Below are 55,025 nucleotides of genomic sequence, written 5' to 3'. Positions count from 1 at the left end.
CCCCGCAGGCGAATGGTCTGACCGCTTGTGATCCCTGCGGGTATCTTGACCTCGATCCGGTCCCCATCCGGCAGGGTCAGTTTCTGGCTGGCGCCGAATACCGCATCCAGAAAGCTGATCTGAAGCGTGAAGTTCAGATTGTGGCCGGGCGCGTGAAACTCGCGGCCGCCTTGCCCACCAAATCCGCCGCGACCCCGCATGAATTCAGCAAAAATGTCCGACATGTCGTCCGGGTCCGTCGCCTGCCCGCGATAGGGGTTGCCGGCGGCTTCGGCGTAATCGCGATAGTATTGCTGTTGCGGGCGTTCCTGTCCCGAGGCATCAATCTCACCATTGTCATAGCGTTTGCGCGTCTCAGGATCTTTCAACAGATCATAGGCCGCGGCGGCGGCCTTGAACTTGGCTTCGGCCTCGGCGTCCCCGGGTTTCAAGTCCGGGTGGCATTCCTTGGCAATGCGCCGATACGCTTTTTTGATTTCAGCGTCGCTGGCATCTTTGGCCACGCCAAGTGCGGCATAGGGATCGTCGCTCATCTCACCTCTCATGGATGGGGGAAGGGCTGATCATGATGAAGGTATTTTATCACGTGATTTCAACAGGTCAAAAAGAACCGGTGGCTAAATTGGTTCGCAAGTTTCGTAATCTCTGATACTATCAGGCTGTTTCATATTATTCATTGACGGAGATTAGCCGATGACGCGCAGACTTAAATCGGTTCTGGCCTTGCTGGCGGGCAATGCCATTGGGTTAATGTTGGCCGCTTTGCTACTGACCGGTTTTGCAATCAAGCCGATTTCATTCATCGTTGTGGTGATCGTATTCACGCTGGTGCAGGTGGTGGCCGAGCCGCTGATCCTGAAGTTGGGTGAGAAAAGGGCGCCTTCGTTGAAAGGCGGGATCGCGTTGATCGTGACCTTTGTCGGCCTGCTTGTGACCGATCTGGTGACCAATGGGCTGACGGTTGGCGGAATTTCCAACCTGCTGGCTGCGACACTGCTGGTCTGGGTGGGCGCGCTGATCGCCAGCGTCGTGCTGCCGATCTACGTGTTCACCGAGCTGCGCACGCCCAAAAAGTAATTACAGTGCGTTCAGGCTGGCATCGATTGCCTGCCAAAGCTCAACCACCGGCTCGCATCCCACGGACAGACGGACAAAAGCGGGGTCAACGTCGTCGCCCCAACGGGCGCGGCGCTCGGCCGAGCTATGGACGCCGCCAAAAGACGTCGCAGGGCGCAGCATTGGACAGGTGTTGATGAAGGTTTCGGCCTTGGCCTGGGTTTCCAACGTGATCGAAAGAAGGAATCCGAACCGCGTGGTCTGAGCCTGTGCCAAGGTGTAGGATGGGTCACCTGGCAGGCCGGGATAGCGGATGTCTTTCACAGACGGATGCGCCGCCAACCGTTCTGCCAACACCTGGGCCGAGCTGCACATCCGGTCGAACCGAACATCCAGTGTTTCCAGCCCACGATGCAGCAACCAAGCCTCATGCGGGCCGGGGATCGCGCCAGAGACACGCCGCCATTCCTCGACCCGCTCCATGACATCTGTATTGCGGCTGGCCACATGGCCCATCAGCAGATCGGAATGCCCGCCCATGGCCTTGGTGTCAGAGGACACGACGATATCTACGCCCATATCCAAAGGACGCTGGCCCAGTGGTGTCATGGTTGTGTTGTCAGCAATGGTGATCCCACCAGCTGCGCGCACGGACGACGCGATGGCTGGCAGGTCCATCATATCCAGGCCAGGGTTCGAGGGGCTTTCGACAAAGACCACATCGAAGCCGTCGAACCCACCTTCGGAAAAGGCGGTTGTCGGGCGTTCTGTCACTATGACACCCAGACCTGACAGAAATCGGTCGGCCAGCACGCGGGTGACGTAATAGCCATCCGACGGGATTAGGATGCGCGACCCGGCTTTGACCGTGGCAAACAACGCGGCCGAAATCGCCGCCATGCCCGACGGGAAAGCCAGGCAGGGGGCGTCTTCAAGATGGGCGAGAACCTGTTCCAGATGTTCCCAGGTTGGGTTGTTGACGCGACCGTAGAAATCATGCCCGTCCGGCGCGCCGGGCAGGTGGAACATACTGCTTTGGGTCAGGGGCAGGGCCACGGGCTCGCCCTTGGTCAGTGCGTTGCCCCGCAGATGCAGCATCTCGCCGGTCTTGCGCCCCATCGTTTAGCGCCCCGGTATTTCGTCACGGGGCGGGGTGGGTTCCCATTTCTCGATTATGTCGACCGCCTCTTGCGCGGTATCGACGAACCGGAACAGGTCCAGATCCTCGTCCGAGATGGTGCCGGCGTCGGCCAGCGCCTCCCAGTTGATGACCTTTTCCCAGAACGCGCGACCGAATAGCAGGAAGGGCACACGCTCCATACGGCCGGTTTGAATCAGGGTCAGGGACTCGAACAGCTCATCCATGGTGCCAAAGCCGCCGGGGAAGATGGTGATGGCGCGGGCGCGCATCAGGAAATGCATCTTGCGGATGGCGAAATAGTGGAAGTTAAAGCTGAGCTCGGGCGTAACGTACAGGTTCGGTGCCTGTTCATGCGGCAGCACAATGTTCAGGCCGATGGAACAGCCGTTCGCATCCTGCGCGCCGCGGTTGCCAGCCTCCATCACGCCGGGGCCACCGCCGGTGACGATTACATTCTCGCGCCCGCCGGTTTCGTTCGATTTCTCGGTCATCAACCGGGCAAACTCGCGCGCTTCGTCGTAATATTCCGACAGCCCGGCCAGCGTTTCCGTCCGCGCGGTGTGTTTCTGTGACGGCTCAGGGATACGCGCGCCGCCGAACATGACGATGGTCGAGGTGATCTCACGCTCCGTCATGATCATCTCGGGCTTGAGCAGTTCCAGCTGCAGGCGCACAGGGCGCAGCTCATCCCGGCACAGGAAATCCTCATCGGCAAAGGCAAGGCGATAGGCGGGTGAGCGGGTTTGCGGGGTGTCGGGTACCTCGCTTGCGGTCGAACGGTCGGTCTGCGCGTCGCGAAACGGGCTGAGGCGGTCTTCTCTCATGGGGTAACGATCCCTGCTTGCGTGTTTTCCAAACAGCTATAGGGTTCGGGCGCAGAGTGCCAGTCACGGAAAGATGAGAATGAATTGGAAGAGCGAAATACTGGCGGCACAGCACCGCATAACCGGCTATGCACAAGTGACGCCAGTCATGGAAAGCCGTGTCTTGGGTCTCGATTATTCGGTGGAAATGAAGCTGGAGCATATGCAGCACACCGGCAGTTTCAAGGCGCGCGGGGCGTTTAACACTCTGATCAGTTCGGATGTGCCCGAGGCTGGTGTTGTGGCCGCATCGGGCGGCAATCATGGCGCAGCCGCAGCCTATGCGGCACAGGCGCTAGGCTATCCGGCCAAGATTTTTGTCCCGGAACTGGCAGGGCCGTCCAAGATTGCGCTGATTGAACAGGCAGGCGCAGATCTGAGCGTGGTGCCGGGAGAATATGCCAACGCTCTTGCTGCGGCGCAGGCGTATGAGGATGCGTCGGGCGCGATGCAGATTCACGCCTATGACGCCCCCGCTACGGTCGCCGGGCAGGGAACCTGCTTTGCCGAATGGGAGGCACAGGGCCTGAAAGCGGATACCGTATTGATCGCGGTGGGCGGTGGCGGTCTGATCGCCGGGGCGCTGGCCTGGCTGCAAGGCACGCGCAAGGTCGTGGCGGTTGAGCCGGAAACCTCCTGCGCGCTGAATGCAGCCCTGCAGGCGGGAGAACCGGTGGATGTGTCCGTCTCGGGCATTGCGGCAAATGCGCTGGGCGCGCGGCGGATCGGCTCAATTTGTTTCGATCTGGCACAGGGCGTGCAATCGGTTCTGGTCAGTGATCAGGCCATTTCTCAAGCGCAGCAGGCCTTGTGGCGGGCGCATCGCGTTCTGGTGGAACCAGCGGGCGCAACAGCCTTGGCTGCGCTGCTATCGGGGGCTTACACGCCAGAGCCGGGCGAACGGGTGGCGGTGCTGATCTGTGGTGGAAACATCTCACCGGACCCTCTGAACGGCTGAAACCGCAACAAACAGCCGCAAAGCGCGCGCTCAGCGTCGCATTGCAGCCAGTCCGTCGCTTGCGTATAGGCAACACAAGCGTGAACAGAATCTGCAGGGAGCCGCCAAATGTCCAACGCGCAACTGGAAGCCGCCATCGAAGCCGCCTGGGAGGCGCGAGATGCCATCACCCCCGCCACCACCGGCGAGACACGCGAAGCGATCGAAGATACGCTGAATGCGCTGGACAGCGGGTCGCTGCGGGTCGCGGAAAAGCAAGACAGCGGCGACTGGCATGTGAACCAGTGGGCGAAAAAAGCGGTTCTGCTGGGCTTTCGCATCAAGGATATGGAAATCCAGACCGGCGGCGCTCAGGACGGCGGCTGGTGGGACAAGGTGGACAGCAAGTTCGCGGGTTGGGGTGAAAACCAATGGCGGGCCGCTGGCTTTCGCGCGGTGCCGAATTGCGTCGTTCGCAAATCCGCCTTTATTGCGCCCGGCGTGGTTCTGATGCCGTCATTTGTGAACCTGGGTGCCTATGTGGACGAGGGCACAATGGTTGATACTTGGGCCACCGTCGGTTCATGCGCGCAGATCGGCAAGAACGTCCATCTGTCGGGCGGTGTTGGGATCGGCGGCGTTCTGGAACCGATGCAGGCGGGTCCGACCATCATCGAAGACAACTGCTTTATCGGCGCCCGGTCCGAAGTGGTCGAAGGCTGCATCGTGCGCGAAGGCTCGGTTCTGGGCATGGGCGTGTTCATCGGCAAATCGACCAAGATCGTCGACCGCGAAACCGGCGAGGTCACCTATGGTGAAGTTCCGCCCTATTCGGTGGTTGTTGCGGGCTCGATGCCGTCCAAGAACAACATCAACCTCTACTGCGCCGTGATCGTGAAACGGGTGGATGAAAAGACCCGCTCGAAAACCGGGATCAACGAGCTGCTGCGCGACTAATACTGGGCGCGGATCAAACAAGGGGGCTGCAGCGCGATCCGCTGCGGCCCTTTTTTGTTATCGCTTACCCTTTGACCGGATAGCGGTCCGGTTCTTCGAACACATCAATGACGCGCGACCCGGCTTTGATCTTGCCGCCATGCTCCACTCCTGCGGGGATCGAATAGCTGTCACCGGGGCCATAGCTCTTGGTTTCATCGCCAATGGTCAGCTCAATCTCACCTTCGACCACAGTTCCCCATTGTGCCAGATGGGAATGAAGGGGCAGTTCGAAATCCTGAAGAAAGGTAAAAAACGCCACCAGCCCCGCGTCTGATCTGATCACGGCCGTTTGCACCACATCTTCGGGGAAGGGCACGTCGAGGCTTGGGAATCCTGTGATGAAATCCGGATAAGTCATGGCAACGTCCTTTTGTGATCGGTGTCAGGTTACTGCGGGCACTATGGCGGCACAGGCGATCCACTGCAATTCCCCGGCTGCTTGACCGCAGGCAGGTGCGCGGCTATGGCCCCTTGCATGGAAAAGCAAAAGAAACCTTCGCGTCAGCAGGTCTATACCCTGCTTGTGCAGATCGGTCGCAAGGATGGCGATGGCCTGCCCGACGGCGCAACCGGGGCGGCATTGATGTGTTTTGCCAGCGGCGTCGACGAGGCCGAGGCCGTGCGCGAAACGGTGGCGATCCTGAAACAGGCAGATACCGCGCCTTTGGATGTCACAGGCTATGGCACTTTGGCTGAACGTGAAGCGCAAGGTCACGAGATCGACCCGGATGAACGGGCCCTGATGCAGCGCGCGCTGGATGAAAATGCAGTGATCGTGGCGCAGATGACCCCGTTTTTCGGGGATGAAGAGACGGCTTAGTTCCGCGCCCCAAACCACTTGCGATAAATCTCGTCATAGGTGCCGTCTTCGCGCAGCGCCAGCAGCGCCTGGTTGACGTCTTCGACCAGCGGGGACCCGGTAGGGAAGGCAATGCCGTAATTCTCGCGCAGGAATATACCGCCTGTCATCGAGGCGATCCGGCGTCCTTCATGGGCGGCGAAATAGGACAGGATCGGCGCGTCGAACACTATGGCGTCCAGTTCCTCGTTGCGAAAGGCTTCAAGCATGGGGTCGAGCCCATCATAGTTGGTAAACTCGATCTCGCGGCGGTTCAGAAAGTTAGCAGCGGTTGAATTCGAGATTGTTCCGACCTCTTTGCCGTAAAGGTCATTTATCGAATTCACGCTGCCACTGATTGCATCCACTGTCATGACCGAGGTGATCCGCGCAGTGAAGACCGAGACGATAAACAGCGAAGATACAACCAGCACTACACCCAGAATTCGACCAAATGGCGTGCGCGGCATTCGTTCCTCAAACCCGCCATTGACCACCAGATTCAAGGCCCACCAGAATGAGGGGAACCAGGCCTCGTCTAGCTTGCGGTCGAAATAGGGCTGCGAGCGGCGCTCGAACACCCACATCAGCATGCCGCCGCCAAGAAGGATGGCAAAGGCAAGCCCGATAGCAATGAACAATTCGCGCGACAGTAACGCATGTAGCAGTGACGGGCGGCGCACCGCGTCCGATGGCACCATGATCTGCAAACCAGCCTCGAAAATCGGCTGGCTGAAGTCCATCTGCGTTTCTCGCGAAGCAGTGATCGAGATATTGGCGATGGCCAGATCGGCGGATCTGTCCTGCACTGCGCCCAGCATGTCGCCAAAGGCGTCGGAACGTTGGATGGAATAGTCCCAATTCAGGGATTCAGCCAACGCCTCAAGCAGGTCCATCGAGAATCCGGTTTGGGCTCCATCTTCGACAAAAGAAAACGGAGGCCGTGTCACGGTCGAAACCGTCAGCGTCTGGGCCTGGCTTTGCTGGCCGAGAACGGCGAAAGTCAGGCAGATCAATGCGAAAAGAGCACGTGTCATCGTAAAATCACCTGTTTCGCGGCCCTCTAGCGCATATTCGAACCGGCAGACAAGGCAATCGCAGCGTAAGGCCCCATGTTTTCCGGGGGTGTCAGTTCGATACAAGGTGGAAAAAGCCCGCGGTTTCTGGCCTGTTGGGGTTGGCAATCGGGCCAATTCGTTGAATCTGTGCGCGAACCTGAAAGAAATTTTATGGAAAGGGCCCACCATGACAGATCCGATTGCGTTGACGGCCGACCTGATCCGTTGCCCATCGGTCACACCTGAAGAAGGCGGTGCCCTTGTCCTGCTGCAGGATGTCCTGTCGCAGGCGGGGTTTGATTGTACCCGTGTTGATCGCGCCGGCATCAGCAATCTGTTTGCGCGATGGGGTGCAAAAGGTCACGCCCGAAGCTTTGGTTTCAACGGTCACACCGATGTTGTTCCGGTGGGCGACGAGGCCGCTTGGACCACACCGCCTTTCGGGGCAGAAATCCGGGAAGGGTTCATGTATGGACGCGGGGCCACTGACATGAAATCGGGTGTGGCGGCCTTTGCAGCGGCGGCAGTGGATTTTGTACGCGACACGCCGCCCGACGGGGCGATCATCCTGACGATCACGGGTGACGAAGAGGCTGATGCGCTGCATGGCACCACCGCCCTGCTTGACCATATGGATCAATGCGGCGAGCGGATGAGCGTCTGCCTGGTCGGTGAACCCACCTGCCCGAACAGGATGGGTGAAATGATGAAGATTGGCCGTCGCGGCTCGATGACCGCCTGGTTTACCGTAACAGGTGTGCAGGGCCATTCGGCCTATCCGCACCGGGCAAAGAACCCACTGCCCGCCATGGCCCGGCTGATGGACAGGCTGGCCAGTCACGAGTTGGACCGGGGATCTGATCATTTTGACGCCTCGACGCTGGCGGTTGTGGCGATCGACACGGGTAATTCCGCCACAAATGTCATCCCGGCACAGTGCAGCGGGGCGGTGAACATCCGGTTCAACGACCTGCATTCCGGCGCCAGCCTCAGCGATTGGCTGCAAGCGCAGGCGCGCGATGTAGCCGCCGCGTTTGGCGTTGATGTTGATGTGCGGATCAAGATATCGGGCGAAAGCTTTCTGACCCCTCCTGGCCCTCTGTCGGAATTGGTGGCCAAAGCGGTTGCGGCTGAAACCGGGGTCACGCCCGAGATGTCAACAACTGGGGGTACTTCGGACGCGCGTTTCGTCAAGGATCATTGTCCGGTTGTCGAATTTGGTTTGGTCGGCAAAACCATGCATCAGGTGGATGAATGCGTTGAGGTGGCGCAGATTGAACAGCTCAAGGCGGTCTATACTCGTATCCTGACCGACTATTTTTCCTGATTCATGCAGCGCACCCTGGTGATCATGGCGAAAGAACCGCGCCCGGGCCGTGTCAAAACCCGGTTGGGGCGCGATATCGGTATGGTCGGTGCGGCGTGGTGGTTTCGGCATCAGACCCGCTCTTTGATCCGGCGCCTGCGCGATCCGCGCTGGCAGATCGTGCTGGCGGTCTCGCCGGACCGCGAAGGGCTGACCAGCCGCATCTGGCCCGCTGATCTGCCACGTGCGCCACAGGGGAGTGGGGATCTAGGCGATCGTATGGGGCGGATGCTGCGGGAAATGCCAACAGGGCCAGTCTGTCTGATCGGTGCGGATATCCCAGGGGTTACACGGGGGCATATCGCGCGCGCGTTCCGGGCATTGGGGCGCAACCAGATGGTGTTTGGTCCGGCCCCGGATGGCGGATATTGGCTGGTCGGGGCGCAACGCATTGGTGCCCTGCCACACAGCCTGTTTCAAAACGTGCGCTGGTCGACGGAACATGCGCTGGCCGACACGCTGGCCTCGATCCCCGGATGCCGGGTGGAGATGCTGGATCAGCTGCGCGATGTCGACACGGTTGCTGATCTGCAAGCCTGACCCTTTTTGGTCATGACGCCGCCGCATCTCCGTGATAGGCCGAAATCATGACTCGCATCCCTACCAAGCAAGAGGTCCTCGATTGGATCTCAGCGAACCCCACCCTGACCTCGAAACGCGACATTGCTAAAGCCTTTGGCATCAAGGGCGCGGATCGGATCGACCTGAAACGGATCCTCAAGGAACTTGAGGCCGAAGGGCATCTTGAAAAGCGCAATCGCAGCTATCGTGACCCGGATCGTTTGCCGCCTGTCAGCGTGTTGCAGGTGAAGGCGCCGAATGCCGATGGTGATCTGTTCGCGCGCCCGCTGGAATGGCATGGCGAAGGGGTCGAGCCGGTTGTTCTGATGATCACTCGCGCCAGTGACCCGGCGCTGGGTGAAGGCGACCGCATTCTGGCCCGTCTGACCGTGGTGCATGAGGAAGACCATAATTACGAGGCCCGCCTGATCCGCCGGATCGGAACCAACCCGCGCAAGATCGTCGGTATCTTCCGCAAAGGGACCGAGGGCGGACGGATCGTGCCCATCGACAAGGCCGGGCAGAACGAGTGGTTGGTCAATGAAGGTGCCGTACTGGGTGCAAAAGACGGTGAGCTGGTCGAGGCAGAACAGGCCGGACCCAAGACCCGCATGGGCCTGCCACGTGCCCGCATTGTCGAACGGCTGGGCGACCCGTCGGCCCCCAAGGCCGTGTCGCTGATCGCCATTCATCAGCATGGCATTCCCGATGACTTTCCCGACACAGTGATTGCAGAGGCCGACAAGGCCAAACCCGCTGGCCTGAAAGGGCGCGAAGACCTGCGCGATATGCCGCTGCTGACCATCGACCCCTCAGACGCGCGGGATCATGATGACGCCTGTTTCGCCCATGCTGACGATGATCCTAAGAACCCCGGGGGGCATGTTATTTGGGTCGCCATTGCTGACGTCGCCGCCTATGTGCAGCCCGGTACGGCGCTGGACCGCGAGGCGCGCAAGCGGGGCAACTCCAGCTATTTCCCCGACCGCGTGGTGCCGATGCTGCCGGATCGGCTGTCCGGTGATTTGTGTTCGTTGCACGAAGGCGTCCCGCGCGCGTGTATCGCCGTGCGGATGCAGATCGACGCCGAGGGCAACAAGATCGGCCACCGGTTCGTGCGGGGGCTTATGCGCTCCGCCGCCTCGCTGCATTATGCCGAGGTGCAGGAGGCCATCGATGGTGCCCCCAATGACCGCACCGGGCCTCTGTTAGAGACCGTATTGAAGCCGCTCTATGCTGCTTATGCTGCACTGAAAAAGGCGCGGGGTGTGCGGCAACCGCTGGAACTGGACCTGCCGGAACGCAAGATTATCCTGAGCGATACGGGCGACGTTCAAAGCGTGGCTTTCCGCGACCGTCTGGACGCGCATAAGCTGATCGAAGAGTTCATGATCCTCGCCAATGTCGCTGCGGCTGAAACCCTGATCGCCAAGCGCCGCCCGCTGCTGTTCCGTGTCCACGAAGAACCAGCACCCGAGAAGCTGGAAAGCCTGCGGGAAACGGCTCAGGCGGCGGGGTTGAATTTGGCCAAGGGGCAGGTGTTGCAGACCCGCCACCTGAACGCACTGCTGAATGCGGCTGCGGGCACCGAGGATGCAGAGTTGATCAATCTGACCACCCTGCGGTCGATGGCGCAGGCCTATTACAACGCTGAAAATTTCGGCCATTTCGGGCTGGCGCTGCGGAATTACGCGCATTTCACCTCGCCCATCCGGCGCTATGCCGACCTGATCGTGCACCGCGCGCTGATCTCGGCCCATGGCTGGGGTACCGATGGGCTGACCGAGGATGAGATCGCCCGGCTGGACGAAACTGCCACTCATATCTCGGATACCGAACGCCGCTCGATGATGGCGGAACGAGATACGACCGACCGGTATCTGGCGGCTTATCTGAGCGAGCGCGTTGGGACTGAGTTCTCGGGTCGGATCAGTGGTATCGCCCGGTTTGGGGCTTTCGTGAAAATGGACGAGACCGGCGCGGACGGTCTGGTACCGGTGCGATCCTTGGGGCGCGAGTTCTTCCATTTCGACCGCGAGGCCGGAACCCTGATGGGGTCGGACACCGGGCTGATCATAGCCATCGGCCAACGCGTCACCGTGCGTCTGACCGAAGCGACACCTGTGACGGGCGGGCTGGAGTTGGAGCTGTTGTCGATCGACGATCAGGCCCTGCCGACGGGGCGCGGAGGAGCATCCAAGCGCCCAACGCGACGCAAGGCAGTCAGCACCAAGCGCAAGAAGGACAAGATCAAACGCAAGGTGGAACGCAAACGCCGTCAGAAGTGAATTCACATCTCGGGAACAAGGCGCATGTAGGTCAGCCTTTTGCGGGAAGGTGATAGGTCAACGCACGGGCTATCAGCCAGCCATGGCGGGTGGCGTCGATCTGATCCGGATCATCAAACAGAACTGCCCGGTTGCCGTCTATCCTATCTTCGCCCGGAAAGGCCGAGGTGAAATCGCCCATCAACCGGCTTTGGCAATGCACGAACAGGGCAAAGCGGGCCGCTTTGTGCCCGCCCAATCGGATCGTGGATCCCTTGGGCGCCAGATAGGCGGGCTGCCCCCAGCGCAATGCCTCTTGCAACGGCTGCGCGCGGGGCAACGAAGTGGCGGTTTCCAGGATCAACTGACGCAGCGCAAGCGCCCCGGCACGTGTGCCTTCGGGCAGGGCATGATAGGCCGCTGCCACTGCGGGATCGTCAAATTGTGTCATGACAGCGGTATCGCCTGCTCCATCCGGTCTATGTAGTCGCTCAACAGCTTATCCTGTTTGATCCGCTGGGTCAGCGGTGTATTGGCCGGCGTCGCGCGCATCGCGGCAAGCATGGGGGCCACGCTCATATCCACTGAGGTCGGGGTTTCTCCCATCAAATAGGTCGACTGCCATAGATAGGCCGAGATCGCCTCAAGATCGCGTTCCAGCCTGTCCTGACGTTCCGCATCTGAGAATCGAGAGACGCCCTGAAACCCCAATCCTTTAACAACGTTCTTGCGGATAGAATTGGCAACTGGTTTGCGGATCAGGGCGGGGATGCCAGTGAAAAAGGTCTTATACAGAATCGGCCAGACTTCGTCATTGGCCCAGCGGTCTTGGACGATCTGAAAATACAGATGCTCTTCGGCCAGGCGGATCAAGGCGCGCGATTGGGCCTTTTGCAGATCGCTCAGCCCGTGATCAAAATCACTGCCTTGCGCCTCAAGCCAGTCGCGGATCAGGTCGCTGTCGGGGATCAGACGCTGCGGCGTGCGCAGAACCGGCAGCTTCTGATGCGGCATCTTGCGCGGATCAAGGAGGTCAGATCGCTGCCAGCGTTGGCCCGATGTTTGCAGCATTAGTGCCGTCTTCACGCAAAACGGGCTGGCGCTGAACAGGCCAAAGGCAGAGGGGTAGGTCAAAAGGGTCAGCATCTTGGGCTCCATCATGGGTATAGGTGATGGGTATGCCGAGCTAATGACAATTTCTGTCATTAGAGATAAAGTAACCTGCATTATGACCCGCACCGCCCGTTTGTTCCAATTAATGCAATCCTTGCGCTCTGGCCCGTCGCCAAGAACGTCGATTGAGCTGGCTCAGGATCTGGGCGTTTCGCCGCGCACGATTCACCGAGACATCGATTCATTGCGCAGCCTCGGCGCCGTGATCGACGGAGAGGCGGGGTTCGGGTTCACCCTGATCGAGGACGCCACCCTGCCACCGCTTGGCTTCACCGATGATGAGCTTGAGGCCCTGGTGCTTGGCCTGCGCGAGGTACAATCCATTGGTGATCCCGGCCTCTCAGAGGCTGCCAGCGAAGTTCTGCGCAAGCTGCAGGGTCGTTTGCCACCGCGCCAGTCTCAGCGCCTCAGCCATGCGGTGCTGACCGCCACACGGTTTGACCGGCCGGCGAAACCAACGGTGGATGTCGCTGAACTGCGGCGGGCCACCTGGGACGAACAGACGATCGAATTTTCCTATTGGGATGCCAAAGGCGACGAGACCCGTCGCAGTGTAAACCCGCTGAGCATTGTGTACATGGATCGCGCCAGCGTGCTGATCAGCTGGTGCTTGTTGCGGCAGGATTTCCGCGTGTTTCGGTTGGATCGCATGCAAGAGATGCAGACGACCGGGGCCTCGTTCCGGCCCAACCGGGTCCCTCTGCTGCGCGAAGCTCTGAACCGGCTGCGATCCGAGCGAAAGGCGAGAGACCGCGACTCGGAAAGCTGAGCGCTTTGAGATTCGCCATTTTTGCGCTATCCTGTGGTTGAGCAGTTATCAGGAAATTCGGAATGCGTAGATGCGTAAGCGGCGTTATGACCGCAGCATTATGGGCATCCATCGTACAGGCGGAGTCCATCAAAAGCCCGGAAGGGCCACAGCCGATACAATTGGCGTCGGCTGATCTTACAGTCTCAATCCGACCGGTCGTCCGACCATCGGAGGAAATGTATCGCGTGTCAGAGGAAAGAAGCGCCCGGTTTCAGGCGTGGCTTGGTGATTTTCGGGCGAGGGCACAGGCGCAGGGCATCCTGCCCGGGACTTTGGACCGCGCGCTTGCGGGGCTGGCCTATGACAAGGACATCATCAAGCGCGATCGTAATCAGGCTGAGTTTACCAAGCCCATCTGGGACTATCTGGATGCGGCCGTTTCTGATCGGCGCGTCGCGGACGGTCGCGCGGGGTTGGAACGCCATGCCGCGGTGCTGACCCGGATTGAGGCGCAGTATAGCGTCGAAAAAGAGGTCGTGGCCGCGATTTGGGGGCTTGAGACATCTTTCGGCACATTTCGGGGGTCGGATCAGACGATCCGTTCGCTTGCGACGCTGGCCTTTGATGCCCGACGGGCTGAGTTCTTTGAAACGCAACTGATTGCCGCCTTGCGGATCATTCAGGCAGGCGATGTCAGTCCCGCAACGATGGTCGGAAGTTGGGCCGGAGCAATGGGGCATACGCAGTTCATGCCGACCTCGTTTTTGGATCACGCCGTGGATTTCGACGGTGATGGGCGGCGGGATATATGGGCGGATGACCCGACCGACGCGCTGGCCTCGACAGCGGCCTATCTGGCGCGTCATGGGTGGACCAAGGGACAGCCATGGGGTGTTGAAGTACAGCTGCCCGCCGGGTTCGATTTTGCGGCCGCGAGACGCGATTACACGCTGCTGCCGTCAGACTGGGCGGCGCTGGGCGTGGTTGCGTGGGATGGACAGCCGCTTACGGATCATGGTCAGGCAGCGATCTTGTTGCCAGCGGGTGGTGAAGGCGTTGCATTGATGGTCTTCGAAAATTTCCGCGTGATCGAGCAATACAACGGTGCAGATGCCTATGTGATCGGCATTGGACATTTGTCCGACCGTCTGGCGGGCCGCGCGGCGTTTCAGGCCGAGTGGCCTCGGGGTGATCGGGCGTTGAGCTTTGCTGAGAAGAAGGAATTGCAGCTCCGGCTGACCGAAGCCGGGTTCGATACACAGGGGATCGACGGGCGCACCGGCCCGAACACCACCGAGGCGGTTCGGGCCTATCAACTGGCACAGGGGCTTTTGCCGGACGGCTATGCGTCCGCGCCGCTGTTAGAGCGGTTGAGGTAGGGGAGGGGGCTCTGCCCCCGTCGCCTGACGGCGCCTCCCCCGAGGTATTTTCAGCCAGATGAAGCTGCGCGGGTCAGGAGGCCGCTTTCATCAGGCCCTGTGCGATGATCTCGGCCTGTGCCTCGTCCAGAGATTTGTGGATGCGTACGAGCATCTCATCAATTTCCGCGGGTGTCAGAACCAGCGGAGGAGAGATGATCATCCGATCGCCCACATGGCGCATGATCAGGTTATTCGCAAAGCAGCGGTCGCGGCAGATATAGCCGACTGTACCCGGATCGGAGGCGAATTTGGCGCGGCTGGCCTTGTCCGGGGTCAACGCAATCGAGGCCATCATGCCGACGATCTTGGCCTCGCCCACAAGCGGGTGATCGGCCAGCGCCTCCCATTTTTCCTTCAGATACGGCGCGGCCACATCGCGGACATGCTCGACGATCTTTTCTTCTTCGAGGATGCGCAGGTTTTCCAGTGCCACGGCGGCGGCGACCGGATGGCCGGAATAGGTGTAGCCGTGATTGAACTCGGTGCCACCAATGACCTCGGCGATTTCATCGCTTACGATGGATCCGCCAATCGGCGCATAGCCCGAGCTGAGGCCTTTGGCGATGGTCATGATATCGGGGCGAATGCCGACGGTTTGTGACCCGAACCAATTGCCGGTGCGGCCAAAGCCGCAGATGACCTCATCCGCGATCAACAGGATATCGTATTTGTCACAGATGCGCTGAATTTCAGGCCAGTAGGTATCCGGTGCAACGATCACGCCACCTGCGCCCTGTACGGGTTCGGCGATAAAGGCTGCGACGCGGTTTTCGCCAAGTTCCTCAATCGCCTCTTCCAACTCACGCGCGCGGGCCAGGCCGAATTCTTCGGGTGACATGCTGCCACCTTCGGCCCACCAGTTTGGCTGGTTGATATGGTGGATATTCGGGATCGGGATTCCACCCTGCGCGTGCATCCCTGCCATGCCGCCCAACGACGCCGAGCCGACCGAAGAGCCATGATAGGCGTTATGGCGGCTGATGATGATGTTCTTGTCGGGCTGGCCTTTTTCGGCCCAATAGGTCCGAACCAGACGGATGTTTGTGTCATTCGCCTCAGACCCGCCGGCTGCAAAGAACACATGGTTCAGATCGCCTGGCGCAAGTTCCGCGATCTTCGCGGCCAGCGCGATGGCAGGGACGTGGGTCGTTTTGAAAAAGGTATTGTAATACGGCAGTTCGCGCATCTGGCGGGCTGCGACCTCGGCCAGTTCATCGCGACCATAGCCGATATTGACACACCACAGGCCCGCCATTGCATCGAGTATTTCTTCACCCTCGCTGTCCGTAAGGTAGACGCCCTTCGCACGGGTGATCACACGCGCGCCTTCTTTCCCTAGGGCGCCATTGGCCGAAAAAGGGTGCATGTGGTGGGCGGCGTCCAAGGCCTGCAACTGGGCCGTGGGCAAATGGTTTGTGATGGTCGACATCGGAAAATCTCCTGCAAGAGCGATTGGCAGCTACAATATGATCAAATTTTTTCCTGTCAATCGAATCGGACAGATCTAAGCGTTGACTAAGGCGTCTGCCATCAGCTCCATGCCCTGTTCGATATCTTGTGCGGTTGCTTTTGCTGCCATATCCGCGTCCTGATTGCGCAACGCCGAAATGATATCCTTGTGGCGGTCCGGCAGGCTCTGAGTGCCGAATCTACCACATACAACGCGCAAAGACGGCCCGAATCTAAGCCACAGGCGCTCGGCCAGATCATTGAGAATCGGGGCGTTTGCATGGCCGTAAAGCGTTTCGTGAAACCGGTGGTTGAGGCGCAGATAGCCGCTGACGTCTCCATCGCTGATAGTGCGATCCAGACGTTGGTCGATCTGCTCAAGATGATCAATGTCCTGAGGTGTCACATTCGCAGTTGCACGCCTCGAAAGCTCTGATTCTATTTTGATTCTTGAATAAATCATCTGTTCGACGTCGCCGTCGGTCAGAAGAGGAACACTCACTCGGCGGTTGCCCTGAAACACCAGAGCACCATCGGATATCAGGCGTCTGATAGCCTCCCGCACAGGGGTCATTCCAACACCCAGCGAATCAGTGAGACCCTGGATCGTGACGGGTTGCCCCGGCACCAATTCGCCGTACATGATTTGTGATCTGAGGGTATTATAGACCTGTTCATGCGCAGGTCGTTTTTCACGCGCACCGTCAGTGCTGGATGCCTTATTTTTGATCAAATCCAAGTGGTTTGCCCTGTTTCCCGCTATGTTGACTTGTCAGGTTTCTGACCTCGTGAAACCATACGACGGATCGTGCGAAAACGCAAAACTTGATCAAATCCAAAAAAACGGGAAAATAGCGCGTACACTTGCAGGGAGAATAATATGACAATCAAAACGCTGACCATGACAGCGGTCATCGCATTGGGGACTTCGGCGGCCTTCGCTGAAGAGGTGCGTGTTTACAACTGGTCCGACTATATCGACGAAGAGCTTCTGACAAAGTTCGAGGAAGATACCGGTCTGACTCTGATTTATGATGTTTTTGACAGCAACGAGGTATTGGAGACCAAGATGCTGGCCGGTGGATCAGGCTATGACGTGGTGGTGCCTTCGGGTACTTTCCTTCAGCGTCAGATCCAGGCTGGAGCCTTTCAGGCGCTTGACGCTGCACAGCTGTCGAATTCAGGCAATCTGTGGGATGTGATTCAGGAACGTACTGCCGGGTATGATCCGGACAACGCCTATTCTATCAACTACATGTGGGGCACAACCGGGCTTGGTGTAAATGTTGGAAAAGTGCAGGAAGCGTTGGGCGAAGATGTTGCGCTAAACAGCATGGATCTGGTTCTGAAACCCGAGAATATGGAGAAACTTGCATCCTGCGGCGTACATTTCCTGGATGCTCCGGCAGAAATCATTCCGATGGTTCTGCAATATTTGGGTGAAGACCCGGACAGCCATGACAAAGATGTTATTGGCAAGGCCGAGGCGGTCTTGACCAGCGTTCGACCGCACATTCAGAAGTTCCACAGCTCGGAATATATCAACGCATTAGCCAATGGCGACATCTGTGTCGCCGTGGGGTGGTCGGGTGATATCCTGCAGGCCCGCGATCGTGCGGCCGAAGCCGATAATGGTGTTGAAATTGAGTACCATCCCTTTGCTGAAGGGTCGTTGATGTGGTTCGACCAGATGGCGATTCCGGCTGATGCTCCGAACCCGGAGGGTGCGCATAAATTCCTGAATTTCATTCTGGATGCCAACAATATGGCTGCGGCCTCGAACTATGTTTACTACGCCAATGGCAACAAGGCTTCGCAAGAATTTCTTGAGGAAGACGTGATCGGTGATCCGGCCATCTATCCGGATGATGCGACCATGCAAAACCTCTATATCACGACGCCTTACCCGTCGAAGATACAGCGGGTCGTGACCCGTTTGTGGACCAAGATCAAATCGGGCACCTGATCCGGCTTGTTTCAGCAGGGCGGACCAACCGCCCTGCCATTCTTTTCAGATTGCCGAACGGGGGCCGTTTTGAACTCTACTGTTTTTGTGCCGTGGGAAGACCCACAGGCGAAACCTCTGATCCAGTTCCAGAATGTCACCAAACGGTTTGGTGAGTTCACGGCCATCGACAATCTGTCCTTGGATATATTTGAGAAAGAATTCTTTGCTCTGCTAGGGCCCTCGGGCTGCGGCAAGACCACGATGATGCGAATGTTGGCCGGGTTTGAAAAACCGACCGAAGGGCATATTTTGCTGGGCGGGCAGGATATAGATCCCATTCCGCCGAACAAACGGGCTGTGAACATGATGTTCCAATCCTACGCGCTGTTTCCGCATCTATCTATCTGGGAAAACATCGCCTTTGGTCTGCGCCGGGACAATATGCCAAAGCATGATCTTATGGATCGTGTCGAAGAGATGTTGCGCCTGACCCGGCTTGAACAATTCGCCCGTCGCAAACCGCACCAGATCTCGGGTGGTCAGCGTCAGCGCGTGGCGCTTGCGCGATCCCTGGCCAAAGCGCCAAAGCTGCTGTTGCTGGACGAACCTTTGGGGGCGCTGGATAAGAAACTGCGACAGGATACGCAATTCGAGTTGATGGATATTCAGGAAAAGACCGGCACCACCTTTGTGATCGTGACCCATGATCAGGAAGAGGCGATGACCGTGGCCAGCCGGGTTGCGGTAATGGATCAGGGTAATCTGATACAAGTGGCGACACCCGACCGGATTTATGAGAATCCCAGTTCGGTCTATGTGGCCGATTTCATTGGCGATGTGAACATCATCCAGGGCAGGGCCACGGCAAGCGCTGATGAGACCTATCAGATTGACTGGGCTGAAGGTCAGGCACCTTTGACTGCGTCCTCGACCACAGAGTTTTCGAACGGCCAGCTATGTCATCTGGCGATCCGCCCCGAGAAGGTGACGATCTCGGTTGATCGTCCTGCGGATGCAATCAACGCAGTGCAGGGCAAGGTGCTTGACATTGCCTATCTGGGCAATCTGTCCACTTATCACGTCGAACTGAATAACGGCACGATTATCAAGGCGCAGACGGCAAATACCCGTCGCATTTCGCGTCGTTCCTTTACATGGGAAGACCCGGTCTGGCTGTCCTGGACAGCCACCGCCGCGGTTCTGTTGGCGGATTGATGCGCCGCGCCCTTCTGATCGCCGTCCCGTATGTCTGGCTTTTGGCGTTGTTTCTGGTGCCATTTTTCATCGTTCTGAAAATCTCGCTTTCGGACACGGAACTGGCCATCCCGCCTTACACGCCGACACTGGATTTATCTCAGGGCTGGGCCGGGCTCAGGGATTTCTTCAGCCAGCTGGATTTTGAGAATTTCGTCTGGCTAACCGAAGATGACCTGTATTGGAAAGCTTACCTGTCCAGTGTCAAAATCGCGTTGATTTCAACCATACTGACTTTGCTGGTGGGGTATCCTATCGCGTATGGCATGGCCCGCGCACCGGCTGAGTGGCGCCCGACGTTGATGATGCTGGTTATCCTGCCGTTCTGGACGTCGTTCCTGATCCGGGTCTATGCTTGGATGGGTATTCTCAGCAACGAAGGTTACCTGAACCAACTGCTGCTGTGGACGGGCATCATCTCGACCCCGCTGACCATTCTAAACACCAACACAGCTGTCTATATCGGTATCGTCTATACCTATCTGCCCTTCATGATTCTGCCGATCTATTCCGCGCTTGAACGAATGGACGAGTCGCTGATCGAGGCCGCAGAGGATTTGGGCTGTTCGCGTATTCAGGCCTTCTGGCTGATAACGATCCCCTTGTCACGCCCGGGTATCATCGCGGGTTGTTTCCTGGTGATGATTCCGGTGATCGGCGAATTTGTGATCCCATCATTGCTCGGAGGATCCGGGACATTGATGATCGGCAAAGTGTTGTGGGAGGAGTTCTTCTCGAACCGCGACTGGCCGGTGGCCGGTGCCGTGGCAGTTGTGCTGTTGCTGATCCTTGTGATTCCCATCGTGCTGTTCCAGCGCAACCAGCAGAAACAGACGGAGGCTGAGCAATGAACAGATTAAGCTGGTTCAACGTCGTCTCGTTGACGCTTGGTTTCGCGTTTCTCTATATCCCGATGCTCATTTTGATCATCTTCTCTTTTAACGAAAGCAAACTGGTCACGGTTTGGGCTGGATTTTCGACCAAATGGTATGGTGAGTTGGTCCAGAACGAAGCGTTTCTTGATGCTGCCTGGGTCACCTTGCGGGTTGCAGTATTCTCGTCGACCCTGGCCACCATTCTGGGTACGGCGGCGGCTTATGTGCTGGTACGCGGTGGGCGGTTCTTTGGCCGGACTCTGTTTTCGGGCATGATCTATGCGCCTCTTGTGATGCCCGAAGTGATCACTGGCCTGTCGCTTTTGCTGCTGTTCATCGGAATTGGACTGGACCGGGGTATTTTGACCATCGTGCTGGCACATACGACCTTTTCAATGTGCTTCGTGTCGGTTGTTGTATCCTCACGTCTGGTCACGTTTGATCAGTCTCTGGAAGAGGCAGCGTTGGATCTTGGGTGCTCACCCGCACAAGCCTTCCGTCTTGTCACCCTGCCGATCATCGCCCCGGCGGTGATTTCAGGCTGGCTATTGGCTTTTACGCTGTCGCTGGATGATCTGGTGATCGCATCATTCACATCGGGCCCGTCAGCCACGACTCTGCCGATCAAGATTTTCTCAGCTGTGCGGTTGGGCGTCAGCCCTGAAATCAATGCGCTATCCACGATCATGATTGCGGTCGTGACGGTCGGTGTCATAGCAGCATCTTTGGTCACCAAGCGCGCGATGGTCCGGCAGAAACAGGATGAGATGGCGGCAGTGCGTGCGGAATGAAACGCCTGTTCCCTGAGTTCACCTATGGATCTGGACCGCGATCAGGGTGCTGGTGGGATGAAACTATCGCAGCACCGGACTGGCCGGTGTTGCAGGATGATCTGAGCGTGGATGTCGCCATCATCGGCGGCGGGTTCACAGGTGTTACAGCCGCGCTTTTCCTGGGGCAGGCAGGCCTATCCGTCGCAGTTCTCGAGGCGGAGACGCCGGGGTGGGGTGCCTCGGGTCGCAATGGTGGGTTTTGCTGCCGAGGTGGGTCAAAGCTGAGCGATCGTGGCATGGCTCGGCGATATGGGGTCGAGGGGGCCGAAAGCTTTGCCCGGGCCGAAGTGGATGCGGTCAATCTTGTCGCCGACCTGCTTGAGGCGCATCAGATCGAAGCGGACGTTCATTCCAAGGGCGAGACCGCCCTGGCCCACACCGCCCGCGCCATGGAGAAATTGCGACGCTCGGCGGATGACGGGGGCTGCTTGCATGAGGTGGCCGACCTGCCCGGGCTCGGGTTGGGAGGGGATTTCTTCGGGGGCTATAGCGTGCCGGTCGGATTTGGTCTGAACCCCCGGAAATACCTGTTCGGCATTGCAAATGCGGCCGCTTCCGTTGGGGTCCGATTTTTACAGAAAACCATGGCCAGAGACATCACCAAAACCAGCGCGAGCTTTGATGTTCGAACCGCGTCAGGACGGATCAAAGCGTCGAATGTACTGATATGCACCAACGGATATTCCAGTGAAAACATGCCTGAATGGCTGTCTGGGCGCTATATGCCAGCGCAATCAACCGTTCTGGTGACCCGCCCGTTGACCGAGGCTGAGGTATCGGCGCAGGGCTGGACCTCGGATCAGATGTCTTACGATACACGAAATCTTCTGCACTATTTTCGTCTTATGCCGGATCGACGGTTTCTGTTTGGGATGCGCGGTGGCCTGCGCTCATCACCTAAGGCCGAGGCTGCGATCCGGCAAAAGGTGCAGCGTGATTTCAAGGCCATGTTTCCGGCATGGGCCGATGTGGACGTGACCAATATGTGGTCAGGGATGGTGTGCCTTACCCAGGACCTGACGCCGTTCGCAGGGCCCGTTCCGGGTCAGAATGGGATGTTTGCTGGGCTGGCCTATCATGGAAACGGCGTCGCGATGGGTACCTATTGTGGGCGGGCGCTTAGTCGCATGGTGCTTGGACAGGATGCGGAATTGCCTGAGCCAATGGCCCGACCCCCGCGGCGTTTTCCACTTGGGTCCTGGCGGCGGGCGCTGATGCCGCCAGCCTATGCGCTAATGGCACTGGCCGACCTCTGACATTCACAAAGCGGCCAGTTCCAGCTCGAGCCCTTGTTCATAATCCGGTGCCCCATGTTCTGCGCGCCATAGGCAGTAGGCCGCCATTCTCCACCCGTACCAGCGGCGTAAAGATCGGTAGCGGTTTACGGTTTCCTGCCGGTCATACGCCGAAAGAAAGGACTTTTGCTCGTCAACGGTCAAAACCGCACCTCTGTAAAGATATTGCATGGCGGGTGACAGGAATAGCGCAAGGTCCTCGCAAGGATCACCAACGGCTGGGCATTGCCAGTCAATCAGCGTCAGACCAGAGGATGCGACGAGGATGTTTCCCGCCACCGGGTCGCCGTGAATCAGGCAAGTGTGATCCGACCGCAAAATATGATGCTGTGGTTGCATCTTTTCCAGCTGAGCCCGTCGATCCGATGTGCACATCGCCAGAATGCTTTGACCATGTTCGGCCAGATCTGCGCTACCGTTTTTACCGGTGGGTGCGTTCTCTATATTTGGGTTGAGCGAATGCAGGCGGTGCAGCAACCGGGCCACCGGGGCCGGGTCAGACCGCCAGGGGGTGCCCTGTGCGTGGTCGTAGAACACCCAATATCCGTTGTCATCTTGTCCCGTTGCCCGCAATCGCGGCACAACCCCAGAAGAAGCCAGTGCCCGCAGACAGGCGGCCTCCAATGCGGGATCGTTGCGAAACAATGGGTTTTCCAGGTCCGAGCGGTACAGTTTCAATACTTGATCACTGTCGTCGCCCAGCACCTTCCACACCCGGTTTGTCCTGCCACCATACAGAGTTTCAAACTGTGCCCCAGCGCCGGCAAATCCGAGCCTGACAAGTTGAGCAACAAGGTCGCGCGGTGGGGACGGTATTTGAGGCAGGGAGATCACCAATCAGTCAACGAGTCGGGCATTGCCTTGGTTTCGCCTGTCGTTAACCGTAGATCAAGCTCCTGTTCGCACCGCAGTGACTATTCCTGCTGGCACCACCTCTCCGCCAGCGAGCGTCAGCAAAACGGCATCCGTGCCCACCTGCGCCTCGAGCACCTGATTATAGGCTGAGGCGAGACGTTCAGACAGCAGCTCATCGCCGTCATAACTTTCTATCGTTGCAGTGTAATTTCCTGCCGGTAACGGGGCGCCATCGTCATCGGTTCCGGCCCAGACAAACTCGGATTCCGTCGTTGAAACAGCGATGCGTTCAACGATTTCGTCGGACTCGTTGCGGATCACCATATAGGCGCTGTCCGCCCCGGGGTCGGCCTGCGCATACAGCGTTTCTGGCGAACCGTCGAAATGAAAGGCCGAGGCGGTTCGCACATCCATCCCGACCCAGCTGGCAAGCTCTTCAAGGTTGACGCTACCAAGTGAATAGGCAAGCGCAGTAAGCAGATCGTTGGTTTGAACCTGCTGCTCGACCATCGAGAATTGAGCCAGTTGCGAGGCGTATTCCGATGAATCCAGCGGCTCCAGCGGGTCTTGGTTGCGGGCCTGGGCGGTCAGCATCAGAAGGAAGGTTTCAAAATCCGAGGCCAGACCGGACGTTCCAGATTGCGCCGAAGATTGGGTCTGTGTGGCGTTAGCGCCTGTATTCTGTGCGGGTGTGATCATGCTCAAAGCCTCATATCAACGCGGCCACTATGGCCGATCCGGGTTAAGACCGGCTCGCTGGCCTGATCCATTTCGGTCTGGGTTGTATTCAGACCGGACTCCGCGTGTCTATCCGCGCTTTCGGACTGGCCGTCTGACGAACCACCCAGATTGAAAGACAGATCGCCAAGCCCGAGGTTTTTGAACTCAGCCTCAAGAACCGAAAGATGTCGCCTCATCATTTCCAGAGTTTCCGGCCGCTCGGCTGCGATCGTCATCTGCAACCCGTCATCCCGGCCATTCATGACGATTGAGATCTTGCCCAGCTCTTCCGGATTCAAGGTCAGTTCAATCGTGCCGGATTGTGGTCTTGCATGTATCGCAGCGGCCATCTGCCCCGCGATTGCCCGCGCCGTTTCTGCCCGTGCTGAGGTTAAAAAGTGCTGATGGCTTGCCGACGTATCCCGTGCCGTTGAAAATGGCTGGCTTTCGCGCGCGGGCAGAATCCCCTCGGCGTCCGGGTCTGATACCAATTCAACGTCCTGCACCTTGGCAGACGCCATCAGTTGCATTTGAACAAATGTCGGAATGGATTGTGTTGTCGGCGGTGAACCGGTGGCTTTGGGAGCCTGAGCCGCATCGGGTGTATCTCGCGAAACCAGCTTTGGTTCTGGCACTTCGGGTTTTCCGGGCGCAGAATCCGAGGGTATCGACGCCTTGGTCCGATAGCCCTTTGCAATAGCGGTTTGCGTCAGATTGTGTTCCGGGTTTTGCTGAGCGGTTTTCGCCTGCAACAAAGCCGGAACCTCAGATCGGGCGCGCTGCGCCGCGTTTCCAAGCGCATCCCCCCGAGGATCGGGGGTCGCATTGTTTGGCGCTGCGAGTATTACGGCCTTGTCAGGTTCGGGCAGCGATGCCGGCGTTTCCTCAGGTGCCATCTCTTCGTCCTGCGCCGGCGCGCGGGTGGGCGGGTCAGTTACAGGTTTTCCCGACAGGCTGGTCGCAAGATCAACAGAGTCTTCTTCGACCACATCCTCTTCAACCTGCACCTCGGCATTATTGGTCAGTTCGGGCACGTCCTCATTCAAGCTGTCACCTTCGGAACGCTGCAATTCCTGCTCCATTACCTCAGCAAAGGTGTCAGCCGCTTCCGAGATTGGGTGTCCCTTGGCGGCAGTTTCAGATTTTGCGGCGCTGGCGGTCGAGGGTGTGGACAATATAAGAGGGTTGGGCATTTTGCTCCGGCTCCGGTTTGCGTAACCAGGAATTTGCCCGCAGGAAGTTACGTTTATTTTAACCGCTTTCATCTTTGATCCAGAAAGTTCGATGCAATTTTTGGAGAAAGCTATGAAGCTATCTGGTATTCCAGCGGCGCCGCAGCCCTTGTCTGTTGAGCAAAAGCTGAAAGATGCTGCGGTAGAGCTTGAGGCGGCGTTCCTGTCTGAAATGCTTAAGTCCGCAGGTCTGGGCGAATCCCGAGATTCGTTCGGCGGCGGTGCGGGTGAAGACCAGTTTTCATCGTTTCTTGTTCAGCAGCAGGCACTGCAGCTTGCCAGGTCCGGCGGTGTTGGCCTGTCCGAAATCCTGTTTCAGTCCATGATGGAGAATACCAATGCCTAACAAGTCTGAACATGACCTGATCAAATCTCTTGAAGAAGTTCTGGACCTTGAACGCAACGCCTTGGTGACCGGGGATCTGGATCGGTTGAATCACATGGTCCCGGAAAAGGAAAAGCTGATCGGTGCGATCAATGATCTTGAGGTGATTGATAGTGATGAACTGATCGGGGTTCAAAAGAAAGTCGACCGGAATCAGGCTCTGCTTAACAGCGCGGCCGAAGGGATTCGGGCGGTTGCCGGGCGCATGGCTGAACTGCGCCGAGTGCGTCAGGAATTCAGTACTTATGGAGCGGATGGGCAACGCAGCGATTTTACCGTTCGCAGTCACGCAAAGCTGGAAAAGCGGGCCTAGCGCGAGGATTGAATCAAATCCGAGCTTTCTGATTTTCGAGTCTTAGCACTCCGTTAGGAGATCGGCGTCAAAGGTGATCCTGCATCTGGAAACTCAGATGGCGCGAAAAGCCCGACGGCGGGTCGCAGTGATCAGAAAGACGTCAAAGCCCGTACATGTTGCGGGGTAAGCAAGGGCGCAAAAGGCCCGAACGGAAAAGGAAGAAAGCTATGTCCAGCATTCTGACAAACAACGGCGCAATGGTTGCGCTGCAAACCCTGAAATCGGTCAACAGGAACCTGGCGCAGACCCAGAACGCGATTTCAACTGGTAAGGACGTCGCCACAGCCAAGGACAATTCAGCCGTCTGGGCGATTTCCAAAGTCATGGAGTCGGACGTTAAGGGGTTCAACGCCATCAAAGACAGTTTGGCACTGGGTGAATCGACCGTTGCGGTGGCCCGGAATGCGTCCGAGACAGTCACTGACCTGCTGTCCCAGATGAAAGAGAAGATCGTTGCGGCACAGGAAGACAACGTTGACCGCGGCAAAATCAATGACGACGTGACTGCTCTTAAAGATCAGATCGCATCGGTGGTTGGAGCGGCGCAGTTTAACGGGCTTAACCTGGTTGACGGTTCGGCGGGTACAGCCTCGATCCTGTCGTCTCTGGATCGTGACTCCAGTGGCAACGTAACCGCATCTTCGATTTCGGTGGCTTCGCAGAACCTGTCCACAGGTGGGTATGCCAGCAAAGGTGTTCTGGCCGGCTCGGACAACGTCACAACCGACAATGACGCCGCGGGCTTCACGATGGACAAAGCTGGTGGAACCGGCGATATCGTGGTGGACAGTTCAACGGACAACTTTGCTGCTGGTGACAAGATCTCGATCACTATTGGTGACAAGGTTGCGTCCTACACGGTGCAAGCTGCTGATCTGGACCCATCTGGAACATATGACGCCGCTTATACGGATGCCATTGTTGCCGTTGGCCTGAAAAATCAGATCGATTCCTTGGGGATCACGGGTGTCGCAATCGACTATGACTCGGCCAACCCGGGCACTTTGACATTTGTAACCGGTGCTGCGACGGCTGGCGCCGACGCTGATCGGGACGTTACTGTCTCGGCGCAGTTCACCAATGCCAATGCAGGTGGCCTGGGGGCGTTGGCTTCGATTGATGTTTCGACAGATGCTGGTGCTCAGGCGGCGCTGGGCACTATCGAAACCTTGATCGACACGTCCATTGATGCATCTGCGGCGTTTGGTTCGTCTCAGGGCCGGATCGAAACGCAGAAAGAATTCATCTCGAATCTTTCTGACTCGTTCAAGTCCGGTATCGGAGCGCTGGTTGACGCCGATATGGAAGAAACTTCGGCCCGTCTGCAGGCCCTGCAGGTACAGCAGCAACTGGCAACGCAGTCGTTGTCGATTGCCAACCAGGCGCCGCAGTCGATCCTGTCTCTGTTCCGCTAAGTTCAGGACCCTGGCCGGGGCGTGGAGACGCGCCCCGGCTTTGACCGCCGTAAGACGGCCTTTTGGAAGGATTTCAAGTGACACCGCAAACTCTTGCACAACGCGTCTATGCGCAGGCCGCTGCTCCGACGCGCACACCGCGTGATACGGAATATGAGGCGATTTCCAAGATCACGCATCGGTTGAAGGCTGCGGCCGCGCGGCACAAAACCGACTTTGGAGCGTTTGTTCAGGCTTTGCATGAAAACCGGAGGCTTTGGTCTGTGTTGGCAAACGGGGTCGCCGATTCCAATAACGCCTTGCCGAATGACCTTCGCGCCCGGATTTTCTATCTTGCTGAGTTCACCGAACAGCACAGCAGCCAGATACTCAGCAATAAGGCTTCGGTAGAGCCCCTTCTGGAAATAAACATGGCCGTTCTTAAAGGCCTTCGGCAAATGGGTGCGAACTGATGGCGGGTTTGGTATTGAAGCTTGCCCCAAAAGAACGGGTGCTGATTAATGGTGTAGTTGTGGAAAACGGCGATCGTAGAAGTCGGTTTTCAATCATGACACCACAGGCAAATGTCCTGCGTTTGCGCGATGCGATACATCCTGACGAGGTGAACACACCCGTTCGCAGAGTGTGCTATGCGACGCAACTGGTTCTGTCTGGAGACATGGAAGCTGAAAGCGCCCGCCAACAACTGCTGCGTCGGGTGGAAGAGTTGAGCCAAGTGTTTACGGATGCGGACAGCCGCAGAGTTTTGGCCGAGGCAACCGAAGCCTTGTTGGCCGAGCAGTATTACAAATGCCTTAAATCCCTGCGTGCTCTGCTACCGCGAGAAGAGCGCCTCATGGCTTACCAGCAATGACCTTTCAGCCGGTCATACCCTCAGGTGGCATTGTTGGCTGGCGGTTCCTTCAGCGCACCTACGAAGGCCAGTTGAACAGCTTTTCCTCTTCGACGGTCAATGAGCGTGAGGCGACGTATTTCCGGGAAAACATCGGCAAGGTTCAGACGGCTGAAGATCTGGTTTCTGACCGCCGGCTGCTACAGGTTGCCTTGGGCGCATTTGGTCTGGAGGGCGACATCGACAACCGCTATTTCATCCAGAAAATCCTGTCAGATGGAACGAGCGCAGATGATGCTTTGTCCAATCGCCTATCTGACAAAAGATACCGTGAATTCTCTGAGGCATTTGGACTGGGCCCTGGCGAAATTCGAAGAACCATTCTTTCGACATTTATGGAGGATATTGCCCGGGGCAACGTGACCTCGCGCTTTGAGGTCGCCGTGGGTGAACAGGACGAGTCAATGCGCATATCCCTGTATGCACAACATGCGCTGGCTGAGTTGGCATCGCAAGCCAGCAGTGGTGACACGAAATGGTTCGACTTGATGGGCCTTCCGCCGTTGCGAAAGATGATGGAGACGGCGCTTGGGTTGCCCTCAAGCTTTGGTCAGTTGGACATCGACAAGCAGCTTGAGGTGTTCAAGGACAGATTGTCGGACCTGACCGGATCTGACGATTTAGCGCAGTTCGCGGATGAAGAGGCGATCGGGGATTTGACCGACAGATACCTTGCGCGCAGTCAGATCGCGCAGCTTCAAAGCACAATTTCTCCGGCACAAACCGCGTTGGTTTTGCTGGGCGGATAGTCCTACGTCAATCGCAAGATACCTCTATTTCAAGCGCTAGAGCTCGAAATCTCTACCACGACTAGCCGTTCAGAACCGCGTCCGCCGAGGTTTTGAGCGCGTATGAGCACACGGGTTGTGACACGTTGTGCAGCTTGACCTCTCCAAGTGGCAAAGCGTCTGTACAGGCCGGCACGATGTCTTTGGTAACAACGATCCTGTGATTCACGATCTTGCTGTATTCCCCAAGCCGTGCGGCGACGTTTGCCGCTTGTCCGATGACGGTGAAGTCTAACCGTTCGCGCGACCCGATATTGCCGTAAGTTACGCGCCCATAAGCGACACCAATCGAACAGTCGCAATGCATGTCCGACCCGGACTTGCGCAGCTCTCCAAGCCTTTCAACGATTCCAACTGCTGATCGCTGCGCGTTTTCGCGGGCTAAGGTAGAATCTTCGCCTGCCGGGAATACAGCAAGAACAGCGTCCCCGATGAATTTCAGAACTTCACCACCGTTTTCGTCGACGATGCCCGAGACCGTTTCAAAGAAGTCATTCAGCAGGTTGATATAGGCGGCGCGGCCCAGCTTTTCTTCCAACAGGGTAGAATTGCGCAGGTCGCAGAACATGATGGCTGCATCAATCTCATCCCCGTCGCCACGACGGATTTCTCCGCCCAGGACACGCGCGCCGGTCCGCTTTCCGACATAGGTTTCCAGCAATACCTGGGCGTTTTCGCGCTGCATGAAGACTTCGTAGAACCGGGCAATCACCGAGGAGCATTCGAACACCAGCCCCAGATTGGCCGTTGTGAACCCGTCGGGGTGATCGCAGGTCAGCGTCAAGACATTGGTGCGCCCGTCGGAAAATGGCAGGGGCATCGCGACATAGTCAGTCGCCCCTTTGGCGCGCAGGTCTTCCATGATTGGAAAGCTGTGCTGAGGGTTCTCGTCATTCAGCCTTTGGCGCACGCCGCCCATACCGTTGGACACGTGGCGCAGAGGGCTGTTGATATAGGCGGGGTGGTCGTGGATTTCATAGGTGGGCACATTGGTCGAAATCTCGGCCTCATCCTTTTCCCAAATATAGTGTTTGCCCGCGATCAGCGGATGTAGGGACCAGGCAAGGATACTGAGGCGCTGAATGGCAATTCCATGTTCCAGCATCTTCTCGGCCAGCGCTTTGGTGAATGCTTCGGGCGTGCTGAGATCACTGGCCCCCCGCATCAGCCAATCAATCAGCGGCCCGCTGATATTGCCGTCTTCCGGGTTGCGCAGGTTGTTTTCACCCAGCTCAATCCGCGTATATGCGGTGGGCATAAAGCCGATATGGCCCTGGATCGCGGCGCTTTCGGGCAGGGCGTTCTCGTAAGCCCAGACGGAGTTGGCCAATCGTTGATCCGCCAGAACGACATCGTGGTAAGTGGCGGTGCCTTTGAACGGGCAGAATGTCTGAAGTTCGGTCTCATCGCTGAGATCGACATGTACATCCTGACGGGGGATGTAGATCATCGGCGGCAACCGAGTTTCGTACATTACCTTGGCATCAAAGCTTTCAGCCAGAAGGATCTCATCCCGGTAGATTGCGATACGGCCGACAAGTGGTTCGACCGAGATCCCATAGCCTTTGATATTTGGAGTCACGTGAACGTTCATAATCATCCTCCCCGGCACGGGTCTTTATAGGATGGGCGTTTGATCCGTGTTTTCCAAGGGGCAGAGCAGGATTTTCCCAATATCAAATCATCTGAATGACGTCTTTTTCGATCGACAACATATAGCCTTTTTTAGCAATGTTCTTGACCAGCAACTCGCTGACCATCTGATTGCCCAAAGCATCGCGCAGGCGCTTGATCCGCGTCGCGCCAGCAGCCTCGTCACAATCAGCTGTGCTTTTGCCGGAAATCATCGCCTCGATCTGAATGCCGGATAGAACCTCGTCATCCAACCGGGATTCGGCAAGAACTGACAGGGTTTCCATCGCCGACGCTGTCAGTTTGAAATCCATGTTATTGAGATAGACGGTATTCTCTTCCCGGCTGATCAAAAGTGAAGTGACCTGAATCCCAGTGCGCTCAATCTGTGCCATGCGTCGGTTCAACAGCACCAGCATGACCAGAAACACCAGCGCAGCAATCAGCATTGCAGTGGCGAAAACCAGCAAAACAAAGATAACCATGCGGTAACTGGACAATGTATCGGCAAAGGCAGTGCCGGACTGGGCCAGAATCTCGAGTAGGCGAATCTCGGTCTGCGAGGTCAGATCACTCTCGACGAACAGACGTTCGACGCGGGCATTGAACGCGTTTGCATCTGGCAATGTCCAGAACAGAAAGGCGGCAGAGGCCACAAGTATGACAACGATTACCGTGATGCCCGCGCCAACCAACCTGACGCCCGAGCGCCGTGCCTCAGTAACGGAGATAGAATTTTCCGGCATTGGCCTTCCTTTTATCCAACCCTTCCGGTCCAAAAACGGACATGACGTTCAGCAGGGTCCAGCCCGAGCCGCGCAGCCGTTGCGCGACCTCTTTTTTGGCTTTTCCTTTGCCGCAGGACGAAACCTGCATGACGCCATAATGCAGGCGCAACGGATTGTCCTGCTTGGCCTTGTAATCGGCATAGCAGTCCGCTGCTGACGCCATGGAACCAAGCGATATCAGGGCCCCGATGGCCAGAGAAGAGAGGATCTGTTTCATAGGCCGCATCCTGCGCATGGCTTTGGTTGATATTCAATAACGCAAAGGGGTTTCGCGGTCTGATATCAGATAACAAAACGGCGTTATTGCTTGTCTGAAGGGGACATCCCCAATGTCGGGTCATCGAATTTACGGACTGTCATCACGTCCACCGAGTACCCGAAAGGACAGCACCATGCATAAGAAATTCATCGCTCTGATCATTGCCTCTGCAGTCGCAATTACCGGCGTTTCTGCATCCCAGGCCCGTGCCGCTGATGCAGAAGATATTCTTGGCGGGCTGGCGGCGATTGCCTTGATTGGCGCTGCCATCCATCATTTTGACAAGCAAGGTGACAGCAAAAAGGTTACCCGCAACTACAACCACGTGTATCAGGCCCCCAAACAGCACATCCAGAGGACCCCCAGGCATCGGCCGAACCATATCCGTCCCTTGCCCGAGCGCGTTGCGCGCTATAGTCTGCCGCAAAGGTGCCTGGAAACCTTCAAGGGCTATGGCAAAAAGCGCCCGCTTCTGGGGACGCGCTGCCTGGATAAGCACTACAAATACGCCAATAGCCTGCCCAAAAAGTGCAAGGTCGGTTTCTGGAATGGCAATAAAGTCAAGCGGGCCTATGAACCCGCCTGCCTGCGCCAACAGGGATACCGCGTCGTTTACAAGTAATACGGTTCGAGCAGGAGTGGTGCCTTAGAAGCATCACGTCGGAGAGGGCAGCGATTGCTGTCCTCTCTTTTTTCTTGCGCAATGGGGGAAAACAGGATTTTCCCAAAACATGACCACACCGGATTATGAGATTGAAAAAGCCGCGCTTGCGCAGGGATATCTGCGGATTGCCGGCGTCGATGAGGTTGGGCGGGGGCCGCTGGCCGGTCCTGTTGTGGCTGCTGCGGTGATCCTGAATCCTGCGAACATGCCCGAAGGATTGAATGATTCAAAGAAATTGTCGGCCAAGCGCCGGGCCGCATTGGATACTGCCCTGCGTGGCTGCGCCGAATTCGCGGTGGCCGAGGCTTCGGTGGCCGAGATTGATGAGCACAACATCTTGCGTGCCTCGCATCTGGCGATGGAGCGCGCGGTGGCGGCGCTGGATCCCCCCCCGGATTATCTGTTGATCGACGGAAATATGATTCCGCGCGGACTGGCCATTCCGGCGCAGGCAGTGGTCAAAGGCGATGCCCATTCCGTGTCGATCGCCGCAGCTTCGATCCTTGCCAAAAACTGGCGCGATCAACTGATGGTGGATTTGGCGCAACAGCATCCGGGATACGGCTGGGAGACAAATGCCGGTTATCCGTCAAAACAACACAAGGATGCGCTGCGAAATCTTGGTGTGACCCCTCACCATAGAGTTTCGTTCAAGCCCGTCCACAATATGTTGTATCAAGAGTAAATCGTAAGCCGCTGATTCAAAAAAGAAATTGACGGCGAATCGTCTTTGACTCATCCTTGTCTCAACCAAATGAGCGCATAAGCGCCGTGGAACTTGAGGCAGCGATATGACAACGACTACCAAAAAGGGCGCGACAGCGCTCCCTGTAAACACGATCCTATCCGGGGACTGCATCGAAGTGATGAACAGTCTGCCCGAGGCTTCGGTTGACCTGATTTTTGCCGATCCCCCATATAATCTGCAGTTGAAAGGGCAACTGCACCGCCCCGATAACAGCCAAGTGGATGCAGTCGATGATCACTGGGACCAGTTTTCCAGCTTTGGCGTCTACGACCAGTTCACGCGGGAATGGCTGAAGGCGGCCCATCGTCTGCTGAAGCCCAATGGCGCGATCTGGGTGATTGGATCGTATCACAACATTTTCCGTGTTGGGTCTGCGTTGCAGGATGCTGGGTATTGGATCCTCAACGATGTAGTTTGGCGTAAATCGAACCCGATGCCGAATTTCCGTGGCAAGCGGTTCACAAATGCGCATGAGACAATGATCTGGGCCTCCAAGCGTGAAGGGGCGAAATACACCTTCAACTATGAGGCACTGAAAGCGTTGAACGAAGGCGTCCAGATGCGCAGCGACTGGGTGCTGCCGATCTGCACTGGCCATGAACGGCTCAAGGATGAAAACGGCGACAAGGCGCATCCGACGCAGAAACCGGAATCATTGCTGCACCGCGTGCTGGTTGGATCAACCAATCCGGGTGACGTTATTCTGGACCCGTTCTTTGGCACCGGGACTACAGGGGCCGTGGCCAAGATGCTGGGTCGCGAATTCATCGGGATTGAGCGCGAAGAAAGTTATCGCAAAGTGGCCGAAAAGCGCATCGCGAAAGTGCGTAAATTCGACCGCGAGGCGCTGGAGGTCAGCGCCAGCAAACGCGCCGAGCCACGCGTGCCCTTTGGCCAGTTGGTCGAACGCGGCATGCTACGCCCGGGCGAGGAACTCTATTCCATGAACCAGCGTCACAAGGCCAAGGTCCGCGCCGATGGGACACTGGTGGGGCAAAATATCAAGGGTTCGATCCATCAGGTTGGTGCCCATCTCGAGAATGCGCCCTCCTGCAACGGCTGGACCTACTGGTGCTTCAAGCGCGACGGCAAAACCGTGCCGATCGACGTCTTGCGTCAGCAGATCCGGTCCGAGATGCACAACTGATAGACCAATACCGCCGGTGCCTGTGGCCTGACACAAGGCACTAAGCCTTGCCCCGCCGATCAACGGCGGGGTCTTTTGTTTCTTTCCCTGATGAGTTCCGATATGAGCCTATTGAAGCAATCGGCGCAGTGTAGGAGCTTTCGCAATGTCGGACACAGCAGCCAGCGAACCTCGGGCTAGGTGGTTCTTTTTCACCCGTCCGAACGAAGTAGAAATCGAGAATAAATACACCGAAGCTGCGCTGGAACGGCACAAGCGCGAGGGGCTGGAGCTTGCTGTCCGGGCCCGCTGGATCGCAATGGGTCTGACTGGCCTTTTGTTGATCTTCCTGAACCCGCATTGGGAGGTCCTTTGGTATCATTTCATCCTTTTGCTGATTTGCGCAAATGGTTGGATGATCCGACGGGCAGGCCGTGTGGGGCAATCTCGGACAGAGTTGCTGCTTATCTTTGTTGACCTTTTGATTATGACTTTGGGAATGATCATTCCCAACCCGTTCAGCGATGATGTGCGCCCATTGGCAATGCAATTCCGGTTTGACAACTTTCAGTATTTCTTCGTCATTCTTGCAGCAGGAACCATGGCCTATTCCTGGCGCACGGTGATTGCCATAGGCACATGGACTGCAATAATCTGGACTACCGGATGGGTGATTGCCTGGTGGGTTGCGGTTCCGATTCCCGGCATAAGTGAGAAAGTGGCCGAGGCCTTGCAGGGGTATCCGGATGTAGCCGAAATGTTGGATCCAAATAGTTTCAGATCTTCGATCCGAATCCAGCAAGTGATTGTGTTCCTGATGGTGGCGGTGACGCTGGGCGTGTCGATGCGGCGGCTCAATCATTTGCTGATGACCAATGCTGGGTTGGAACGGGAACGAGCGAACCTGTCGCGATATTTCTCACCAAATGTGGTGGAGGAACTGAGCCAAAATGACGATCCGCTCAAACAGGTGCGAAAAGAGAATGTCGCAGTGCTCTTCATCGATATTGTGGGGTTCACCAAATATGCGGCGGGCCGTGATCCTTATGACGTGATCGAGGTGCTGCGTGGATTTCATGCTAGGATGGAGGCCGAAGTGTTCCGCCATCATGGGACATTGGACAAGTACTTAGGCGATGGTCTTATGGCAACTTTCGGGACCCCGGTGACGACACCGTTAGATGCGACCAACGCGGTATCCTGCGCGCGCGGCATGGTGACTGTGATTGACCGGTGGAACATAGAACGTAGACGTGCCGGAGAGCCCGAGATTCGTGTTGGCATCGGTGTCCATTATGGCTCGGTTGTTTTGGGGGATATTGGCGCCAACCGTCTGGAATTTGCTGTGATCGGTGATGCGGTAAATGTCGCTGCGAAACTTGAGGCAATGACCCGCGAGCTGCAGGCCCGGATCGTGCTGAGTGATGCGGTGCGCCTGCAGCTTGAGCAGGAAGGGAGCAGTGCCTCCGAACTGACAGCCGAATTTACCGAAAACAAGGGCCACCCTGTGCGCGGTGTTGAATACCCGATGGATATCTGGGTGATGTAGCTCAAGGCTCTCTCGTCGATGGATCACGCATCAAAGACGCAGGGCCAGTCGTTGGGCCGGGCAGCGCGCCGAGGCGCGCTGCGGTCAGGACCCTGGCATCGGGTTTTGTGACTTGTTGTAGGGTTGCCAGTCTGTGACTTCGGGGTAGTACCTGCGCCGCCAATCCCGCACACGGGGGTTCATGACACGCCGCCAGAGCGGTGGGATCATCGCGGCGATCGTCATCACTGGGTATCCGTAGGGCAGTTGCGGTGCGGTGTTCTGATCGTGATGTTGAAGCAGTGGAAATCGACGGTTGGGTTTGTAGTGATGGTCCGAGTGGCGCTGTAGATTGATCAGCAGCCAGTTCGACGCTTTTTGCGACGCGTTCCACGAATGACAGGGCAGGACGTGTTCGTATTTCCCCTGGCCCAGATATTTTCGGGTCAGCCCGTAATGTTCGACATAGTTCACCAGTTCAAGCTGCCAGATGGCGACGCCGGCCTGAATCAGGAACAGGACAAGGCCGGACCATCCTCCAATCAAACCTGCCAGGGTCAGCATACCACACTGTAACATCCAATACCGCCAGAACGGGTTTGCGCGGTCAGTCCAGGGTTGGTTCTTGCGCGCCAGTTTCTCGCGCTCGGCATGAAAGGCGGAGGCCAGGCATTGCCACAGAACACGCGGATAGAAGCGATGAAAGCCTTCGTTGTATCGTGCTGTTACCGGATCGCGCGGGGTTCCGACATAGCGGTGGTGAACCAGCAAATGTTCGGACCGGAAGTGCGAGTACAAGACCATAGCCAGCAGGATGTCGCCAAGCCCACGCTCCAGTCGGCCCTTCTGGTGCATCAGTTCGTGGCTGTAGTTGATTCCAATCGTCCCCGAGATCACACCCATGCCAAAGAACAGGCCGATCTTTTCTGGTGAAGACAGGTGAGAGCTGTGCGTCACATGCCAAAGCAGCCCGTAAAGGGTCAGGAACTGTACCGGAACCCAGGCTTTGGTCAGCAGGATATACCAGCGCAACATGCTGTCCGGCGTATCTGGGTCCGCATTTTCGAGGTCGAGCCCGGTGAGCTGATCCAGCGCGGCAAATATCCACCATGTTGAAAGCGGCACCAGCAAGACCCACCAGCCACCCACAAAGGCCGTGGCCCAAATCAATGGAATCAGCAAAAACGAGACCCAGAATGGAAGGGTGGATTGCCAGCGAGTCAATGTTTCAGATGCGATCATCAAAAGCTCCGGTCGACGCGGGACAGACTATCCGTAGGTCGTGTTTCAGCATAATGTGTTACTGGTTGCGCCAGAGGTCAAATGCCTTGCGCATGACCGTCGGCAGATCGCTGGGCCGAAAGGCATGTTTATCAAGCAAGATCATGTCCTCCGGTGCCGCACAGGGCGGTAAAGAGGTTGCCCAAACCTGCAGGATCAGGTGGAAATGCGTGAACGTGTGGCGCACTTCGCCCGGTAGAACGCGCCAGTCCGCCGCAAACGGCGCGGTGTCAGACGGCGCATCGGACCATTCGGATCCCGGCCATCCCAGCATACCGCCCAAAAGCCCTTTGTCTGGGCGGCGTTCAAGCAACATCGCCCCGTCCGCTGTCTGGGTGATGTAGACATGGCCATAACGTGTGGGTTTTGGCTTTTTCGGTGTTTTGCGGGGCAGATCGGCCTGGGTACCCGCAGCTTGGGAGCGGCAACGCGTGCGCATTGGACATATCCCGCATGCCGGGGATCTTGGGGTGCAGACAGTCGCACCCAGATCCATCACGGCCTGTGCATAGTCGCCCGGACGCACCGCTGGGGTCAATGCAGCTGCCCGTTGCTTGAGTTGTGGTTTTGACCCCGGCAGCGGATCGTGAATGTCGTATAGGCGGGCCATGACACGTTCGACATTGCCGTCCAACACGGTTTCCGGACGATCAAAGGCAATGGCTGCAATCGCGGCGGCTGTATACGGGCCTATGCCCGGCAGGTTCAGCAGCTCATCGTGTGAGTCGGGAAAACAGCCATCATGGCTTTCAACCACAACGCGCGCGCATTTCAGCAGATTGCGGGCGCGGGCATAATATCCCAGACCGGCCCATTCCCCCATGACCTGCTCGTCAGGCGCTGCGGCCAGTGATTCAACTGTCGGCCACCGAGATGTGAACCGCAGGAAATAGTCGCGCACCGCTGCCACAGTTGTCTGCTGTAGCATGATTTCAGACAGCCAAACCCGATAGGGGTCAGGACGCATTCCGGAAGACCTATCGGCAGGACTAATGCGCCATGGCATTTCACGGGCATTGCGGTCGTACCAGGCCAGCAACTCATCGCTGAAGTCAATTTCGTGGGTGTCACGCAAGTTTTACATATCTCCTTGTCGGGTTTCGCTGGCGCCCGGTGTTCTGCCCTTTACAATAGAGAGACAGGAGTTGGAAACCAGATGCAGCCCAGACGTTCTTCGACACGCGGCTTTAAACGTACTGCGACATTGCTGAACGGCCAGATCAGGCGCGCCGGGGAAAGCCGGGGATTCGCCGTCTCTCGTCTATTGACCCATTGGGCCGAGATCGTGGGGCAGGATGTGGCCTCGATCGCGCGGCCGGTGAAAGTGGGCTATGGCAAGGGCGGTATGGGGGCCACGCTGACGGTGCTGACCACCGGTCCGCAGGCGCCGATGCTTGAGATGCAAAAGGAACAGCTGCGCGGCAAGGTGAATGCGGTTTATGGCTATAATGCCATCAGCCGGGTGCGCATCACCCAGACAGCTCCGACAGGATTTGCCGAGGGGCAGGCCAGTTTCGATCACAAGCCGAAACAGGCGAAACCCACAATCAAACCAGAAATCATAGCCGAGGCAGACCGGGCCGCGCAGGGTGTCCATGATGGCGATCTGCGCGCAGCCCTTGAACGTCTGGGCCGTAACGTTTTATCCAAGCAAAAATGCTGAGAAAGGGCTGATTCATGAGCCGTATTGCAACCGGAATCTGCGCCGCCATCGCCATAGCCGCAGGCGGCTATTGGCTGACGCAGTCGAATTCTACTCCGTCCAACCCGCTGGTTGGCAGCGCCGAGGCACAACAGACCGATCTGGATACCTCGACCATCATCGAAATGGTTCAGGGCTCGGCGGATGCGCCGGTCGAGATCGTCGAATATGCGTCCTACACCTGCCCCCATTGCGCGACCTTCCATCAGGGGACGTATAAAGAGCTGAAGAAGAACTATATCGACACCGGCAAGGTCAAATTCACCTACCGTGAGGTGTATTTTGACAAATATGGTCTTTGGGCCTCGATGGTTGCGCGCTGTGGCGGCCCCGAGAAGTTCTTCGGCATCTCCGACTTGATCTACAAGGATCAGTCCAAATGGACTCGCGCCGGAGGACCTGCGGAAATCGTGGACGAGCTGCGCAAGATCGGACGTTTGGCCGGAATCAGCAACGACCAGCTTGATGCCTGCCTGCAGGACGGAACGCGTGCGCAGACGCTGGTGGCCTGGTATCAGGAAAACGCCGAGCGCGACGACATCAGAGCAACCCCATCCTTTATTGTGAACGGCAAGAAGGTCGACAATCAGTCTTACGAAGAATTCAAAAAGCTGATCGACGCCGAACTGGGCAGCTAAATCCAAACACGACCGGCCTGTCAGGGCCGGTCGCCTTCAGGGCGAAGGCGCGACCTGCAGTAGCAACTGTTTGACCCGGTCGCCCTCGTCCATATTCAGCCGGACGGGCAGGGTGATGACTTTGCTGCGAAAGGCGGCTGGCAGGCGGACCGCATCTTTTTCCGTCGTGACCATCTGAGCGCCGAGCAGGTGCGCTTCATTCTCTAGCCGTGTCATCAGGGCCGGTGTCAGGGGCTGGTGATCGTCCAGCGCCTCGGCCCGCAGCAGGGTGGCGCCCTGTTGGCGCAGGGTGGCAAAGAACTTCTCCGGATGGCCGATACCGGCAAAGGCGAGAACCGGCGTGTCCGTCCAATCCATTCCTGTCTGCAGCGGTTCGACCGCACCGGTCGCATGTGGAACCGTCAGATTTCCCCCCCAGCGGGCGGCGAACTGTGTCTGCGCGTCTGTGCCGCCCAGCGACAGCACCAGATCGGCCCGTTGCTGCCCCACATCGACCGGTTCCCGCAGTGGACCCGCAGGCAGGCACAATCCGTTGCCGAACCCCCGCTCGGCATCCACAACGATGACCGAGAAATCCTTGGCGACCGAGGGGTTCTGAAACCCGTCATCCAACAGGATTACCGTTGCCCCGGCCTGGGCAGCGGCTTTTGCGCCCGCGGCGCGGTCCTTGGCCACCCAGACATCCGCAAATGCGGCCAGCAGCAGCGGTTCATCCCCGACTTCTGCCGCCGTATGTTTGCCAGGATCGACGCGCACAGGTCCTGTCAGTGCGCCGCCGTGGCCTCGGGTGACAACATGGGTCTGATGCCACGCGTCCCGCAGCTGTTCGATCATCCAGATCACGGTTGGCGTTTTGCCGGTCCCGCCTGCATTCAGGTTTCCAATGCAGATAACGGGGACGCCTGGGTTGAAACCTGTTTCCGAGGCCAGCCTACGGGCTGTCGCCGCCGCATAAACCCGTCCTAACGGGGACAGCAGCCGGGCTCTGAGGTCCAACTGATCCGGAGCAGTATTCCAAAAGTCAGGTGCCCGCATCGTCGGTGCTCCGTTCGTCCAGATAGTCCTGTACCAGTTCGATCAGCTGATCTGATTGCGGCGCGCCGTCGGTCACGATCTGCCAGCCTGCCAAAGCCATATCCGCCGCGCGGTCAGGCGCAAGTAATTCTACCACGGCATCCCCAAGTTCGGTTGCGGTTCTGACCGTCAAAGCGGCGCCTGCCTGGTCCAGCTGATCGTAGGCTGTCTGATGCTGGTCAACATGCGGGCCATGTATGACAGCCGATCCCAGGGCGGTCGCACCAAACGGATCCTGTCCCCCGTCGCCCCGTTCGAGCGAGTTGCCGATAAAGGACACTGCCGAAACACGGTACCACAAGCCCAAATCCTCTGGGTCCGAGGACAAGACGATCTGTGTGGTATCTTCAATCATGCCGCCATCGTCCCAGTTGATGCAGCGCAAGTCCATGGCTTCGAGCCGCCTGTGCAGTGGGGCGGCTTCCTGTATGTCGGCGACATGCAGGATTAGGGTCAACCGGGGCAGCATCCGCATGGCCTGACGGTGGGCGCTGAGGACCGAGATGAACTCTTTATCCTTCACCCAGGCCGCAAGCCAGATGGGTCTGCTTGAAAAGGCGTGATTGGTTTCGATCAGTTCGTCTTCGGGCCACGGAGAAGGGTTCGGACTTATCAGCAGAGGAGGCGCCTCGCTGACCTTGGTGAAGGCGATTCCCAGTTTGCGGATCTGCCGGGCCGTTTCGTTGCTGGTAGCCAGAATTCGTTGAAAGCAATCGAGAGTGTACCGGCTGATATCGGGCAGCCACCGGGTCCCACGCGCGGTGTTCAGGTCGATTTCAGCTTCGATCAGGATCAACGGCACTTCGCGCTCGTGGGCACGGGTAATCACATTGGGCATCAGCCCGCCGCCAACCCAAATGCCAATATTCGGGCGCCAATGGTCCAGAAACACCCGCGCGGCGCCGGTTTGTTCCGAAGGTAGGTTCACAAGTATGTATTTCGCGCAGTCCCACTGACTCAGGTCCGCTTCGGGTGGGGCCGACAGGACAACCGACAGGCCCGGGCGCGACTGCAGCAGTCTGTGGCAGAAATCCATCATCGCGTGAAGGCGACCCGGATTGGCGATGTGAATCCAGATCAGATCTCCTGATGGTCGGGGCACATAGGGTTGGTCCCCGTTGCCGGGTACGCCCCACGAAAGCACGCGATAGGCCGCCAGACTAAGGGATCGCGGTTTGCTCATGGCGCAATGCCCGCACTGTCTGGGTCAATCTGATCCGCCAGTTGCCGGTGCAATGGCGGGTTTGCCGCGATGACACCATTCAGGCGCGGATGTGGGTTGTTAAAGCGCAGTGGGGCGCCAAGCCGGTCCGTACATATGCCACCTGCCTCTTGGACGATCAAATCCCCTGCCGCGATGTCCCATTCCCAGCTGGGGCGCAGTGTCAACATTCCGTCAAAGCGACCCTGCCCGACCAATGCCAACCGATAGGCAAGCGACGGGCGATAGTTTCGACGGAATTGAGGAACCCGGCCCTGACACCAGTGCCGGCTGTCCAGATTGGGTTTCGCGGCCAGGATCTCGGCCGTCGTGATGTCTTGGGTGTCCGATACGACAATCGGCGCGCCGTTTAGTGTGGCCCCTTGGCCCTTGGCCGCCGCATACAACAGGTCACGCAAGGGCAGGTAAATAACCGCCGCCGTCACCTGACCATGTTCCGCCACAGCCAGGGAATGCGCCCAGGTCGAGGAACCTTCGGTGAAGCTGCGGGTGCCGTCGATCGGGTCAATGATAAAAACCCGGTCCCGGGACAGGCGATGCTGGGTGTCCTCGGTCTCTTCGCTGAGCCAGCCGTAACCCGGTCGCGCAGAGGGCAAGCGCTGTTCGAGCATCGCGTTCACGGCCAGATCAGCCTCGGTTACCGGGCCTGCACCATCGGGCTTATCCCAGCGTTGTGCTTTTGCCCCGGAATACCGTGTTGCGATCTTTCCAGACTCGCGCGCGGCGTCAATCAGCAGGGGTAGGTCAGTTGCCGGCAAGTGTCATTCCCTCGATCAGCAACGATGGGACCACACGCGACAAATAGGGGCGGGCGTCATTGGCCGGAATGATCCGCAGCAGCATATCGCGCAGGTTCCCGGCGATGGTGCATTCGTTGACCGGGTGGGTAATCTCGCCATTCTCGATCCAAAACCCCGAGGCACCACGGGAATAATCCCCGGTATTGGGGTTGATGGTCGATCCGATCATTGACGTTACCAACAGTCCGGTGCCCATATCGCGCAGCAGCTCTGAACGGCTGCGCTCGCCCTGTGTCAGGCTGAGGTTCCAGTTGCTTGGCGACGGAGGCCCAGACACGCCCCGCGTAGCATTTCCTGTCGAGGACATCTTGAGTTTTCGTGCGCTGGCCAGGTCCAATGTCCAGCCCGTCAATACACCGTTTTCGATGATCGCCCGGTGTTGTGTGGGCAGGCCTTCGGCATCAAAGGGGCGCGACCCTGACATGCGCGGGCGATGTGGGTCTTCGATCAGCGAAAGATGTTCCGGCAGAACCTGTTGTCCAAGACAATCCGACAACCAGGACGAGCCGCGCGCGATGGAGATACCGTTGCTGGCGCCCAGAAGATGCCCGATCAACGAAGATGAAATCCGTTCATCGAACAGAACCGGATAGACGCCTGTTGCAGGCTTGCGCGCGCCAACCTGCGCCACAGCACGTTCGCCTGCGGTCCGACCAATCTGGTCCGGGCTGCGCAAATCGTTTTGGAATGTGCGGCTGTCGCCGTCATAATCGCGCTCCATCCCGGTACCCTGGCCCGAGATCGCTACGCAGGAGGTTGACCGGCTGCTGCGCTCGTACCCGCCGGAAAAGCCGTTTGTGGCTGCCAGATGCACCCGATGGGTACCATAGGCGGCCGCCGCGTCCGAAACCTGTGAGACGCCTTCAACCGCCAGCGCCGCAGATTCCGCCGCCAGCGCATCATTCAGAAGATCTTCAGCTGTGGGCTCCGGCGCGGGATCGCACAGTTCCAGTGCCTGAATGTCCCAATCCCGGATCAACTGAGCCTCATTCGCCAGGCCGGTAAACGGGTCTTCGGGGGCTTCGCGGGCCATAGCGACGGCGCGTTCGGCCATGGCTGTCAGAGTTTCGGACCGGCTGTCGGAACTAGAGACGATGGCCTGTCTTTGGCCCAGAAACACCCGCAGCCCCAGATCGGTACCCTCGGACCGTTCGGCGGCCTCAAGCGCACCGGAGCGTACCTCGACCGAGACCGAAGACTCGTCCAGCACAATGGCATCCGCGGCCTCGGCCCCGGCCTTACGAGCCGCATCCAGCAGGTGTTGGCTGATCTCTTCGGGTGTGCGCATCATCTGGCCTCCGGTCTTGTTTCTTTGGACCTATCGTCCGCCCGTCCGTCCCGCAAGACCTGCGGTCATTTTCGGGGGTTTGCAGAAAGGCCAGAAAGGCGAATTTCGCATGTGGCTGCAATAATTCCGCTGTTTTGTCCGTAGCCGTAGGTTAGTAGTTGATCCAAGTGGATGAGAATGAGACGACTGGGCAGGAAGAACGGGCAGGCCAGAACATGCAGAACAATCTATCGCTGCGCGGGGTTACGATCCCCGATGATCCGCAGATCATTACGCCTAAGGTCAAGCGTTCAATCCTGGCCGAGCGTTACGAAAAAGACGAAGTGACCGGTCTGCCGAAATTTATCGACCCGAAGGATCGCGTGGTAGAGCTGGGCGCTGGGATCGGCTTCATCTCGTCCTATCTGGTGACACAACTTGGTGTACGCCACGCAAAGTGCATCGAGGCGAACCCGACGCTGTGTGAATTCATCGGCCGTGTCCACAAGGCAAATGACATTGCGAATGTCGAGGTGGTGAACGCGGTTGCTCTCGGCGATACACGGGTTCCCGGAACCGCCCGATTTTACATACGTGAACCGTTCTGGTCCTCATCTCTGGACCCTGATCCGGACTATGTCAGTGAGGTCAGCGTGCCGGAACGTCCTCTGTCAGAAATTCTGCGGGACTTTGAAGCCAACGTGCTGATCGTCGATATCGAAGGGGGCGAGAAGTTTCTGTTCGACGGGGTCGATCTTGTGAATGTCCAGAAAGTCTATCTTGAGGTCCACACCCGTAAGATCGGATTGCATGGGATCAAGGTTTGTTTCGATCATCTTTCGGCACTTGGGTTTGCCTACGATCAACGTGTCAGCAGCGGTGGGTCGGTGCTGTTCCGGCGTGTTCGCCGGCGCTCGTCGTAAAAGGGAAGGCAGCCGGGCCGCCTTCCCTGTTTCTTTTATTTGATGCGCTGTCCATTGGCCAGAATTTGACCATCTTCCTTGAACTCGATTGTCGAATTCAGCGTGTCGGGCTCTTCCCCTGGCACTGCCATGAGACCCATCATCATTCGCGCGCCCATTGCGTCTTGCTCGGCAATCAGACCCATACCGATCAGAGTGTCGATCAGGGCATTCGCACCAACCAGTTGCAGGTTCGCAACGCCAGCGGGGGTCGGCAGACCGCCCAGTTCCTCAGTGTTGGAATTGTCGAAGGTGAAGTCGCCATCGCCGGACAGTTCCGCACCGACCATAGAGACCAGCAACTCGTTGATCGTCAGAGAGTGCAATTCACCCGGCGCTTCGTCCGCAAACTCAAGCGCCTCTACGGCCTCGGGGTCAAAGAAGTTGGTCAGCACTTTGGCCGTACCGGAAAGATCCAGCGCAATCGTGGCCGGATCGCGTGGCAGGGCGGCTGCAGGGTCAAAAATGCTCCACAGCACGTCCGACATAGTGAAGTCCGTCAAGTTTATCGCCAGCCCAAAGGGTTGAATCTCTTCGGATTCCTGTACCGGGAATTCGAACTTGAAACCGCCACTTTCCATGGCAATTTCGATTGGAAAGGGCAGTTCCGCAGTGGTTACAGCAATTTTGGCGCTGTTTTGTTCGACGTCATAAGCAATTCGGTTCGCGTCGATGCTGCCGGAAAGCCGTCCGCCTTCGGATTCGCTGGCCATCGAAAAGTCTTCGCCTTCGCTGCTGCCCGCCATCGAAGACTGGCCCGATCCGTAAGAAAAGAGACCCGAGAAGGCAAAACCAGCGTCATAGAATGCCTGCGGGTCAGAGATATCGAAATCCGAAGGGATGATGCTGGTGCCGTCGAAGGCCAGATCGCCAAGCGTGCCGTCGAATTTCCCGGCGTCTTCGCTTTCGGGATCCTGAAATGCCAAGCTGTAGGTCATCTCTGATGCGGTAAAGCTTTGGTCGATATCGCGGTTTTCGCCAATCTTCATTTGCGAGCTGCCGCTCACATCCGCCATTTCAAGATAGCCACCAACCACTTCGGGCGGCAACGTTTCACCGTCGACTTCGATGTTACCCAGTTTGATTCCAAGGCTGTCTGCAGAGTAATCGTAAGTCACATCATCCGGATCGCCAGAGACGGTCATAACAAGCCCGCTGTGGACGTATTCGATATCGACTGTAAATGACTCGTCCTGACCATCGACATTGCCGGTGACGGTCATGGGGAAACTTTCCGGGACACCAATATTGACGCTCCCGTCGCCATTGTCGGTGAGGGTCATTTCAGGCATGGCCATGCTGAACGATCCCTCTTCTTCCGGGAGGTCCATCGACATCGTCAGGTTTTCGATGGTGATACCATTGCCGGTATCTGTCTGGTCACCTGATACAGTATAGCCCATCTGCGCCAGATAGGACTGCCAGTCATCCCAGACTTCCTGTGGAGTAACGTCGGCAAGCGCCCCCTGCGAAATGACTGTGTAGGCCAGAACTGCGCCGCAGGTGCGGCGGAGAAAAACGGACATCATAGAACCCTTCTTGATCAAATTTGCGCGCATGGTGATGCCGGTGGCGGCGGGCGTCAAGGGGGAAGGGCTGGACCCATTCCCCGTTCGCAGGATAGAGGTTCATTAATTCTCAGGACAATGGAGGTACTGGAACCTTATGCAGGGGAAAACCGTACTGATCACTGGGGCCAGTCGCGGCATTGGGGCCGAGGCAGGGCGCGTATTTGCCGCAGCAGGGGCTAATGTCGTGCTAGTGGCGCGTAATCGGGATCAAATTCAGGTACTGGCGTCGTCGCTTGGTGAAAACGCTATTGCACTGGCCTGCGACGTCAGTGACTTCGCCCAGGTCGAGCTGGCCGTGGCAGAGTGTGTAAACAAGTTTGGCGGGCTGGATGTTCTGATAGGCAATGCTGGTGTCATTGACCCGATTTTCCATTTATCCAGCGCCGATGTCGCGTCCTGGGGTAAAGCGATCGACATCAACCTCAAGGGCGTATTTCACGGAATGCGCGCCGCGCTGCCGGTCATGCGTGCCGCGGGTGGCGGCACTGTCCTGACGGTCTCTTCCGGTGCGGCGTCGAACCCAGTCGAGGCCTGGAGCCATTATTGCGCCTCGAAGGCAGGGGCCAAGATGCTGACGGAATGTCTGCATCTTGAGGAATCCTCCCATGGGATCCGCGCCATGGGCCTGTCGCCCGGCACGGTTGCAACCGATATGCAGCGGGTCATCAAGGCCAGCGGGATCAACGCCGTCAGCCAGTTGGATTGGACCGATCATATCCCCGCCGATTGGCCGGCGCGGGCGCTGTTGTGGATGTGTTCGTCAGACGCGGATGAGTTTCTAGGCACCGAAATTTCGCTGCGGCGTGAGGATATTCGGCAAAGGGTTGGATTGACGTGATTGAATTGAACAAAGCGGACGGGCTGTGGACAATCACGCTCAACAACCCTGACAAGGCAAATGCGCTGACCGGTGCGATGCTGACCGAGCTGTGCGAGATTGCCGAGGCCGCGACCGACGCAAGTGCGCTGATCCTGACCGGGGCTGGAAAAGTGTTCAGCGCCGGCGCCGATCTGGAAGAGGCGCGCGCCGGCCTGGCGACCTCGGATCTGTGGGAGCGGTTGTCGGCTGCTATCGCCGCGTTACCCTGCCTGACGGTTGCCGCACTGAACGGAACGCTGGCTGGTGGGGCCAATGGCATGGTTCTGGCCTGCGATATCCGCATCGCCGTACCGGAAGCCAAGTTCTTTTATCCGGTGATGAAGCTGGGTTTTCTGCCACAACCCTCTGATCCCGCACGCATGGCGGCCCTGATCGGTCCGGCTCGGACAAAGATGATCTTGATGGCCGGGCAAAAGATCACTGCGGACGAGGCTTATGCCTTTGGGCTGGTCGATCGCGTGGTTGCACCTGAAGACCTGATGCAGACCTCCCTTGATCTGGTGGCTGACAGTGTCGCCGCCAATCCTGAAATTGCGACCGGTATTGCGCGGTTATGTTCATGAGGTTGTCTGCCCTGCGTCTGCGCGTGGCTGACACGGATCGTCTTGCCGAGTTTTACAGGGATGCAATGGGTATGACTGCACGCCGGCAGGGCGCAAGCCTGCGATTGGGATATGCCGGGCAGGATGCCGATCTGCTTTTGATGCCGGGCGGCGGCGGGTACACACATGATCGGGGCCAGAGATATTGGAAGATCGGCATCACCCTGCCGGATGTTGATCTGGCTGCCGCTTTTTTGCGCGAAAAAGGCATCGAGGTTTCAGAGCCGGACCAGTTTCTGGATATCGGCTATATGTGCCACCTGACTGATCCCGAGGGTTTCGTGATCGAACTGCTGCAACACGATTTCCGTGGCAATCGCCCGGACGGTATCGCCGATCCCAAGACCCCTTTCGCGGATGCGCGTATTGGACAGATCACCTTGCGCACCGGGAATATCGCGGCCGAGGATGCCTTTTGTCGTGCACAGGGGATGCAGCTGCTATCTGTGCAGGATGTGGCACAATATGGGTTCGATCTGCACTTTTATGCTTTCACCGACGAGGTTCCCCCTAATGCCGACCTGTGGTCTGTTGAGAACCGCGAATGGCTTTGGAAACGCCCCTATACCACGCTCGAGTTTCAGCACAGCGCAGGTGCTACGTTTGCTCGGACCCCCGATTTCCGAGGGCTTGAGATGCAGGGCCTGACCCAGCCCGGCCATGATGCTTTTGGCGACCCTGTCCTGCCGGGCTGATTACCGACGACGCCGTTTTCCCGGCACTCTGGATCGAAAATCAGGGGGCCGTTTGCGAATCCAGCTCAGAAATCTTTCTAGGCGAGGGTGGGCGCGCAAAGCTTCGATCGTATTGAAATCCCGTGCCAGCTCCGCTTCGGTCAGTGTGGCGTGGATCTCTTTGTGGCAGATCACATGCAGAAAAACCGTGGGGCCGCCCTTGCCCCCTTTCAGTTTTGGGATCAGATGGTGCAGGCTGCCGTTCCCATCGGGGATCGGCCGGTCGCAGAGGGGGCAGATCGGGTCGCGGTCGGTCATATCAGCGTAACGTCGCGCCGCAGGGCGCGAAAGGCAAGAGGACAGCAATGGCACAAGCCGTCGTGATCGGAGGCGGGCCAGCGGGCTTGATGGCGGCGGGTGAACTTGCCGCCGCAGGTCATGATGTGCTGGTGGCCGAGGCCAAACCCTCGGTTGCCCGAAAACTCTTGATGGCAGGGAAGTCTGGCCTGAACCTAACCAAGAATGAACCGCTCGAAACATTTTTGTTGTCTTATGGACCCGCCGCTGAGTGGCTACGCCCTTTGGTGGCGGAATTTGATGCTGCCGCCGTTCAGGACTGGGCGCGTAATCTGGGACAAGAGGTATTTACAGGCTCAACGGGGCGGGTGTTTCCAAAGGCTATGAAGGCCTCACCTCTGTTGCGGGCTTGGCTGGGGCGTCTTGATGCGGCTGGTGTGCAAATCAAAACCCGATGGCGGTGGACCGGATGGAACGGCGATGCTCTGGAATTCGATACTCCGGAAGGTCACCGGCAGATTGAGGCTGACACGACGATTCTGGCCATGGGCGGCGCAAGCTGGGCGCGATTGGGATCGGATGGAGCGTGGGCCCCACTGTTGCAAGGGGCGGGTGTCGACCTGTCGCCATTTGCCCCGGCGAACTCGGCCCTGTCAGTAGATTGGAGCGCACATATGCAGCCGCATTTCGGCGCTGCGATCAAATCCGTTGGGTGGACTGCCGGGGATGTGATCAGTCGCGGCGAGGCGACGATTTCATCCAAAGGCCTTGAAGGCGGAGGGCTCTATTCCCTGACGCCCGCTTTGCGAGAAGGAGCGCCGTTGAGTGTTGATCTGGTTCCCGATCTGGATGTAACTACCTTGCAGCAGAAAATTGCAGCCAAGAAATCCAAGACGACGCAGTCGCAATGGATGAAGAAATCTCTGCATCTGTCTCCGCAAAAGATCGCTCTGTATCACGAGATGAACAGGGGAAGCGGTCTGAGTGTCGAAACGTTGAAATCCCTGCCCCTCAGCCACGCGGGGTTGCGGCCAATGGATGAGGCAATCTCAACCGTCGGAGGTGTTCGGCAAGGCGCTTTGGACGAGGGGTTGATGCTGAAATCCAGGCCCGGAATGTTCTGCGCCGGCGAGATGCTGGATTGGGAAGCTCCGACCGGTGGCTATCTGCTAACTGCCTGTCTGGCGACAGGGCGATGGGCCGGGCGATCAGCTGCAAACTGGCTGGCGCGGACCGCTTAACGCGACTTTGCCAGCATCGCCAGACGGATCATGGCACGTTCGACCAAAGCCATGGCTGGGGCCGTTTGCCCAGCTGACCGCAATGACAGATCCGTATCAGTCAGAACGGTCAAAGCGGTCTGCAGTTTGGGTGCCCCCCATCCCTGTGCTTGCCGCAGAATACGATCACGCCGCTTTCCATAGACGGGTGGGCGCAGCTTGCCGACGCCCTGTGCCGCACCACCGGGATCGGCGGCACAGGCGTAAAGCGTTCGAAAGTGCCGGGTTGCTCCGATACACAGGCTGACCGCATTTGTACCTTGCGATTGCAGCCGTCGTATCAGCGGGCTAATCTCTCCGGCTCTGCCTTCGGCGACCACGTTCAGGACATCGTCCAGAGCGGCCTCGGTCGAGCTGGGTGCACAGGCCTCGATATCTTCGAGAGCCAATTCAGTATCGTCTCCGCGCTTGTAAAGAGACAATTTTTCAATGGTTTGCGTAAAGTCCCCGGGGCTGATGGCCGTGGCAAGTTCGGTGATGGCCGACATTGCATCCGGTGGAATGTTATTGACTCCGGCCTGTGCCAGAACCCGTTCAACCTCGGCCCTAGAGGGCGGATCGTCATAGATCCCAACGGCATAGGCTGCGGGATGCGACTCGAATGCCTTACGGATCTTTGAGCTGGGTTTGAGCTGCCCGGCAGTCACGATGATCTGAGCGTCGCCCGTTGCCCAATCCTCGAATGCGGTAATGATGGCTGGGGCGGCGACATCAGTTGCATCTTCGACGAAAACTGCACGTGGGCCGGGGAAGAACCCGACAGCCTTGACCGCGTCCAGCAACAGTGCCGGTTCCCCGCGCAGATCACCACCTGGCATTCGGGTCAGGCGCATTTCCTCTTCGGCGCCTTCTCCCAGCAGGGCTGACAAGACCTGTTGCCGTTTCAAGGCCACACGCATCGCATCGGATCCGTAAATCAACAACCCTGCCTTGCCCGCGTCCGGTTTGGCGAAATACCCCTCAGCCTCGCGCGGGCTGAGCTTCATTGGGTCAGGCCCGGTGCTGCATAAAGGCGGTTCACGATTTGATCGGACAGGATGATCATCAGCCGCTCGGTCGCGTCACGTTCGTCCGCAAGCGTCGAGACGGTTGAGCCTGCAGCGGAATAGCCCACGAAATCATGGACATTTCCTGATACCAGAATCCGCCCGGTTTCAGCGGACCTGAGGGAAAATTCCGCGCGCCCTTCGATTGTATACCGGTTCGTCTCGTTGGTAGTCCTGATCGCTGCAGATTGCGTGGCCGTAGCAACCTTAACATCCAGATCATACAGCTTTTGTGCGCTCGCATCCCGGCCCAGCCGCTGTTCCAAATTCTGGACAAGCAAATAGCTTTCCACGGAATTTGGCTCAGTTACAGCAACTTTACCATGCAATGCTTCACCTGTTCCGCCCGGCGCGTAAACGGGTTGGAACCCGCATGCGGCCGCCAGCAAGCAAGCAGCCAGCGGCATCAACAAAAGGCTTCTGCGATTAAACAACGACATTCACGATCCGACCTGGAACAACGATCACTTTCTTCGGCGCGGCACCGTCCAGTGCCTTTTGCACAGCTTCGGTGCTGAGCGCGATTTTTTCAACCTCTGCCTTGTCCATATCTTTTGGAACGCTGATTTCCGCGCGGCGTTTGCCGTTGATCTGGATCGGCAGGGTTACAGTGTCATCGACCAGCATAGCTTCGTCCGCGACAGGCCAGGGGGCTGTTGCGATCAAACCTTCGCCGCCCTGATGCGCCCAGATATCTTCGGCCAGATGTGGTGTCATCGGCGACATCAACTGTGCCAGCGTCTTTATCGCCTGCTTTTGGGCCGCTGCACCCGCTTTGGATTTTGCCAACGTATTGGTAAACGCATAGAGCTTTGCAATGGCGGCATTAAAGCCGAAGCTTTCAACACCAAGCGTCACATCATGGATGGCTTTGTGCATCTCGCGCAGCAGGTCTTGATCCCCGTCGCCTTTTGCCTCGGGGTCCATCGCGCCGATCTTGTCGCAGAGGTTCCAGACACGGTTCAGGTGCTTGAATGCAGCCTCTGCGCCTGATGCTGTCCACTCCACATCCCGCTCGGGCGGTGAATCGGACAACACGAACCAGCGCGCGGTATCCGCGCCGAAGGCCGAGATAATGCTGACCGGGTCGACCACGTTTTTCTTGGATTTCGACATCTTGGCCGAGGGGATGATTTCGACCTCCGTGCCATCGGCGAGTTTGCCGTCGGTCACATCCTCGGGCAGGTGATAGACCGGACGGCCATTGGCGTCGCGGGTTTGATAAATCTCGTGCGTGACCATGCCTTGGGTAAACAAGGCATCAAAGGGCTCGATGGCCTTTTTCGGCAAATGGCCAGTGATCTGCATCGCCCGCGCAAAGAAGCGGGAATAGAGCAAGTGCAGGATAGCGTGTTCGATGCCGCCGATATATTGATCGACATTCATCCAGTATTCAGCCTCGGCCAGATCGGTCGGCGTTTCCGCGTGCGGAGCCGTAAAGCGGGCGAAATACCACGACGAATCGACGAACGTGTCCATCGTGTCGGTTTCTCGCTTGGATGGCGCACCGCAAGACGGGCAGGCGCAGTCGCGCCAGGTCGGGTGGCGGTCCAGAGGATTGCCCGGTTTGTCAAAAGTGACATCGTCGGGCAGGCGGATCGGCAAGTTTTCGTTCTTTTCGGGCACCACGCCGCAGGATTCGCAATGCACCACGGGAATCGGGCACCCCCAATAGCGCTGACGCGACAGACCCCAATCGCGCAGACGGTATTTGGTAACGCCTTCGCCCCAACCCGCTTTTTCGGCGAAATCGACGGTGGTGTTGATTGCGTCATCACCCGTGGCGTCGGTCAGCCCGGCAAAATGGTTTACCCAGCGGACTTTTTCGGTTTTCGGCGGAACGTATGCGGTTTTGTCGACCGGTGTGTCATTATCAAGCGCAAAGAACGTGTCGACGACGGGCAAACCGTACTTACGGCAGAAATCCAGGTCGCGCTGGTCGTGGGCCGGGCAGGCAAAGATGGCGCCGGTGCCGTAATCCATCAGGATGAAATTGGCGATCCAGACCGGCAGCTCCCAATTCGGATCCAGCGGGTGTTTGACCTTGATACCAGTGTCATAGCCCAGCTTTTCGGCGGTCTCTATGGCCTCTTCCGTGGTGCCGCCCTTGCGGCATTCGGCAACGAACTCAGCCACTTCGGGGTTTTCGGCCTCAAGTTGCTTGGCAATCGGATGGTCCGGCGAGATGCCGACGAAAGACGCCCCCATCAGCGTATCGGGGCGCGTTGTATAGACGGTGATTGGCTCACCACTATCGACGCGTTCAAAGCCAAACTGCAATCCACGCGACTTGCCGATCCAGTTTTCCTGCATCAGGCGCACTTTTGCCGGCCAGTTCTCCAGCGTGTTCAGCGCATCCAGCAATTCCTCAGAGTAATCGCTGATCTTGAAGAACCATTGCGTCAGCTCGCGCCGTTCAACCAATGCGCCCGAACGCCAGCCGCGCCCGCCTTCGACTTGTTCATTGGCCAGTACGGTCATATCGACCGGGTCCCAGTTCACCACCGCGTTCTTGCGGTAAACCAGACCGGCCTGCAGCATATCCAGAAACAGTGCCTGTTGCTGGCCGTAATATTCTGGGTCACAGGTGGCGAATTCGCGGGACCAGTCGATGGACAGGCCCAGAGGCTTCATCTGGCTGCGCATGTCTGCGATGTTGCCATAGGTCCAGTCTTTCGGGTGACCGCCAATAGCCATCGCAGCGTTTTCTGCAGGCATCCCGAACGCGTCCCATCCCATCGGGTGCAGCACGTTATGGCCGGTCGCAAGCTTGTGGCGCGCGATTACGTCGCCCATCGTATAGTTGCGCACATGTCCCATATGGATCCGGCCAGACGGGTAGGGGAACATTTCAAGCACATAATATTTCGGCTTGTCCGCCTTGTGGTTGGCGGTGAAGATTCCGGCCTTGTCCCAGGCCTCTTGCCATTTTGCTTCGATTTCGGTGGCCGAATAGCGCGACATCGTGCGGTCCTTCGTAATGAAAACGCCGGGCATGAACCCGGCGTGGTAATATTGTGATTTGAAGCGGGTTGCTAGAGCTTGTTGTCCGCAATGCGCAGCTGACGGGCGCGGGACAGGATTGCATCTTCGATTGCGCGTGTGGTTGCCGCGCTGACCGGTGCACCCCCGCTGGTCTGCAGCGCAACCGACAAGGATCGTGCCGCCAGGGCGGGATCGCTGATGTGAACCGTGGCCCTGTATTGCCGTCCACCACCCGGAGGCGTGCCGTAACCTGTTACGATTACACCGGTAAAGGGATCGACTTCCTGCACGGGCAGAAAGTTAAGGACATCCAGCGAGGCAGCCCACAGATAGCGGTTCACATTGGTAACCTGCTCGGCGTCTGCGGTGTTGAATACATCCCAGATCGTTGAGCGATTCGGATCGTTCAGCTCACGCTCGTCCGAGCGACCGCCATCCACATTGAGTGGCGTTGCACTGGGTTCTGCGTTGCGATTCTGTCCGCAAGCCGACACCGCGGCTGTCACTATGATCAAACCGAAAATTGTCTGCAGGCGCATGTTGGACAGGTTCCGTTTCGTTGGTTTTAGGTTATTCACGTTACTCCTAGACAAGGTCTGGTTCGTCAACAAGCTTAATCTTGTCACATCCAGAGCAGGCTTCGGGGTTGATTCAGTGGGTAAATCAGACTGTGGCATCCTTGCACCAATTCTAGGTCAATGCGCGTCAGTTTTTATGCCAAGCTTGCGTGACAGGGGCAAAAAGGGCGAAACGGTTCCCGTGCTGAGACATGTGCCTAAGCACGTGTCGAGTTAAAAAACTTTTGAAACCGAGGGAAACAAGATGAAAAAAGTTCTCTTCGCATCGACCGCACTGATTGCAACCGCAAGTGTTGCAGCGGCCGAAGTTAAGTTCAGCGGCTACGGCCGTTTTGGTATTGGTTATCAGGAGGACCGCACAGCGGCCACCACCACCACCACTACCACCACCACTACTGCAAGTAGTGCAACTGTTCAGAACGTTAACGTGTTCGCGAACGACACTGACGACACAATCCTGGTCTCGCGCTTCCGCCTGAACATCGACGGCACAGCCGAAACCGATGGCGGCGTTGAGTTCTCGGCTCGTGTACGTCTGCAGGCTGACGAAGACTCGTCCACCGGCGAAGCCAACTCGGCTGGCCTGAACGGCGCGCGCTTCTCGGTCATCTACGGTGGTCTGCGTGTTGACGCCGGCAACGTTGCTGGTGCTTTCGACAACTTGGCAAACTACTACGGTAACGAGCCTGGCCTG

The 55,025-nt window shown here is 57.8% G+C and carries 59 protein-coding genes (2 of these 59 running past the window's edge); 32 read left to right on the top strand and 27 right to left on the bottom strand.

Annotation, left to right across the window (positions count from 1 at the left end; genetic code table 11):
* A protein-coding gene (locus tag AC2FIZ_RS11440) for a DnaJ C-terminal domain-containing protein (protein ID WP_271949567.1) crosses the window boundary here: on the bottom strand, positions 1–533 show its 5' portion. The gene continues 388 nt to the left of window position 1, outside the view; only the first 533 of its 921 coding nucleotides appear in the window; it begins with the start codon at positions 531–533; its stop codon lies beyond the left edge, outside the window.
* 160 nt (positions 534–693) lie between these two features.
* On the opposite strand from AC2FIZ_RS11440, the gene AC2FIZ_RS11435 reads away from it, so the two are divergent.
* Entirely contained in the window at positions 694–1,077 is a 384-nt protein-coding gene (locus AC2FIZ_RS11435; RefSeq protein ID WP_271949569.1) for a hypothetical protein, read from the top strand.
* Here the strand turns inward: AC2FIZ_RS11435 and AC2FIZ_RS11430 are convergent, their stop codons facing one another.
* Positions 1,078–2,175, bottom strand: a complete 1,098-nt coding sequence (locus AC2FIZ_RS11430) for a cystathionine gamma-lyase (protein WP_281973036.1) — start codon at positions 2,173–2,175, stop codon at positions 1,078–1,080.
* 3 nt (positions 2,176–2,178) lie between these two features.
* A complete protein-coding gene (locus AC2FIZ_RS11425) occupies positions 2,179–3,021 on the bottom strand; it encodes an LOG family protein (protein WP_142637203.1) in 843 nt (280 codons plus the stop codon).
* A gap of 79 nt (positions 3,022–3,100) precedes the next feature.
* Here AC2FIZ_RS11425 and AC2FIZ_RS11420 point away from each other — a divergent pair, with 79 nt between their 5' ends.
* On the top strand, positions 3,101–4,018 hold the full coding sequence (locus tag AC2FIZ_RS11420) for a serine/threonine dehydratase (protein WP_281995453.1): 918 nt from the start codon (positions 3,101–3,103) through the stop codon (positions 4,016–4,018).
* 108 nt (positions 4,019–4,126) lie between these two features.
* Entirely contained in the window at positions 4,127–4,954 is an 828-nt protein-coding gene (dapD, locus tag AC2FIZ_RS11415) for a 2,3,4,5-tetrahydropyridine-2,6-dicarboxylate N-succinyltransferase (protein ID WP_271949578.1), read from the top strand.
* 64 nt (positions 4,955–5,018) lie between these two features.
* Here dapD and AC2FIZ_RS11410 read toward each other — a convergent pair whose 3' ends face one another.
* Entirely contained in the window at positions 5,019–5,354 is a 336-nt protein-coding gene (locus tag AC2FIZ_RS11410; RefSeq protein WP_142637196.1) for a cupin domain-containing protein, read from the bottom strand.
* Between the two features lie 117 nt (positions 5,355–5,471).
* Here AC2FIZ_RS11410 and AC2FIZ_RS11405 point away from each other — a divergent pair, with 117 nt between their 5' ends.
* Positions 5,472–5,816: a DUF8846 family protein gene (locus AC2FIZ_RS11405; RefSeq protein ID WP_039539567.1), complete on the top strand. Its 345-nt coding sequence runs from the start codon at positions 5,472–5,474 to the stop codon at positions 5,814–5,816.
* On the opposite strand, the gene AC2FIZ_RS11400 is transcribed toward AC2FIZ_RS11405, so the two are convergent.
* Entirely contained in the window at positions 5,813–6,871 is a 1,059-nt protein-coding gene (locus tag AC2FIZ_RS11400) for a transporter substrate-binding domain-containing protein (protein ID WP_496689957.1), read from the bottom strand. The genes AC2FIZ_RS11405 and AC2FIZ_RS11400 overlap by 4 nt on opposite strands.
* A 208-nt stretch (positions 6,872–7,079) precedes the next feature.
* Between AC2FIZ_RS11400 and dapE the strand changes: the two genes are divergently transcribed.
* The 3 genes from dapE to rnr are packed head-to-tail and all read left to right on the top strand — an operon-like array spanning position 7,080 to position 11,107.
* Positions 7,080–8,219, top strand: a complete 1,140-nt coding sequence (gene dapE / locus AC2FIZ_RS11395) for a succinyl-diaminopimelate desuccinylase (protein ID WP_281995451.1) — start codon at positions 7,080–7,082, stop codon at positions 8,217–8,219.
* A 3-nt stretch (positions 8,220–8,222) separates the two neighbouring features.
* Complete coding sequence (locus AC2FIZ_RS11390) at positions 8,223–8,798, top strand: TIGR04282 family arsenosugar biosynthesis glycosyltransferase (protein ID WP_281995450.1); 576 nt, start codon at positions 8,223–8,225, stop codon at positions 8,796–8,798.
* Positions 8,799–8,845: 47 nt separating this feature from the next.
* On the top strand, positions 8,846–11,107 hold the full coding sequence (gene rnr / locus AC2FIZ_RS11385; protein ID WP_496694189.1) for a ribonuclease R: 2,262 nt from the start codon (positions 8,846–8,848) through the stop codon (positions 11,105–11,107).
* A gap of 31 nt (positions 11,108–11,138) precedes the next feature.
* Here the strand turns inward: rnr and AC2FIZ_RS11380 are convergent, their stop codons facing one another.
* Positions 11,139–11,537, bottom strand: coding sequence for a DUF1801 domain-containing protein (locus tag AC2FIZ_RS11380; RefSeq protein ID WP_281995448.1), 399 nt, complete (start codon positions 11,535–11,537; stop codon positions 11,139–11,141).
* Complete coding sequence (locus AC2FIZ_RS11375) at positions 11,534–12,247, bottom strand: glutathione S-transferase family protein (protein WP_345741810.1); 714 nt, start codon at positions 12,245–12,247, stop codon at positions 11,534–11,536. The genes AC2FIZ_RS11380 and AC2FIZ_RS11375 overlap by 4 nt, the downstream gene beginning before the upstream one ends.
* Positions 12,248–12,314: 67 nt before the next feature.
* Between AC2FIZ_RS11375 and AC2FIZ_RS11370 the strand changes: the two genes are divergently transcribed.
* Both AC2FIZ_RS11370 and AC2FIZ_RS11365 read left to right on the top strand, forming a co-directional pair.
* Positions 12,315–13,028 carry a helix-turn-helix transcriptional regulator gene (locus AC2FIZ_RS11370; RefSeq protein ID WP_142637184.1) on the top strand — a complete coding sequence of 238 codons (714 nt, stop codon included), beginning with the start codon at positions 12,315–12,317 and terminating at the stop codon, positions 13,026–13,028.
* A gap of 62 nt (positions 13,029–13,090) precedes the next feature.
* Positions 13,091–14,389, top strand: coding sequence for a lytic murein transglycosylase (locus AC2FIZ_RS11365; protein ID WP_281995447.1), 1,299 nt, complete (start codon positions 13,091–13,093; stop codon positions 14,387–14,389).
* A gap of 73 nt (positions 14,390–14,462) precedes the next feature.
* On the opposite strand, the gene AC2FIZ_RS11360 is transcribed toward AC2FIZ_RS11365, so the two are convergent.
* Entirely contained in the window at positions 14,463–15,860 is a 1,398-nt protein-coding gene (locus AC2FIZ_RS11360; RefSeq protein ID WP_281995446.1) for an aspartate aminotransferase family protein, read from the bottom strand.
* Between the two features lie 75 nt (positions 15,861–15,935).
* Positions 15,936–16,619 carry a GntR family transcriptional regulator gene (locus tag AC2FIZ_RS11355; protein WP_271949594.1) on the bottom strand — a complete coding sequence of 228 codons (684 nt, stop codon included), beginning with the start codon at positions 16,617–16,619 and terminating at the stop codon, positions 15,936–15,938.
* Positions 16,620–16,760: 141 nt separating this feature from the next.
* Here AC2FIZ_RS11355 and AC2FIZ_RS11350 point away from each other — a divergent pair, with 141 nt between their 5' ends.
* From AC2FIZ_RS11350 to AC2FIZ_RS11330, 5 genes are all read left to right on the top strand, one after another.
* The gene (locus AC2FIZ_RS11350; protein ID WP_142637176.1) at positions 16,761–17,846 is read left to right on the top strand and encodes a polyamine ABC transporter substrate-binding protein; all 1,086 of its coding nucleotides are present in this window, start codon (positions 16,761–16,763) and stop codon (positions 17,844–17,846) included.
* 69 nt (positions 17,847–17,915) lie between these two features.
* On the top strand, positions 17,916–19,043 hold the full coding sequence (locus AC2FIZ_RS11345) for an ABC transporter ATP-binding protein (protein ID WP_142637173.1): 1,128 nt from the start codon (positions 17,916–17,918) through the stop codon (positions 19,041–19,043).
* A complete protein-coding gene (locus tag AC2FIZ_RS11340) occupies positions 19,043–19,933 on the top strand; it encodes an ABC transporter permease subunit (RefSeq protein WP_142637171.1) in 891 nt (296 codons plus the stop codon). Before AC2FIZ_RS11345 ends, AC2FIZ_RS11340 begins: the two co-directional genes overlap by 1 nt.
* The gene (locus AC2FIZ_RS11335; protein ID WP_142637169.1) at positions 19,930–20,748 is read left to right on the top strand and encodes an ABC transporter permease; all 819 of its coding nucleotides are present in this window, start codon (positions 19,930–19,932) and stop codon (positions 20,746–20,748) included. The genes AC2FIZ_RS11340 and AC2FIZ_RS11335 overlap by 4 nt, the downstream gene beginning before the upstream one ends.
* Positions 20,745–22,046, top strand: a complete 1,302-nt coding sequence (locus AC2FIZ_RS11330; RefSeq protein ID WP_496791039.1) for an NAD(P)/FAD-dependent oxidoreductase — start codon at positions 20,745–20,747, stop codon at positions 22,044–22,046. Before AC2FIZ_RS11335 ends, AC2FIZ_RS11330 begins: the two co-directional genes overlap by 4 nt.
* 3 nt (positions 22,047–22,049) lie before the next feature.
* Here the strand turns inward: AC2FIZ_RS11330 and AC2FIZ_RS11325 are convergent, their stop codons facing one another.
* From AC2FIZ_RS11325 to AC2FIZ_RS11315, 3 genes are read right to left on the bottom strand one after another with little or no spacing between them, the layout of a single operon-like run.
* Positions 22,050–22,919, bottom strand: coding sequence for a phosphotransferase family protein (locus tag AC2FIZ_RS11325; protein ID WP_496791047.1), 870 nt, complete (start codon positions 22,917–22,919; stop codon positions 22,050–22,052).
* Between the two features lie 54 nt (positions 22,920–22,973).
* Entirely contained in the window at positions 22,974–23,639 is a 666-nt protein-coding gene (locus tag AC2FIZ_RS11320) for a flagellar hook capping FlgD N-terminal domain-containing protein (protein ID WP_281995442.1), read from the bottom strand.
* Positions 23,640–23,641: 2 nt separating this feature from the next.
* The gene (locus tag AC2FIZ_RS11315; RefSeq protein WP_281995441.1) at positions 23,642–24,853 is read right to left on the bottom strand and encodes a flagellar hook-length control protein FliK; all 1,212 of its coding nucleotides are present in this window, start codon (positions 24,851–24,853) and stop codon (positions 23,642–23,644) included.
* A 112-nt stretch (positions 24,854–24,965) separates the two neighbouring features.
* On the opposite strand from AC2FIZ_RS11315, the gene AC2FIZ_RS11310 reads away from it, so the two are divergent.
* The 6 genes from AC2FIZ_RS11310 (at position 24,966) to AC2FIZ_RS11285 (ending at position 28,688) form a co-directional block, all read left to right on the top strand.
* Positions 24,966–25,238, top strand: a complete 273-nt coding sequence (locus tag AC2FIZ_RS11310; protein WP_142637161.1) for a rod-binding protein — start codon at positions 24,966–24,968, stop codon at positions 25,236–25,238.
* Positions 25,231–25,590 (top strand): flagellar biosynthesis protein FlgN, encoded by a 360-nt coding sequence (locus AC2FIZ_RS11305; protein WP_281973048.1) that lies wholly within the window; start codon positions 25,231–25,233, stop codon positions 25,588–25,590. The genes AC2FIZ_RS11310 and AC2FIZ_RS11305 overlap by 8 nt, the downstream gene beginning before the upstream one ends.
* Before the next feature lie 209 nt (positions 25,591–25,799).
* The gene (locus tag AC2FIZ_RS11300; RefSeq protein WP_271949609.1) at positions 25,800–27,047 is read left to right on the top strand and encodes a flagellin N-terminal helical domain-containing protein; all 1,248 of its coding nucleotides are present in this window, start codon (positions 25,800–25,802) and stop codon (positions 27,045–27,047) included.
* 77 nt (positions 27,048–27,124) lie between these two features.
* Positions 27,125–27,499, top strand: coding sequence for a flagellar biosynthesis regulator FlaF (gene flaF / locus AC2FIZ_RS11295; RefSeq protein ID WP_281973049.1), 375 nt, complete (start codon positions 27,125–27,127; stop codon positions 27,497–27,499).
* Positions 27,499–27,900, top strand: a complete 402-nt coding sequence (gene flbT / locus AC2FIZ_RS11290; RefSeq protein ID WP_271949613.1) for a flagellar biosynthesis repressor FlbT — start codon at positions 27,499–27,501, stop codon at positions 27,898–27,900. The genes flaF and flbT overlap by 1 nt, the downstream gene beginning before the upstream one ends.
* Positions 27,897–28,688, top strand: coding sequence for a DUF1217 domain-containing protein (locus AC2FIZ_RS11285; protein ID WP_281995437.1), 792 nt, complete (start codon positions 27,897–27,899; stop codon positions 28,686–28,688). The genes flbT and AC2FIZ_RS11285 overlap by 4 nt, the downstream gene beginning before the upstream one ends.
* 61 nt (positions 28,689–28,749) lie before the next feature.
* Here AC2FIZ_RS11285 and AC2FIZ_RS11280 read toward each other — a convergent pair whose 3' ends face one another.
* The 3 genes from AC2FIZ_RS11280 to AC2FIZ_RS11270 form a co-directional block, all read right to left on the bottom strand.
* Positions 28,750–30,321, bottom strand: a complete 1,572-nt coding sequence (locus AC2FIZ_RS11280) for a DUF427 domain-containing protein (protein ID WP_281995436.1) — start codon at positions 30,319–30,321, stop codon at positions 28,750–28,752.
* Between the two features lie 82 nt (positions 30,322–30,403).
* Complete coding sequence (locus AC2FIZ_RS11275) at positions 30,404–31,105, bottom strand: winged helix-turn-helix domain-containing protein (RefSeq protein WP_142637147.1); 702 nt, start codon at positions 31,103–31,105, stop codon at positions 30,404–30,406.
* Positions 31,077–31,364: a hypothetical protein gene (locus AC2FIZ_RS11270; RefSeq protein WP_142637145.1), complete on the bottom strand. Its 288-nt coding sequence runs from the start codon at positions 31,362–31,364 to the stop codon at positions 31,077–31,079. The genes AC2FIZ_RS11275 and AC2FIZ_RS11270 overlap by 29 nt, the downstream gene beginning before the upstream one ends.
* 175 nt (positions 31,365–31,539) lie before the next feature.
* Between AC2FIZ_RS11270 and AC2FIZ_RS11265 the strand changes: the two genes are divergently transcribed.
* From AC2FIZ_RS11265 to AC2FIZ_RS11250, 4 genes are all read left to right on the top strand, one after another.
* Positions 31,540–32,028, top strand: a complete 489-nt coding sequence (locus tag AC2FIZ_RS11265) for a hypothetical protein (protein WP_142637143.1) — start codon at positions 31,540–31,542, stop codon at positions 32,026–32,028.
* A 109-nt stretch (positions 32,029–32,137) separates the two neighbouring features.
* On the top strand, positions 32,138–32,755 hold the full coding sequence (rnhB, locus tag AC2FIZ_RS11260; RefSeq protein ID WP_281973051.1) for a ribonuclease HII: 618 nt from the start codon (positions 32,138–32,140) through the stop codon (positions 32,753–32,755).
* A 106-nt stretch (positions 32,756–32,861) separates the two neighbouring features.
* The gene (locus tag AC2FIZ_RS11255; protein ID WP_142637139.1) at positions 32,862–33,965 is read left to right on the top strand and encodes a site-specific DNA-methyltransferase; all 1,104 of its coding nucleotides are present in this window, start codon (positions 32,862–32,864) and stop codon (positions 33,963–33,965) included.
* 145 nt (positions 33,966–34,110) lie between these two features.
* Positions 34,111–35,493 (top strand): adenylate/guanylate cyclase domain-containing protein, encoded by a 1,383-nt coding sequence (locus AC2FIZ_RS11250; protein WP_282021983.1) that lies wholly within the window; start codon positions 34,111–34,113, stop codon positions 35,491–35,493.
* A gap of 84 nt (positions 35,494–35,577) precedes the next feature.
* On the opposite strand, the gene AC2FIZ_RS11245 is transcribed toward AC2FIZ_RS11250, so the two are convergent.
* Positions 35,578–36,714 (bottom strand): alkane 1-monooxygenase, encoded by a 1,137-nt coding sequence (locus tag AC2FIZ_RS11245; RefSeq protein ID WP_271949630.1) that lies wholly within the window; start codon positions 36,712–36,714, stop codon positions 35,578–35,580.
* Between the two features lie 58 nt (positions 36,715–36,772).
* A complete protein-coding gene (gene mutY, locus AC2FIZ_RS11240) occupies positions 36,773–37,828 on the bottom strand; it encodes an A/G-specific adenine glycosylase (RefSeq protein ID WP_496791037.1) in 1,056 nt (351 codons plus the stop codon).
* An 81-nt stretch (positions 37,829–37,909) separates the two neighbouring features.
* Here mutY and AC2FIZ_RS11235 point away from each other — a divergent pair, with 81 nt between their 5' ends.
* Positions 37,910–38,416, top strand: a complete 507-nt coding sequence (locus tag AC2FIZ_RS11235) for a DUF721 domain-containing protein (RefSeq protein ID WP_142637130.1) — start codon at positions 37,910–37,912, stop codon at positions 38,414–38,416.
* A gap of 14 nt (positions 38,417–38,430) precedes the next feature.
* Positions 38,431–39,093, top strand: a complete 663-nt coding sequence (locus AC2FIZ_RS11230) for a DsbA family protein (RefSeq protein WP_271949636.1) — start codon at positions 38,431–38,433, stop codon at positions 39,091–39,093.
* A gap of 36 nt (positions 39,094–39,129) precedes the next feature.
* On the opposite strand, the gene lpxK is transcribed toward AC2FIZ_RS11230, so the two are convergent.
* From lpxK to AC2FIZ_RS11210, 4 genes are read right to left on the bottom strand one after another with little or no spacing between them, the layout of a single operon-like run.
* Complete coding sequence (gene lpxK, locus AC2FIZ_RS11225) at positions 39,130–40,128, bottom strand: tetraacyldisaccharide 4'-kinase (RefSeq protein WP_281973055.1); 999 nt, start codon at positions 40,126–40,128, stop codon at positions 39,130–39,132.
* Positions 40,115–41,350 carry a 3-deoxy-D-manno-octulosonic acid transferase gene (locus AC2FIZ_RS11220; protein WP_281995432.1) on the bottom strand — a complete coding sequence of 412 codons (1,236 nt, stop codon included), beginning with the start codon at positions 41,348–41,350 and terminating at the stop codon, positions 40,115–40,117. The genes lpxK and AC2FIZ_RS11220 overlap by 14 nt, the downstream gene beginning before the upstream one ends.
* Entirely contained in the window at positions 41,347–42,147 is an 801-nt protein-coding gene (locus tag AC2FIZ_RS11215; RefSeq protein ID WP_281973057.1) for an inositol monophosphatase family protein, read from the bottom strand. The genes AC2FIZ_RS11220 and AC2FIZ_RS11215 overlap by 4 nt, the downstream gene beginning before the upstream one ends.
* Positions 42,134–43,480, bottom strand: coding sequence for a TldD/PmbA family protein (locus tag AC2FIZ_RS11210; protein WP_496791034.1), 1,347 nt, complete (start codon positions 43,478–43,480; stop codon positions 42,134–42,136). Before AC2FIZ_RS11210 ends, AC2FIZ_RS11215 begins: the two co-directional genes overlap by 14 nt.
* A 164-nt stretch (positions 43,481–43,644) precedes the next feature.
* Between AC2FIZ_RS11210 and AC2FIZ_RS11205 the strand changes: the two genes are divergently transcribed.
* Positions 43,645–44,379 carry an FkbM family methyltransferase gene (locus tag AC2FIZ_RS11205; RefSeq protein ID WP_496791045.1) on the top strand — a complete coding sequence of 245 codons (735 nt, stop codon included), beginning with the start codon at positions 43,645–43,647 and terminating at the stop codon, positions 44,377–44,379.
* Positions 44,380–44,414: 35 nt separating this feature from the next.
* Here AC2FIZ_RS11205 and AC2FIZ_RS11200 read toward each other — a convergent pair whose 3' ends face one another.
* The gene (locus AC2FIZ_RS11200) at positions 44,415–45,944 is read right to left on the bottom strand and encodes a DUF2125 domain-containing protein (RefSeq protein ID WP_496791033.1); all 1,530 of its coding nucleotides are present in this window, start codon (positions 45,942–45,944) and stop codon (positions 44,415–44,417) included.
* A gap of 139 nt (positions 45,945–46,083) precedes the next feature.
* On the opposite strand from AC2FIZ_RS11200, the gene AC2FIZ_RS11195 reads away from it, so the two are divergent.
* The 3 genes from AC2FIZ_RS11195 to AC2FIZ_RS11185 are packed head-to-tail and all read left to right on the top strand — an operon-like array spanning position 46,084 to position 48,166.
* The gene (locus AC2FIZ_RS11195; RefSeq protein WP_271949652.1) at positions 46,084–46,827 is read left to right on the top strand and encodes an SDR family oxidoreductase; all 744 of its coding nucleotides are present in this window, start codon (positions 46,084–46,086) and stop codon (positions 46,825–46,827) included.
* The gene (locus tag AC2FIZ_RS11190; RefSeq protein ID WP_281995427.1) at positions 46,824–47,432 is read left to right on the top strand and encodes an enoyl-CoA hydratase/isomerase family protein; all 609 of its coding nucleotides are present in this window, start codon (positions 46,824–46,826) and stop codon (positions 47,430–47,432) included. The genes AC2FIZ_RS11195 and AC2FIZ_RS11190 overlap by 4 nt, the downstream gene beginning before the upstream one ends.
* Positions 47,429–48,166, top strand: a complete 738-nt coding sequence (locus AC2FIZ_RS11185) for a VOC family protein (RefSeq protein ID WP_496791031.1) — start codon at positions 47,429–47,431, stop codon at positions 48,164–48,166. Before AC2FIZ_RS11190 ends, AC2FIZ_RS11185 begins: the two co-directional genes overlap by 4 nt.
* On the opposite strand, the gene AC2FIZ_RS11180 is transcribed toward AC2FIZ_RS11185, so the two are convergent.
* Complete coding sequence (locus AC2FIZ_RS11180; RefSeq protein WP_271949658.1) at positions 48,167–48,463, bottom strand: HNH endonuclease; 297 nt, start codon at positions 48,461–48,463, stop codon at positions 48,167–48,169.
* 47 nt (positions 48,464–48,510) lie between these two features.
* On the opposite strand from AC2FIZ_RS11180, the gene AC2FIZ_RS11175 reads away from it, so the two are divergent.
* Positions 48,511–49,683, top strand: coding sequence for a TIGR03862 family flavoprotein (locus tag AC2FIZ_RS11175; RefSeq protein ID WP_496791028.1), 1,173 nt, complete (start codon positions 48,511–48,513; stop codon positions 49,681–49,683).
* On the opposite strand, the gene holA is transcribed toward AC2FIZ_RS11175, so the two are convergent.
* The 4 genes from holA to AC2FIZ_RS11155 all read right to left on the bottom strand — a co-directional run bounded on the left by holA (position 49,680) and on the right by AC2FIZ_RS11155 (position 54,292).
* Positions 49,680–50,708 carry a DNA polymerase III subunit delta gene (holA, locus tag AC2FIZ_RS11170; RefSeq protein ID WP_271949662.1) on the bottom strand — a complete coding sequence of 343 codons (1,029 nt, stop codon included), beginning with the start codon at positions 50,706–50,708 and terminating at the stop codon, positions 49,680–49,682. The genes AC2FIZ_RS11175 and holA overlap by 4 nt on opposite strands.
* Positions 50,705–51,208, bottom strand: coding sequence for an LPS assembly lipoprotein LptE (gene lptE, locus AC2FIZ_RS11165; RefSeq protein WP_281995423.1), 504 nt, complete (start codon positions 51,206–51,208; stop codon positions 50,705–50,707). The genes holA and lptE overlap by 4 nt, the downstream gene beginning before the upstream one ends.
* Positions 51,195–53,732 (bottom strand): leucine--tRNA ligase, encoded by a 2,538-nt coding sequence (gene leuS / locus AC2FIZ_RS11160; RefSeq protein ID WP_282027819.1) that lies wholly within the window; start codon positions 53,730–53,732, stop codon positions 51,195–51,197. The genes lptE and leuS overlap by 14 nt, the downstream gene beginning before the upstream one ends.
* Before the next feature lie 71 nt (positions 53,733–53,803).
* Positions 53,804–54,292 (bottom strand): DUF3576 domain-containing protein, encoded by a 489-nt coding sequence (locus AC2FIZ_RS11155; RefSeq protein ID WP_142637277.1) that lies wholly within the window; start codon positions 54,290–54,292, stop codon positions 53,804–53,806.
* Positions 54,293–54,575: 283 nt separating this feature from the next.
* On the opposite strand from AC2FIZ_RS11155, the gene AC2FIZ_RS11150 reads away from it, so the two are divergent.
* Positions 54,576–55,025 carry the start of a porin gene (locus AC2FIZ_RS11150; protein WP_281973064.1) on the top strand. The gene runs 588 nt beyond the window's last position, so only the first 450 of its 1,038 coding nucleotides appear in the window; the start codon lies at positions 54,576–54,578; the stop codon falls past the right edge of the window.

Source organism: Ruegeria sp. CDSB022 (assembly GCF_059611145.1).
This window is presented reverse-complemented; position numbering and strand designations above follow the sequence as displayed.

Bases quoted from the DNA above. Each gene is read 5' to 3' on its own strand.
- AC2FIZ_RS11340 (WP_142637171.1), top strand. From the start codon at position 19,043: ATGCGCCGCGCCCTTCTGATCGCCGTCCCGTATGTCTGGCTTTTGGCG.
- dapD (WP_271949578.1), top strand. From the start codon at position 4,127: ATGTCCAACGCGCAACTGGAAGCCGCCATCGAAGCCGCCTGGGAGGCG.
- AC2FIZ_RS11175 (WP_496791028.1), top strand. From the start codon at position 48,511: ATGGCACAAGCCGTCGTGATCGGAGGCGGGCCAGCGGGCTTGATGGCG.
- flbT (WP_271949613.1), top strand. From the start codon at position 27,499: ATGGCGGGTTTGGTATTGAAGCTTGCCCCAAAAGAACGGGTGCTGATT.
- AC2FIZ_RS11390 (WP_281995450.1), top strand. From the start codon at position 8,223: ATGCAGCGCACCCTGGTGATCATGGCGAAAGAACCGCGCCCGGGCCGT.
- AC2FIZ_RS11430 (WP_281973036.1), bottom strand. From the start codon at position 2,175: ATGGGGCGCAAGACCGGCGAGATGCTGCATCTGCGGGGCAACGCACTG.
- AC2FIZ_RS11350 (WP_142637176.1), top strand. From the start codon at position 16,761: ATGACAATCAAAACGCTGACCATGACAGCGGTCATCGCATTGGGGACT.
- holA (WP_271949662.1), bottom strand. From the start codon at position 50,708: ATGAAGCTCAGCCCGCGCGAGGCTGAGGGGTATTTCGCCAAACCGGAC.
- rnr (WP_496694189.1), top strand. From the start codon at position 8,846: ATGACTCGCATCCCTACCAAGCAAGAGGTCCTCGATTGGATCTCAGCG.
- AC2FIZ_RS11370 (WP_142637184.1), top strand. From the start codon at position 12,315: ATGACCCGCACCGCCCGTTTGTTCCAATTAATGCAATCCTTGCGCTCT.
- AC2FIZ_RS11300 (WP_271949609.1), top strand. From the start codon at position 25,800: ATGTCCAGCATTCTGACAAACAACGGCGCAATGGTTGCGCTGCAAACC.
- AC2FIZ_RS11315 (WP_281995441.1), bottom strand. From the start codon at position 24,853: ATGCCCAACCCTCTTATATTGTCCACACCCTCGACCGCCAGCGCCGCA.
- AC2FIZ_RS11265 (WP_142637143.1), top strand. From the start codon at position 31,540: ATGCATAAGAAATTCATCGCTCTGATCATTGCCTCTGCAGTCGCAATT.
- AC2FIZ_RS11235 (WP_142637130.1), top strand. From the start codon at position 37,910: ATGCAGCCCAGACGTTCTTCGACACGCGGCTTTAAACGTACTGCGACA.
- AC2FIZ_RS11375 (WP_345741810.1), bottom strand. From the start codon at position 12,247: ATGATGGAGCCCAAGATGCTGACCCTTTTGACCTACCCCTCTGCCTTT.
- AC2FIZ_RS11305 (WP_281973048.1), top strand. From the start codon at position 25,231: ATGCCTAACAAGTCTGAACATGACCTGATCAAATCTCTTGAAGAAGTT.
- AC2FIZ_RS11425 (WP_142637203.1), bottom strand. From the start codon at position 3,021: ATGAGAGAAGACCGCCTCAGCCCGTTTCGCGACGCGCAGACCGACCGT.
- AC2FIZ_RS11250 (WP_282021983.1), top strand. From the start codon at position 34,111: ATGTCGGACACAGCAGCCAGCGAACCTCGGGCTAGGTGGTTCTTTTTC.
- AC2FIZ_RS11365 (WP_281995447.1), top strand. From the start codon at position 13,091: ATGCGTAGATGCGTAAGCGGCGTTATGACCGCAGCATTATGGGCATCC.
- AC2FIZ_RS11405 (WP_039539567.1), top strand. From the start codon at position 5,472: ATGGAAAAGCAAAAGAAACCTTCGCGTCAGCAGGTCTATACCCTGCTT.
- lptE (WP_281995423.1), bottom strand. From the start codon at position 51,208: ATGTCGTTGTTTAATCGCAGAAGCCTTTTGTTGATGCCGCTGGCTGCT.
- AC2FIZ_RS11230 (WP_271949636.1), top strand. From the start codon at position 38,431: ATGAGCCGTATTGCAACCGGAATCTGCGCCGCCATCGCCATAGCCGCA.
- AC2FIZ_RS11270 (WP_142637145.1), bottom strand. From the start codon at position 31,364: ATGAAACAGATCCTCTCTTCTCTGGCCATCGGGGCCCTGATATCGCTT.
- AC2FIZ_RS11380 (WP_281995448.1), bottom strand. From the start codon at position 11,537: ATGACACAATTTGACGATCCCGCAGTGGCAGCGGCCTATCATGCCCTG.
- AC2FIZ_RS11195 (WP_271949652.1), top strand. From the start codon at position 46,084: ATGCAGGGGAAAACCGTACTGATCACTGGGGCCAGTCGCGGCATTGGG.
- AC2FIZ_RS11255 (WP_142637139.1), top strand. From the start codon at position 32,862: ATGACAACGACTACCAAAAAGGGCGCGACAGCGCTCCCTGTAAACACG.
- rnhB (WP_281973051.1), top strand. From the start codon at position 32,138: ATGACCACACCGGATTATGAGATTGAAAAAGCCGCGCTTGCGCAGGGA.
- AC2FIZ_RS11400 (WP_496689957.1), bottom strand. From the start codon at position 6,871: ATGACACGTGCTCTTTTCGCATTGATCTGCCTGACTTTCGCCGTTCTC.
- leuS (WP_282027819.1), bottom strand. From the start codon at position 53,732: ATGTCGCGCTATTCGGCCACCGAAATCGAAGCAAAATGGCAAGAGGCC.
- AC2FIZ_RS11275 (WP_142637147.1), bottom strand. From the start codon at position 31,105: ATGCCGGAAAATTCTATCTCCGTTACTGAGGCACGGCGCTCGGGCGTC.
- AC2FIZ_RS11420 (WP_281995453.1), top strand. From the start codon at position 3,101: ATGAATTGGAAGAGCGAAATACTGGCGGCACAGCACCGCATAACCGGC.
- AC2FIZ_RS11360 (WP_281995446.1), bottom strand. From the start codon at position 15,860: ATGTCGACCATCACAAACCATTTGCCCACGGCCCAGTTGCAGGCCTTG.
- AC2FIZ_RS11285 (WP_281995437.1), top strand. From the start codon at position 27,897: ATGACCTTTCAGCCGGTCATACCCTCAGGTGGCATTGTTGGCTGGCGG.
- lpxK (WP_281973055.1), bottom strand. From the start codon at position 40,128: ATGCGGGCACCTGACTTTTGGAATACTGCTCCGGATCAGTTGGACCTC.
- AC2FIZ_RS11435 (WP_271949569.1), top strand. From the start codon at position 694: ATGACGCGCAGACTTAAATCGGTTCTGGCCTTGCTGGCGGGCAATGCC.
- AC2FIZ_RS11185 (WP_496791031.1), top strand. From the start codon at position 47,429: ATGAGGTTGTCTGCCCTGCGTCTGCGCGTGGCTGACACGGATCGTCTT.
- AC2FIZ_RS11280 (WP_281995436.1), bottom strand. From the start codon at position 30,321: ATGAACGTTCACGTGACTCCAAATATCAAAGGCTATGGGATCTCGGTC.
- AC2FIZ_RS11245 (WP_271949630.1), bottom strand. From the start codon at position 36,714: ATGATCGCATCTGAAACATTGACTCGCTGGCAATCCACCCTTCCATTC.
- AC2FIZ_RS11200 (WP_496791033.1), bottom strand. From the start codon at position 45,944: ATGTCCGTTTTTCTCCGCCGCACCTGCGGCGCAGTTCTGGCCTACACA.
- AC2FIZ_RS11335 (WP_142637169.1), top strand. From the start codon at position 19,930: ATGAACAGATTAAGCTGGTTCAACGTCGTCTCGTTGACGCTTGGTTTC.
- AC2FIZ_RS11210 (WP_496791034.1), bottom strand. From the start codon at position 43,480: ATGATGCGCACACCCGAAGAGATCAGCCAACACCTGCTGGATGCGGCT.
- AC2FIZ_RS11320 (WP_281995442.1), bottom strand. From the start codon at position 23,639: ATGATCACACCCGCACAGAATACAGGCGCTAACGCCACACAGACCCAA.
- AC2FIZ_RS11410 (WP_142637196.1), bottom strand. From the start codon at position 5,354: ATGACTTATCCGGATTTCATCACAGGATTCCCAAGCCTCGACGTGCCC.
- AC2FIZ_RS11155 (WP_142637277.1), bottom strand. From the start codon at position 54,292: ATGCGCCTGCAGACAATTTTCGGTTTGATCATAGTGACAGCCGCGGTG.
- AC2FIZ_RS11330 (WP_496791039.1), top strand. From the start codon at position 20,745: ATGAAACGCCTGTTCCCTGAGTTCACCTATGGATCTGGACCGCGATCA.
- AC2FIZ_RS11220 (WP_281995432.1), bottom strand. From the start codon at position 41,350: ATGAGCAAACCGCGATCCCTTAGTCTGGCGGCCTATCGCGTGCTTTCG.
- AC2FIZ_RS11310 (WP_142637161.1), top strand. From the start codon at position 24,966: ATGAAGCTATCTGGTATTCCAGCGGCGCCGCAGCCCTTGTCTGTTGAG.
- dapE (WP_281995451.1), top strand. From the start codon at position 7,080: ATGACAGATCCGATTGCGTTGACGGCCGACCTGATCCGTTGCCCATCG.
- AC2FIZ_RS11180 (WP_271949658.1), bottom strand. From the start codon at position 48,463: ATGACCGACCGCGACCCGATCTGCCCCCTCTGCGACCGGCCGATCCCC.